Annotated in this window: 43 protein-coding genes and 1 riboswitch (2 of these 44 cut by a window edge); of the genes, 41 read left to right on the forward strand and 2 right to left on the reverse strand. The window is 42.7% G+C overall.

The genetic code is table 11. From position 1 onward, the window contains the following. From V9W66_RS10915 to V9W66_RS11015, 21 genes are all read left to right on the forward strand, one after another. Nucleotides 1–120 carry the 3' end of a metal ABC transporter substrate-binding protein gene (locus tag V9W66_RS10915; RefSeq protein WP_144092935.1) on the forward strand. 867 nt of this gene lie to the left of the window's left edge, so only the last 120 of its 987 coding nucleotides appear in the window; its start codon lies beyond the left edge, outside the window; it ends in the stop codon at nt 118–120. A gap of 14 nt (nt 121–134) precedes the next feature. After that, a complete protein-coding gene (locus V9W66_RS10920) occupies nt 135–1,712 on the forward strand; it encodes a permease (protein WP_144100574.1) in 1,578 nt (525 codons plus the stop codon). Then, nucleotides 1,709–2,653 carry a TIGR03943 family putative permease subunit gene (locus V9W66_RS10925; protein ID WP_186289987.1) on the forward strand — a complete coding sequence of 315 codons (945 nt, stop codon included), beginning with the start codon at nt 1,709–1,711 and terminating at the stop codon, nt 2,651–2,653. The genes V9W66_RS10920 and V9W66_RS10925 overlap by 4 nt, the downstream gene beginning before the upstream one ends. A gap of 135 nt (nt 2,654–2,788) precedes the next feature. Further along, complete coding sequence (gene tnpA / locus V9W66_RS10930; RefSeq protein WP_161206384.1) at nt 2,789–3,211, forward strand: IS200/IS605 family transposase; 423 nt, start codon at nt 2,789–2,791, stop codon at nt 3,209–3,211. After that, nucleotides 3,211–4,308, forward strand: coding sequence for an IS200/IS605 family element RNA-guided endonuclease TnpB (gene tnpB / locus V9W66_RS10935; protein WP_439362777.1), 1,098 nt, complete (start codon nt 3,211–3,213; stop codon nt 4,306–4,308). Before tnpA ends, tnpB begins: the two co-directional genes overlap by 1 nt. 326 nt (nt 4,309–4,634) lie before the next feature. After that, nucleotides 4,635–4,913 carry a helix-turn-helix domain-containing protein gene (locus V9W66_RS10940; protein ID WP_144093986.1) on the forward strand — a complete coding sequence of 93 codons (279 nt, stop codon included), beginning with the start codon at nt 4,635–4,637 and terminating at the stop codon, nt 4,911–4,913. Then, entirely contained in the window at nt 4,900–6,021 is a 1,122-nt protein-coding gene (locus tag V9W66_RS10945) for a type II toxin-antitoxin system HipA family toxin (protein ID WP_144093985.1), read from the forward strand. The genes V9W66_RS10940 and V9W66_RS10945 overlap by 14 nt, the downstream gene beginning before the upstream one ends. A gap of 219 nt (nt 6,022–6,240) precedes the next feature. Further along, a complete protein-coding gene (locus tag V9W66_RS10950; protein ID WP_144093984.1) occupies nt 6,241–6,702 on the forward strand; it encodes an Hsp20/alpha crystallin family protein in 462 nt (153 codons plus the stop codon). A gap of 133 nt (nt 6,703–6,835) precedes the next feature. Then, a complete protein-coding gene (locus V9W66_RS10955) occupies nt 6,836–7,291 on the forward strand; it encodes an Hsp20/alpha crystallin family protein (protein ID WP_144093983.1) in 456 nt (151 codons plus the stop codon). 231 nt (nt 7,292–7,522) lie between these two features. Next, a complete protein-coding gene (locus V9W66_RS10960; protein ID WP_144093982.1) occupies nt 7,523–9,121 on the forward strand; it encodes a response regulator transcription factor in 1,599 nt (532 codons plus the stop codon). A gap of 16 nt (nt 9,122–9,137) precedes the next feature. Then, nucleotides 9,138–10,139, forward strand: coding sequence for a sensor histidine kinase (locus V9W66_RS10965; RefSeq protein ID WP_243121688.1), 1,002 nt, complete (start codon nt 9,138–9,140; stop codon nt 10,137–10,139). After that, nucleotides 10,136–11,569 carry a hypothetical protein gene (locus tag V9W66_RS10970; RefSeq protein WP_144093981.1) on the forward strand — a complete coding sequence of 478 codons (1,434 nt, stop codon included), beginning with the start codon at nt 10,136–10,138 and terminating at the stop codon, nt 11,567–11,569. The genes V9W66_RS10965 and V9W66_RS10970 overlap by 4 nt, the downstream gene beginning before the upstream one ends. Nucleotides 11,570–11,811: 242 nt before the next feature. Beyond that, nucleotides 11,812–12,252, forward strand: coding sequence for an RpiB/LacA/LacB family sugar-phosphate isomerase (locus tag V9W66_RS10975; protein WP_144093980.1), 441 nt, complete (start codon nt 11,812–11,814; stop codon nt 12,250–12,252). A 24-nt stretch (nt 12,253–12,276) separates the two neighbouring features. Continuing rightward, nucleotides 12,277–13,770 (forward strand): sugar ABC transporter ATP-binding protein, encoded by a 1,494-nt coding sequence (locus V9W66_RS10980; RefSeq protein ID WP_144093979.1) that lies wholly within the window; start codon nt 12,277–12,279, stop codon nt 13,768–13,770. Nucleotides 13,771–13,785: 15 nt separating this feature from the next. Further along, nucleotides 13,786–14,766, forward strand: a complete 981-nt coding sequence (locus tag V9W66_RS10985; RefSeq protein ID WP_243121687.1) for an ABC transporter permease — start codon at nt 13,786–13,788, stop codon at nt 14,764–14,766. A gap of 86 nt (nt 14,767–14,852) precedes the next feature. Next, the gene (locus V9W66_RS10990) at nt 14,853–15,830 is read left to right on the forward strand and encodes a substrate-binding domain-containing protein (RefSeq protein WP_186290052.1); all 978 of its coding nucleotides are present in this window, start codon (nt 14,853–14,855) and stop codon (nt 15,828–15,830) included. A 70-nt stretch (nt 15,831–15,900) separates the two neighbouring features. Further along, complete coding sequence (locus V9W66_RS10995; RefSeq protein WP_144093978.1) at nt 15,901–16,668, forward strand: GolD/DthD family dehydrogenase; 768 nt, start codon at nt 15,901–15,903, stop codon at nt 16,666–16,668. Between the two features lie 19 nt (nt 16,669–16,687). Further along, nucleotides 16,688–17,683, forward strand: coding sequence for a dihydroxyacetone kinase subunit DhaK (locus tag V9W66_RS11000; protein ID WP_144093977.1), 996 nt, complete (start codon nt 16,688–16,690; stop codon nt 17,681–17,683). 22 nt (nt 17,684–17,705) lie between these two features. Then, nucleotides 17,706–18,347, forward strand: coding sequence for a dihydroxyacetone kinase subunit DhaL (dhaL, locus tag V9W66_RS11005; RefSeq protein WP_144093976.1), 642 nt, complete (start codon nt 17,706–17,708; stop codon nt 18,345–18,347). A gap of 1,070 nt (nt 18,348–19,417) precedes the next feature. Then, nucleotides 19,418–20,380: a nucleoside hydrolase gene (locus V9W66_RS11010; RefSeq protein ID WP_144093975.1), complete on the forward strand. Its 963-nt coding sequence runs from the start codon at nt 19,418–19,420 to the stop codon at nt 20,378–20,380. Between the two features lie 70 nt (nt 20,381–20,450). Beyond that, nucleotides 20,451–21,407, forward strand: coding sequence for a 3'-5' exonuclease (locus V9W66_RS11015; RefSeq protein ID WP_144093974.1), 957 nt, complete (start codon nt 20,451–20,453; stop codon nt 21,405–21,407). On the opposite strand, the gene V9W66_RS11020 is transcribed toward V9W66_RS11015, so the two are convergent. Beyond that, nucleotides 21,384–22,673 carry a D-alanyl-D-alanine carboxypeptidase family protein gene (locus tag V9W66_RS11020; RefSeq protein WP_144093973.1) on the reverse strand — a complete coding sequence of 430 codons (1,290 nt, stop codon included), beginning with the start codon at nt 22,671–22,673 and terminating at the stop codon, nt 21,384–21,386. The genes V9W66_RS11015 and V9W66_RS11020 overlap by 24 nt on opposite strands. Nucleotides 22,674–23,008: 335 nt before the next feature. Between V9W66_RS11020 and V9W66_RS11025 the strand changes: the two genes are divergently transcribed. From V9W66_RS11025 to V9W66_RS11085, 13 genes are all read left to right on the forward strand, one after another. Continuing rightward, complete coding sequence (locus tag V9W66_RS11025) at nt 23,009–24,442, forward strand: four-carbon acid sugar kinase family protein (RefSeq protein WP_144093972.1); 1,434 nt, start codon at nt 23,009–23,011, stop codon at nt 24,440–24,442. A gap of 15 nt (nt 24,443–24,457) precedes the next feature. After that, a complete protein-coding gene (locus V9W66_RS11030; RefSeq protein WP_144093971.1) occupies nt 24,458–25,132 on the forward strand; it encodes an aspartate/glutamate racemase family protein in 675 nt (224 codons plus the stop codon). Between the two features lies 1 nt (nt 25,133). Beyond that, the gene (locus V9W66_RS11035) at nt 25,134–25,838 is read left to right on the forward strand and encodes a FadR/GntR family transcriptional regulator (RefSeq protein WP_144093970.1); all 705 of its coding nucleotides are present in this window, start codon (nt 25,134–25,136) and stop codon (nt 25,836–25,838) included. Then, the gene (locus V9W66_RS11040) at nt 25,835–26,656 is read left to right on the forward strand and encodes a 3-keto-5-aminohexanoate cleavage protein (protein WP_144093969.1); all 822 of its coding nucleotides are present in this window, start codon (nt 25,835–25,837) and stop codon (nt 26,654–26,656) included. The genes V9W66_RS11035 and V9W66_RS11040 overlap by 4 nt, the downstream gene beginning before the upstream one ends. A 3-nt stretch (nt 26,657–26,659) precedes the next feature. Further along, complete coding sequence (locus tag V9W66_RS11045; protein ID WP_144093968.1) at nt 26,660–28,390, forward strand: sensor histidine kinase; 1,731 nt, start codon at nt 26,660–26,662, stop codon at nt 28,388–28,390. 8 nt (nt 28,391–28,398) lie between these two features. Beyond that, nucleotides 28,399–29,469 (forward strand): response regulator transcription factor, encoded by a 1,071-nt coding sequence (locus tag V9W66_RS11050; RefSeq protein WP_144093967.1) that lies wholly within the window; start codon nt 28,399–28,401, stop codon nt 29,467–29,469. 165 nt (nt 29,470–29,634) lie between these two features. Continuing rightward, nucleotides 29,635–30,942 (forward strand): ABC transporter substrate-binding protein, encoded by a 1,308-nt coding sequence (locus V9W66_RS11055; RefSeq protein WP_144093966.1) that lies wholly within the window; start codon nt 29,635–29,637, stop codon nt 30,940–30,942. 98 nt (nt 30,943–31,040) lie between these two features. Next, complete coding sequence (locus tag V9W66_RS11060) at nt 31,041–31,922, forward strand: carbohydrate ABC transporter permease (protein WP_144093965.1); 882 nt, start codon at nt 31,041–31,043, stop codon at nt 31,920–31,922. Nucleotides 31,923–31,925: 3 nt separating this feature from the next. After that, the gene (locus V9W66_RS11065; RefSeq protein ID WP_144093964.1) at nt 31,926–32,765 is read left to right on the forward strand and encodes a carbohydrate ABC transporter permease; all 840 of its coding nucleotides are present in this window, start codon (nt 31,926–31,928) and stop codon (nt 32,763–32,765) included. Between the two features lie 16 nt (nt 32,766–32,781). Beyond that, a complete protein-coding gene (locus V9W66_RS11070; protein WP_144093963.1) occupies nt 32,782–34,737 on the forward strand; it encodes a glycoside hydrolase family 127 protein in 1,956 nt (651 codons plus the stop codon). Nucleotides 34,738–35,283: 546 nt separating this feature from the next. Next, the gene (gene ileS, locus V9W66_RS11075; RefSeq protein WP_144093988.1) at nt 35,284–38,448 is read left to right on the forward strand and encodes an isoleucine--tRNA ligase; all 3,165 of its coding nucleotides are present in this window, start codon (nt 35,284–35,286) and stop codon (nt 38,446–38,448) included. Continuing rightward, complete coding sequence (locus tag V9W66_RS11080; protein ID WP_144093962.1) at nt 38,448–40,910, forward strand: glycogen/starch/alpha-glucan phosphorylase; 2,463 nt, start codon at nt 38,448–38,450, stop codon at nt 40,908–40,910. The genes ileS and V9W66_RS11080 overlap by 1 nt, the downstream gene beginning before the upstream one ends. A gap of 321 nt (nt 40,911–41,231) precedes the next feature. Continuing rightward, complete coding sequence (locus V9W66_RS11085) at nt 41,232–43,964, forward strand: DUF4430 domain-containing protein (RefSeq protein WP_144093961.1); 2,733 nt, start codon at nt 41,232–41,234, stop codon at nt 43,962–43,964. Between the two features lie 71 nt (nt 43,965–44,035). Here the strand turns inward: V9W66_RS11085 and V9W66_RS11090 are convergent, their stop codons facing one another. Then, nucleotides 44,036–44,863: a leucine-rich repeat domain-containing protein gene (locus V9W66_RS11090; RefSeq protein WP_118062212.1), complete on the reverse strand. Its 828-nt coding sequence runs from the start codon at nt 44,861–44,863 to the stop codon at nt 44,036–44,038. A gap of 89 nt (nt 44,864–44,952) precedes the next feature. Continuing rightward, nucleotides 44,953–45,144: riboswitch (cobalamin riboswitch) on the reverse strand. Nucleotides 45,145–45,466: 322 nt separating this feature from the next. On the opposite strand from V9W66_RS11090, the gene V9W66_RS11095 reads away from it, so the two are divergent. The 7 genes from V9W66_RS11095 to V9W66_RS11125 form a co-directional block, all read left to right on the forward strand. Continuing rightward, a complete protein-coding gene (locus V9W66_RS11095) occupies nt 45,467–46,891 on the forward strand; it encodes a DUF4430 domain-containing protein (protein ID WP_243121685.1) in 1,425 nt (474 codons plus the stop codon). A gap of 20 nt (nt 46,892–46,911) precedes the next feature. Further along, complete coding sequence (locus V9W66_RS11100; protein WP_144100345.1) at nt 46,912–50,493, forward strand: prenyltransferase/squalene oxidase repeat-containing protein; 3,582 nt, start codon at nt 46,912–46,914, stop codon at nt 50,491–50,493. A 2-nt stretch (nt 50,494–50,495) separates the two neighbouring features. Continuing rightward, complete coding sequence (locus tag V9W66_RS11105; protein ID WP_144100347.1) at nt 50,496–51,389, forward strand: energy-coupling factor transporter transmembrane component T; 894 nt, start codon at nt 50,496–50,498, stop codon at nt 51,387–51,389. After that, nucleotides 51,362–53,071 carry an ABC transporter ATP-binding protein gene (locus V9W66_RS11110; protein ID WP_144094408.1) on the forward strand — a complete coding sequence of 570 codons (1,710 nt, stop codon included), beginning with the start codon at nt 51,362–51,364 and terminating at the stop codon, nt 53,069–53,071. Before V9W66_RS11105 ends, V9W66_RS11110 begins: the two co-directional genes overlap by 28 nt. Further along, on the forward strand, nt 53,053–53,787 hold the full coding sequence (locus V9W66_RS11115) for an ECF transporter S component (protein WP_021976379.1): 735 nt from the start codon (nt 53,053–53,055) through the stop codon (nt 53,785–53,787). The genes V9W66_RS11110 and V9W66_RS11115 overlap by 19 nt, the downstream gene beginning before the upstream one ends. Continuing rightward, nucleotides 53,777–54,649, forward strand: coding sequence for an energy-coupling factor transporter transmembrane component T (locus tag V9W66_RS11120; RefSeq protein ID WP_144094406.1), 873 nt, complete (start codon nt 53,777–53,779; stop codon nt 54,647–54,649). The genes V9W66_RS11115 and V9W66_RS11120 overlap by 11 nt, the downstream gene beginning before the upstream one ends. 104 nt (nt 54,650–54,753) lie before the next feature. After that, nucleotides 54,754–57,671: the 5' portion of an Ig-like domain-containing protein gene (locus V9W66_RS11125; RefSeq protein ID WP_186290079.1), read on the forward strand. 1,552 nt of this gene lie beyond the right edge of the window; the window shows 2,918 of its 4,470 coding nt (coding positions 1–2,918); the start codon lies at nt 54,754–54,756; its stop codon lies beyond the right edge, outside the window.

Here is a 57,671-nt window from a genome sequence, read left to right on the forward strand (position 1 = left end):
AAAACAGCTGTTCTGAATCCGCTGGAAGGTCTGACAGATGATGAGATCAGCGCCGGTGAGGATTACTTTTCCGTGATGGAAAGCAATCTGAAAACAATTGAAGATGCATTAAATGAATAAGCAGGGGAATTTGTATGATGAGTGCTTCCGTTTATATTCTTACCGGTTTTCTGGACAGTGGTAAAACTACACTGCTGTCCAGGATCATCCGTAAACGTCGGAACAGAAAAATTCTTGTTATCCAGTTTGAAGAGGGGGAAGAAGAACTGGAAATTTCCCCATCTGAATATGAGAAATACAGACATCTGATATATTCCAAAAAAGAGATGGATACAGATTTTGATACGGTCTCAGATGAAATTGCAGAGGAAATTGAGCTTGGAAATTACGATGAAATCTGGATAGAATGGAATGGCATGGAACCTTTTTCCAGTCTGGAAAAAATTTTCCTGCAGCGTCAGCTGTCATTGTTTTTACATATAGAAAAGGTTATTTATCTTGCAGATGTTCCTCTGGCAGAGCAGATGCTTGGACAGACAGGAGAGGGACCGGTTTCACAGGCTGCCTCCAGTGACGTGGCTTTTTTGAGACATGCAAAGGATCCGGTTCTGCGGAAAAAATTTACAGAAGAATTGAAAACCTTTGCTCCTTCTCTGGAAATCTATAATTATACGGGCCATGTGATCGCTCATGAATTACAAAAGAAAAAAGGCAATCCGGTTGTTGAATGGATCGGATGGGCTGCCTGGGCCGGAATATTGATCGCGCTTGTCCCTTTATTCAGCAGACATGGGATCCCTCTTATGAAAGCAGTTACTATATTTATGGGAGTGTTTTTACAGGCAGTTCCATTCCTGATCCTGGGAGTCCTTCTTTCTTCGGCGATTCAGACATATGTATCGGAAAAATGTATCGCAAAAATTTTTCCAAAGAAAACAATTCCGTCTATGATCATCGGGATTATTGCCGGCTTCTTTCTTCCGGTATGTGACTGTGCCTCGATTCCGGTGTTTAAAAGTCTGATCAGAAAGGGAATTCCGTTACCTGCGGCGGTCTGTTTTATGACGGCATCGCCTGTGATCAATCCGGTAGTGATCCTGTCTACTTATCATGCATACAATGGAAATATCAGGGCGGTTTTGTACAGATGTGGGACAGGCATTCTGTGCTCGTTTCTTATAGGTCTTACATTTCTTATCAGAAGTCCTGAAGATTTTCTTCGAAATGATGCAGATATGGGGAATTTTTGCACCTGTGGATGTTATGTTTCAGGAACCGATTCGGATACTTTTATGGGGAAATTTAATCAGTTCTGTATTCATGCCCGTATGGAATTCTATACCGTTTCCAGATATCTTCTGGCAGGAATTGGGACTTCTGTTTTGTTTCAGATGTTAAATCTGAACAGGATCGGAACATTGGGAAATCAGTGGATTTCTGCGTCAGTATTTTTTATGATGCTTCTGGCATTTCTTCTTTCATTGTGTTCTTCATCGGATGCAGTGGTGGCAAGGAGTTTATCCGGAACTTCAAATTTTATTCCGACTCTTGGATTTCTTGTATATGGCCCGATGATGGATATTAAAAATGTGATCATGCTGCACAGCTATTTTAAAAAGAAGTTTATTCTCCGTCTGGTGATTACTGTTACTGTAATATGCTATGGAGTGGTAGTAGTACTTGGTGTGCTGACCGGAGGAATCGGAATATGAAACACTATTTTAACAAAGAAGCATTTATTGAAGGTATGAGCTGTGTATTGTTTGCTGCTGCAATTTTATATCTGATCTTTACAGAGAAATATCTTCTGTTTGTAAGGCCTGGAATGAAGATATATTTATATTTCGCAGCCGCTGTAATGTTTGTATGGGCAATTTCTTGTTTCAGGCGGATTTCAACACCTCAGTATAAACTGCGCCTGAACCGTTTTCTGGTAATCGTTGTTCCGGTGATCGCCATGTTTCTGCCATATACTGCTATTAAGGCATCAGAAACCTCGATCACCGGTCAGATGCAGACGGGCCAGTCAGATACTTCAGGAAGTATTTCGCAGAATAATACAGATTCATCACAAAATGCATCAAAGGATAAATCAAACAATCAGAATACATCAGAGAATACACCAGATACTTCTTCTCGGAATGTAACAGATAACAGCAATAACAGTAACCAGCAAACGATAGCTTCTGATGCTCAGAATAGTAATCAGCAGAACAACGATCAGCAGAACAGCCAGGGACAGTCATATGGTTCGCAGGGACAGCAGATCAGGATTCCGTCCGGTCTTGATAAGGAAAATAAAACAATTACTATTCCAGATGATGAATTTTATGCATGGATCGTTCAACTGAATTATTATCATGATGAATATGAAGGCTATACTGTTCATATCCACGGTACAGTTTACAGGGAAACTTCCATGAAAGAAAACGAGTTTGCAGTCACAAGATTACTGATGAGCTGCTGTGTGGCAGACCTGGTAAACTGCGGACCATTATGTTTTTATGACAATGCTTCGGAACTGACGCAGGATGCCTGGGTAAATGTGACTGGCACCTATCATTATGACAAGCTGAAAGGAATGGAGCTTACCATTACTGGTATAGAGGATGCGGAACCGGCTGAGGAAGAGTATATTTATCCTGTCTTTTAAAGATTATCCAATGCGTCGTAAACCCTCTTGCTTCAGCTATGGGGATATAAGACGCATCCATCGAATTTATGCAAGTAATTGAAGATGGACAAAATAGTAATTGTATTAACTAATGAACCATAGTATAATATAAATATGAACACAACATATAAGTCAAACAACAATGTCGTCTATTCCTGTAAATACCATGTAGTATGGTGTCCAAAGTATAGACGAAAAGTATTAATTAATGGTGTGGACGTCCGGCTGAAGGAGCTGCTCACAGAGTATGCTGCAAATCTTTCTGTAGACATTCTGGAAATGGAGATCATGCCAGACCATGTTCATATGCTTTTGGAAGTAGATCCTCAGTTTGGCATCCACAAAGCTGTAAAGTCATTTAAAGGCTATACGTCCAGAATTTTAAGACAGGAATTTCCCTATCTTAAAACGAAAATGCCGACTCTCTGGACAAACAGCTATTTTGTATCGACGGTGGGCGGTGCTCCGCTGGAAGCAGTAAAACAGTATATTGAAAACCAGAAAACATCTCAGAGACAAAAGGATAAGATGGGATAATGCAAAAAGGAATTAAATTCAGGATCTACCCGAACAGAGAACAGAAAAACTTCATCCATCAGACCCTGGGATGCTGCCGGTTCATCTACAACCGGGGACTTGCCATGCGTAAGGAAGGCTATGAAAATGGGGAAAAGATCGGCTATTCCCAGACTTCCGCCATGCTGACTGAACTGAAAAAGCAAGAGGAGTTTGCCTTTCTGAAAGCAGCAGATTCCATTGCATTACAGCAGTCTCTGCGGGATCTCGACCGGGGATTTGTGAATTTCTTTCAGAAACGGGCTTCCTATCCAACCTTCAAAAGTAAACATAACCGGTTCCAGTCATACAGAACGGTAAATCAAAAAGATAATATCCGTATTGTGGGAAGATATATCAAACTTCCGAAACTTGGATCTGTTAAAATACGGCAGTCGATGGAAGTGGAAAAGATTAATCACGTGATCATTGAGCACACACCGGCTGGAAAATATTTTGCGGTTTTAAATGTTGATTTTGAACCGGAACCACGCTCAAATGCTGGCGGAACGATAGGGATTGATGTCGGAATCAAAGCGTTCTACTCCGACAGTAATGGAAATACGGTATCAAATCCCAGATATCTGGAACGCTCAATGCGAAAACTCATAAGAGAACAGCGCAGGCTTTCCCGAAAACAAAAAGATTCCCATAACCGCGAGAAGCAGCGGATCAGGGTGGCAGGAGTGTATGAGAAAGTAACCAATCAGCGGAATGATTTCCTGCAGAAACAGTCAACGATGCTGGTGCGTGAAAACCAAACCATCTGTATTGAAGATCTGAATGTTAAGGGGATGATCCGGAATCATAAACTGTCAAAATCGATAGCGAGTGTTTCCTGGGCAAAATTTTTTGAAATGCTGGAATATAAAGCTGGCTGGTATGGAAATGAAATTCACAGAGTACCAACGATGTATCCGAGCAGTCAGACCTGCAGCTGTTGTGGCTACAGAAATCCACGGATAAAAAATCTGGGCATTCGTATCTGGGAGTGTCCCAAATGCCATGCGGTTCATGAACGGGATACGAATGCAAGTATCAATATTCTGAAAAAAGGACTGCAGATGCAGTCTGCATAAAGATAAAAACTGTACCGTAGGGCATACGGGAACAGTATAAATATAGCTTGTGGACACTGTGTAAGACATTGCAGTACCGTAAGGTGTTTGCCAATGCAGTAGTGGGAGAAGCAAGAATCCCCCTGCTTTAGCTGTGGGGAGTGTCAAGTCAGATATTTTGATAAATATGTGCTGAAAGTATTGCAGAAAGGCGCGAGTTACAGAAATGTGGCTTGTGCTTTTTTATGGTAAATGATAAAATAAAAATAGATAAAATATTATCTAAAAAGCATATGATTCTATGATTTTGGATAATATATTAGTAACAATATAAGGGTGGGAGATATATGGAACAGCTTGTATGGGAGACAGCAGAGGAACTGGATCAGAAACTTGCACAGAGAGTACGGAATATCAGAAAACGTCGTTCTGTTTCACAGGAGAAACTGGCAGTTATGAGTGGAGTAAGCTATGGATCGATCAAAAGATTTGAAAGTTCCGGACAGATTTCGCTGATATCACTTACAAAGATCGCTATGGCACTGGACATAGCAGATGAACTCAGAAATCTTTTTACACAGGTACCTTATAAAGATATTCAGGAGGTCATAAATGAGACAAGATAATACATTACAGGTATACTATGACGAAAAGTTTGTAGGAACACTGGCAATGACAGCTGATCATAAGGCTGCATTTCAATATGGCGAAGAATGGCTGGAAAATGGGTTTTCGATCAGCCCATTTTCACTTCCCTTAAAGAATCAGGTATTTGTTCCGACTAAGGATTACTTTGGCGGACTTTTTGGGGTGTTCGCAGATAGTCTTCCGGATAACTGGGGAAGGTTATTACTAGATCGATTGCTTCGGGCGCATAAGCAGAATCCGGATGAACTGACAGTTCTGGATCGATTGGCGATAGTTGGAAAGTCAGGAATGGGGGCACTGACATATTATCCGGAGAAAAGTTTTCCAGAACAGCATAATCATGTAAATTTGGATGAACTGGCAGAAGAATGTGAGAAGATATTAAATACAGAGTACTCAGATAAACTGGATGATCTGTATCATCTTGGAGGTACCAGTGGTGGTGCCAGACCCAAAATTATGACAACAATTGATCAGGAAGACTGGATCATAAAATTTCCCGCTCATGTAGATGGAAAAGATGCAGGGAAGATGGAATACGATTATTCCAGCTGTGCAAGAAAATGTGGCATTACGATGAGTGAAACCAGATTATTTCCATCTGATAAGTGCAAGGGTTACTTTGGAATCAGGCGCTTTGACAGAGGGGCTAATGGGAGAAGAGTTCATATGCTGACTGCCGCGGCACTTCTGGAGCTGGATTTTGAGCAGCCGAGTCTGGATTATCACAGCCTGATGAAACTTACAAAGATTCTGACCAGAGATAATGGTGAAGATGTGGAAAACATGTTTCGACGAATGTGTTTTAATGTGGCTGCACATAACCGGGACGATCATTCAAAAAATTTCACATATCTATATGATGAATCAAATGACCAGTGGCGTCTGAGCCCGGCGTATGATCTTACTTACAGTAATACCTATTACGGAGAACATACAACAACTGTTGATGGAAATGGGCGAAATCCAGGAAGAAAGGAACTTCTGGAAGTAGGAGTTACAGCAGGTATGAAGAAGGGGAAGTGCGAAGAAATCATAGATACAATTTATGAATGTGTTGGACAGATATTGGGAGAGTATTTATAAGTGTAGCCAGAGAACGGGAAAATGTGAAGAAATTGTGAAATTAGCACTCACCTCTTGACAGTGCTAACAATAGGTGCTATAGTACAACTAGAACAAAGGAAGAGGGATAAGAGATAAGAAGATTGAAAGAAAATCTCTTGGATGTCATTCATACCAACCGGGTTCAGAACTTAAAACTTATTTCAAGATAGAGCATAAAAGAAAAGGGAGAGATGACTTATGTTAATGCCTAGTATTTTTGGAGAAAACTTATTTGATGATTTCTTTACACCGTTCTATTACGATGATAAAGACGAGAAGAAAGCAGAGAAGAAGCTGTATGGACACAGAGCACAGAATCTTCTGAAGACTGATATTAAAGAAACCAAAGAAGGTTATGAGCTTGTGATTGATGTACCTGGATTTAAGAAAGACGAAGTAAAGGTAGCACTGAAAGATGGTTATCTGACAGTCAGCGCAGCCAAAGGCCTCGATGAAGAAGAGGATAACAAGAAGACAGGACGCTACATCAGACGTGAACGTTACGCAGGAGCCTGCGAGAGAAGCTTTTATGTAGGTGAAGATGTTACACAGGAAGACATCAAGGGTGAGTACAAACACGGTATTCTGAAACTGTTTGTTCCAAAAAAAGAAGCAAAACCAGTTTCAAATGATCCTAAATATATCACTATTGAAGGATAATGATAACATCTGATCGATAAAAAGTTCGTGGTACTGCCCGAAAATTTCGGGTAATATCCTTTAAATAGATTTGCAAGTAACAGTCGAAAGACTTAAATATAGATTTGTTTGTCATGAAAAGGAGAGATGACTTATGTTGATGCCTAGTATTTTTGGAGAAAACTTATTTGATGATGACTGGATGGATTTCCCGTTTAAGAATGAGTTCTGGGGCAAGAAGAATCCGCTTTATGGTAAACATGCGCAGAACATGATGAAAACGGATATCCGTGAAACAGACGGCAGCTATGAATTGGATGTAGATCTTCCAGGATTCAAGAAAGATGAGATCAAGGTTCAGCTGAAAGATGGTTATCTGACACTGTCAGCAGCCAAAGGTCTTGATAAAGATGAGCAGGATAAGAAGGGTAACTACATCAGACGTGAACGTTATGCCGGTACTTTAAGCAGAAGCTTCTATGTCGGTGATGCAGTCGGTGAAGAAGATATCCATGCAAAATATGAAGATGGTATTCTGAAACTTTCTCTTCCGAAGAAAGCGCCGAAAGCCGTTGAAGAAAAAGATGGCTACATCGCAATCGAAGGTTAACTTTCATTGCTTTTTCTCCCCTAAATATAGCCGGGATCCGAAAGGATTCCGGTTTTTTGTTTTGGTTTAAAATAAAACTTATCTATGCAGAAAATAAAATTTCAGCAGGAATTTTCTACGGATTTTGCTTGAACAAGAGGAATATTCTGATAAAATAGTATATAGTTGTTTGGTGACTGCAAAAACAGATGTAGTACTTGGACAACCCATAATCTGAAAAGGAGCGAAATCATGGAAGAAAAGAAAAGAAGCGTTCTGATTGTGGATGATGAATTCAGGATTGGTATGCTGATTAAGAAATTGATTCACTGGTCAGAACTGAATATGGAATGCATGGCAGTTCTTGATGATGGTGAAAAAGCAGTTCAGATGGTTCATGAGAAAAATCCTGATATAGTGATTACCGATATTCGTATGCCCAGAGTCAGTGGCCTGGATTTGATTCGGATAATATCTGAAGAAAATAAAATGAATACACATTTTATAGTGATCAGTGGGTATAAAGAGTTTGAATATGCACATCAGGCACTTGCTTATGGTGTGGAAAATTATATTCTGAAACCCGTAAATGAAGAAGAATTAAATGATTCTCTCAAAAAGATTGCACAGAAGATAAATGCACAGAATGATTTTGAACTGAAGAAAAAAGAATTCCAGGAAACGATAGTCAAAAGTAATAAAATTATCCGTCAGAATTTCCTGAAAAATATAATAGACCAAAAAGAAAACAGTGCAATGCAGAGTACATCTGTTAAGATGATAGGAAAAATTTACAGAGGTATTGATATCAAATTGGATCATGTGGATATTACAGGAATTGATATGCGTCAGGATTCAAGAACAGCAGATCATATTATTACGCTGGTAGACAGTGTTATGAAAAATAATGTACAGGAATTTCTAATTTGCGAGAAAGAATATATGCATATATACTGCCTGTTTAATTATGATGCTGAACAGAGCAAAAAAATTAAAGAGCTGATCAATCGTATCCTCATTACCGTGAAGGACTATCTTATGGGATTTGATCAGTATGAAGTTACTATAGGCATAGGATCAGAACAGGAATCTTTCGACAAAATACGTTTTTCAATCCTTGAAGCGTATAGAGCTGTTTGTAACAGGATGCACTGTGGCGTAGGACGCCTGATATATTTGGAAGAAATTCCTTCAGATACAGATTTGGGAATTTGGAAACGATTTGAAGATAAAAAAGAATATCTATACAGCAGTATTGGCGATTATTCGGGACAGAACCTCAAGAAACAAATTTTGGAAATTTATGGAAATGCTTTGCAGAAAAATGTTGATACAACAGAATATTATGGAATTGCAGAAAAACTGGTTGACTTGTTTTTTTCTTATCTGAATCAGGAAGAGCAGACAGAGGGAAAAAATATGCTTTTGTGTAAATGTCAGAACTGTTATAAGTTTAATCAACTTATAGAAATACTTTCGGATACTATGAAGGATTATCTGGATGTATTACAGGAAAGTGAAAAAAATAAATCCCTTAAACCGATCCGTCAGGCAAAAGAATATGTGGAAAAACATTTTCGGGATAAGATACTTCTTGAAGATATTGCTGCTATAGTGGACTTAAATCCCGTTTATTTTAGCACACTTTTTAAGAAAGAAACAAATATGAATTTCAGTACATATCTAATTAATGTGCGTATGGAACAGGCAAAGAAACTGCTTGTTTCCAGCAATGATACAATTGCTGCCATAGGAGATGCTGTGGGATATGGAGATCAGAAATATTTCAGTCAGCTGTTTAAAAAGGTAGTTGGAGTCAAACCGGCAATCTACCGTCGTCTTCACTCATGATCAGGGGGATGCGGGGATGAAAAAGATAAAAATTATGGAATCAGTGTTAATGCTTGTGACTGTGGTGGTATTAGTATGGCTTATCCTGGAAGAAAAAAATGCGGTGGCATTTTTTTCCGCAACAATACTGATTTCTTTTCAGATTATTAATTTTATATGTTTACAAAAATGGATTTACAAATCTGTACAGACTACAGAAGAAAAACTGGAACAGATAGACAGGGGCAATAAGACACTGGCAGAATTTGAAGTTGAAATTGCGAATACTCCATTTCTTATGGATATAATTCCCCTTATAAAGCATTATCTTTCTTTAAAAATCAACAGAAATAACGCCGAGATTTTTACCAAGCAGACAGAACTGACTGCATTGCAGAGTCAGATTAATCCACACTTCCTTTATAATACTTTGGACACGATCAGAGGACAGGCTATGTGTGATGATAATATTGAAGTGGCCAAAATGATTGAGACACTGGCTTCCTTTTTCAGATACAGCATAAGCAGAAAAGGAAATCTGGTAACACTCAGAGATGAATTGAACAATATTAATAATTATATGAGAATTCAGCAATATCGCTTTAATCACAGATTTTCTATGGAAATTGTGATTGATGATGAAAATACAGCTGCATATGACTATTATGTTCCGAGACTGATTTTACAGCCAATTGTAGAAAATGCGATTATTCATGGACTGGAAGAAAAAATAGAGGGAGCGCAAGTTCTTATAGAAGTAGATATTGCGGAAGACATGATAATTACAGTTTCCGATAATGGAAGGGGAATGTCTTTGAAAGAACTTGATGAGTTGAACGGAAGAATACATTCTGAAATAACAGGCCTGGTAGAAGAAGATAAAAGTCACGGAACAGGAATTGCGCTTCCAAACATTAATAAACGTATACAGCTTCTTTTTGGAGAAAGATATGGATTAAACGTATACAGTTCAGAAGGGTGTGGAACGGATGTAGAATTAATATTACCTACAAATCATCACGCGGAGGAACGAGTGTGAAGAAAATTGTATTGAGAATGAGTGACCTTATTCTGCATAATGAAGATTATGGAAAACTGTCATATGCTTCTTTTTATACAATAGAAGGAGAAGTTACAGCTTTTCTGGGACTTAATTATTCAGGAAAAGAACTGCTTGTTCAGATTCTGACAGGTCACATAGATATGAACTGGAGCGAAAGCAGGGTTTATGTGGATGGGTGCAGAATACGGAAGTTTGTTGATCTGCAGCCACTTATATATTATCTTAATACTAACTGCGAAGGTATCGAAAACTGGAGTGTGGCCGAATATATTTCTCTAAAAGATGTAAGCTGGTTTCTGTCCAGAAAAGTCAGAGAAAACCTGATAAAACAGGCTGAACAGAGGATAGAAAAGATAAATGTGCAATTAAATGTAAAAAAGAAATTAAGAGATCTGACACCTTTAGAGCGAAGAATAGTAGAAGTTATTCGTGCAGAAAAAGAAAATGCACGCATTCTGATTATTGAAGATGAATGTGAAGGTATGGATATAGAGAGTATTCAGAAATACTCAGATTTTCTGAAAACAGTAATTCGGGGAAAAATGTCTGTAATACTTTTATGTCATTCTACAAGAGCAGCAGAAATTCTTTCGGACGAATATGTGATTTTTCGGCGTGGTCGTATAGTAAAGCGCTGGAAGAAGAATTCTCCATATAATACAGGTAAAATTAGTGATTATTTGTTAGGTGGAACCATGAGGCAGAAAAAAAACTCGCTGGATAGTTATGCTCGCAAGATAACTCCTTTAAAAAAGATTGTTTATGAAGTAAATTATGTATTCCTGAAAGACAGAAAAGAGAACTTCTGCTTTCACAAGGGCGAAATTACTACATTTGTAATTACAGAGCATAGAATGAGACAGAGACTTTTTCAGATTCTCAGTGGCAGGATAAGCCTGGATGGTGTTGAGTATACTGTCCAGAATAAAAAAATGTATTCCCCTTCGATACTAAAATTTTTTGAATATAAAATTGTATCAGTAATGAGACTTGGAAATGATAATGAGATTTTTGAAAAAATGTCAGTAGGAGATAATCTTATGCTCCCTTCTCTGAAAAAAATTCCATTGCTGAATTATATGATATCAGGGCATAAGATAAAAGAAATTCTCAGTAATGAGCTTGAAATTGAGACTGTTTCCTCAGGTCAGATAACAGGCTGTCTTGGCAAGAATGATCATATCAGTGTTGCAATGGACAGATGGTATATTTTTAATCCAGATGTAATTATTCTGTATGAACCATTTACTAGCTGTGATGCATATGGCGTTTCGGTTATTTTATCGTATGTAAAAAAAATGGCGGATAAAGGTACTTCAATTATAATTGTTAAATCAAATTCTGAGTATATGGAAGAATGTTCGGACAGGATTATTGATCTGGATGAAATATATAAAGAACAGTAAGCAGGTTTTATAGACGACGCAGACTATACTTTTATAGTCTGCGTTTTTTGTGCTTTGAACAGGTAAATTTGTGCTTTTATACTATAAACAATCTGAAAATATATTGAAAGATGTGTAATATATATAGAAAAATACAAAAATAATATGAAATCTTAATATATTCTACCAATTCTAAAGTTATTCGGATTGGAAATAATATGCATTTATTATATACTCTCTTTAAAGAAAAGGAGGGAACGCAAATGAAGATTGCGATTGGATGTGACCCAAATGCACAGAGTGCAAAAGAAGAATTGATAGAGTTTATAAAATCAAAAAATTATGGGTCTGTTACTGATTTTGGAAGTGAAGATACGATTTATGCACATGTGGCTACCAAGCTTGCGGAAGCAGTAGCTGAAGGAAGCTATGACCGTGGGATTCTGATCTGTGGAACCGGAATTGGTGTCTGTCTGGCAGCAAGTAAGGTAAAGGGTGCATATCCAGCTCTCCTGACAGATATTTATTCTGCAAAGAGAGCACGTCTCAGTAATAATGCAAATATTGCATGTTTCGGTGCATTTACTATTGGAAATAAACTTAGAGAAGAACTGCTAGACGCCTTTCTTACAAACGAATTTGTGCCAGGCTGCTCTTCCCAGCCTAAAGTTGATGCGTTCGTAGAATATGACATGAACAGATAAATTCAAAAGAGAGGTGGCAAAACAATGAGTCTGATTGAATTGAAGGATATTCACAAAAGTTTTTATGGAGTTGAAGTCCTCCATGGTGTAAATTTTGTTTTGCAATCTGGGTCTGTACATGCACTGATGGGTGAAAATGGTGCAGGTAAATCGACTTTAATGAAAGTCATAGCAGGTGTGCATACAGCGGATTCAGGAAAAGTCTTTCTTGATAATAAGGAGGTCGAAATTTCATCTCCAGCTAAGGCACGCGAACTGGGAATTGCAATGATTCATCAGGAATTATCATCAGAGCTTGAGATGTCTGTGGCTGAAAATATTTATCTTGGAAGAGAACCAGGACGTTTTGGCATGGTAGATTATCGTCAGTTGTATCATCAGACAGATGAACTTCTGAAAAACCTTGGTATTCATTTAAATCCACGGACAAAAATGAAACGGTTAAGAGTGGCAGATCAGCAGATGGTTGAAATAGCCAAAGCAATCTCACAGAACGCCCGGGTAGTAATCATGGATGAGCCAACTTCTTCGATTACAGATAAAGAAGTTGATAATCTGTTTAATATGATCAGAAATCTGAAGTCTGCAGGAGTTGGAATTATTTATATATCTCATAAAATGGATGAAATATTTCAGATATGTGATGAAATGACAATTCTTCGTGATGGTACTTACATAGATACTTTTAAAGCTTTGGAAGTAAATGAAGACATACTGATTCGAAGTATGGTTGGACGTGAACTGGGAACACAGTTTCCGAAAAAAGAAGTTCCAATAGGAGAAACTCTCCTGGAAGTACAGCATCTTACTCGTGCAGGAGAGTATGAGGATATCAGCTTTAAACTTCATAAAGGAGAAATTTTGAGTTTTACAGGTTTAGTCGGTGCAGGACGAACAGAACTTATGCATTCGATTTTTGGGCTTACCAAACCAGATTCAGGAAAATTAATTTTAAACGGAGAAGAAGTGGAATTTAAGACTCCCCGTGATGCAATCCAGCATGGAATCGCTTACGTTACGGAAGACCGTAAAGGTGAAGGACTTGTTCTTCCTATGAGCGTTGAAAAAAATATTACAATTGCTTCACTGCAGTCTTTTGTAAAAAGTGGTTTCCTTCAGAAAAAGAAAGAAGCGGATGTTGTTACACAGGAAGTAGCTTCACTTGGTATTAAGGTTGCCAGAACATCAATGTCAGTAAAAGCACTTTCAGGAGGCAATCAGCAGAAAGTTGTTCTTGCGAAATGGATGATCGCTGGTCCGAATGTATTAATCTTTGACGAACCTACCAGAGGAATTGATGTAGGTGCCAAAGCAGAAATATATAAGATTATGTGTGATTATGTAAGTAAAGGAAATGCCATTCTTATGGTTTCTTCTGAAATGCCTGAGGCTATGGGAATGTCCGACAGGATGATTATTCTGAGCAATCACAGATGCAGCGGTGAATTAAACCGAAATGAATTTAACCAGGAAGCTATTGCACAAATGCAGTTTAAGTTTATGCAAGGTAAACAATAGTAGGGAGTGAAAACCATGAGTGGAGAAATGGCAAAAAATAAAGCTTATTCAAATAATGAAAAATTATCCAAAAAACAATTTGTTTCAACCTATGGTTCATTGATCGGATTAATTCTTCTGATCATTATCATCACAGTATTGAGACCACGTTTCATTAGTCCGGCCAATCTGCGAAATGTCTTTCGTAATGCATCTATTAATGGTCTGCTTGCTATTGGAATGACTTTTGTAGTATTAACCGGAGGAATTGATCTTTCTGTTGGTGCGATCATGGGATGTGCAGGTATGTATTCTGCATATTTTGCACAGTCTGTCAAAGGATATCCAGCGATCGTGGCAATTCTAATCGGCCTGCTGGTAGGACTGGTATTTGGTGTTTTTAATGGATTTTGTATTGCATATCTGAAGGTTCCGGCGTTTGTCGGTACGCTTGGTGCATTGAGCATTGCCGACAGCCTTAAGTTTCTTCTGACAGATGCTAAACCGATTCCAAATCTTTCGGATTCTTTTAAAACAATAGGTGGTGGCAGCTTTGGATTTATTCCGATTCCATGTGTGATCATGGCGGTTGTACTGATTATCTGCTTCACACTTTTGTATAAGACGAGATACGGACGTTATATTTATGCTGTTGGTGGTAACCGAAATGCAGCTCATGTATCTGGTATCAATACGAAGAGAATCATCTGTTCTGTTTATATCCTGACAGGTGTACTTTCCGCACTCGCAGGTGTTATTATGACAGCCAGAGTTACTTCTGGTGTTACTTCTACAGGAGATGGATATGAAACAGATGCTATCGCAGCAGTTGTTATTGGTGGAACCAGTCTTGCCGGAGGAAAAGGAAGACTTTGGGGTACCATCGTAGGTATTTTGATCATGCAGTTCCTTTCTACAGGACTTGATATGCTTGGTGTCAATGCATATTATCAGATGCTTGTCAAAGGATTTGTTGTTATTGGTGCGGTAATGCTGGATGGATTAAGTTCAGACTGATAAAGATTAAGAAAAGAAAAATAATAAACTTCCGGACGATAAGAGGAAATTAATAAAAATAAATTTATACAAGGGAGGAATGAAAAATGACAAGAAAGACAATGAAAAAAATGATGGCAACAACATTAATAATGGTTATGATCGGCAGCACGGCTCTGGGAAGCACAGCTGTTTTTGCAGCAGATGGTGCTAGCGAAAAAGTGGAAGGTGCGGAAGGCCTGAATATTGGTGCTACTTATTATACTCTTCAGACAGAGTTCTGTATGCGTATGGATAATGCTGCACAGAAATGGGCAGAGGAGAATGGAGTAAAATATAAATCATATGATGGAAACAATGATGCGGCAACACAGCTGTCACAGGTAGAAACAATGATTGCAGATGGAGTAGATGCAATTATCTTGAATCCACAGGATGCAGATGCATGTTCTGCATGTGTTGATGCAGCAGATGAGGCTGGAATTCCAATCATAGGTGTAAATACAATGGTAAATAATGATAAACTTACAGCTTATGTGGGTTCTCAGGATGTAAGTGCCGGCGAAGATATCATGAAATATATGATCGATTATATGAAAAAAGATGCTTTTAATATTGTAGTTATTGAAGGACCGATGGGACAATCCGCACAGTTACAGAGAATGGAAGGTATTGAAAATGTACTGAAAGATTATCCGGATATTCAGATCCTTGCCCAAAATACAGCTAACTGGTCCCGTTCTGAAGCTATGACACTTATGGAAACATGGATCACAACATATGGTGATGATATTGATGCGGTTGTATCTGAAAATGATGAAATGGCACTTGGCGCAAGAGAGGCTATCGAAGCACAGAGTATGGACATTCCTTGCATTGGTATTGATGGTATCACAGATGCAGTTGTAGCAGTAGAAAGCGGAAAGATGATTGCCAGCGATTTCCAGAATGCAGAAGGTCAGATTACAGGTGCTCTTGAAACGGCTGTCAAATGTGTAAATAATGAAGACTATGAAAAGGAACTGTGGATTCCATTTGAGATGATCACACCGGATAATTACAAAGATTATCAGAGTAAATATTGATGTGAAATAAAAAGATATTGATGCACTTATGGTTATATGGTTACATGATGAGCAAAAGGAGGAATAGAATATGTTACCTTATGATGGAGTAGATTTGGATTATTCTTTACAGGGAAAGACAGCGATTATTACAGGTGGAGCTGCCGGAATCGGACACGCAACGGCAGAATTCTTCCATAAAAAAGGAGTAAATGTTGTTCTTGCAGATCTGAATCCAAAGCTGGATGAAGTTGCAAAAGAAATTGGAGAAAATACGATTGGAGTAGTTGGAAATGTCTGTGATGTAGATTATCCGACAAAAGTTATTTCCGAAGCAGTAGCTGCTTTTGACAAAGTAGATATCCTTGTAAATTGTGCTGGTATTGTGGCTCTTGATAATGCAGAGACCATCAGTGCTGATGCATGGAACCGCACAATCAATATCAATCTTTCTGCATGTTTCTTTATGGCTCAGGCGGTAGGAAAATATATGATTGATAATCATGTAAATGGAAGTATTGTTAATATGGCTTCTCAGGCAGGTGTCATTGCGTTGGATAAGCATGTGGCATATTGCGCAGCCAAAGGTGGCATTATTGCCATGACAAAAGTAATGGCAAAAGAATGGGGAACATATGGAATTCGTGTAAACGCCGTAGCTCCTACAGTTGTTCTTACAGCATTGGGACATAAGGCATGGGATGGTCCGGTAGGTGATGCATTTAAGAAAACAATTCCTGCTGAGAGATTTGCTGAACCTGAAGAAATCGCTTCTGTTATCGCATTCCTTTGCAGTAAAGGCGCGGGAATGATCACTGGTCACAATCTTCTTGTAGATGGGGGATTTACAATTCAGTAAATGATTTTGGGAGGAAATTATGCAGAGAATATTAAATAACCCGGATAATATTGTAGATGAGATGCTTCAGGGTTTCCTGAAAGCACATTCAGATCTTGTTGAGGGTGGGGAAAATCCTCGTGTAGTAAAAGTAAAAAATATACCGGAAGGTAAAGTAGGCGTAATTACCGGTGGCGGTTCAGGTCATAAACCAGCTTTCATTGGCTATGTAGGAAAAAATCTCTGCGATGCAGCAGCAGTAGGAGAAATCTGTTCTTCCCCTACAGCCGTAGCATTTCTGGATGCGGCGAAAGAAGCAGATCAGGGAAAAGGCGTTGCCTGCCTTTATGGAAATTATTCTGGAGACAACATGAATGTAAAAATGGCTGTGAAGATGGCAAAAAAAGTAGGAATTACTGTTAAAACAGTAGTTGCCAATGATGATGTTGCATCTGCACCAAAAGATCAGAGAGAAAAAAGAAGAGGTGTGGCCGGAGAGGTTCTCATGTGGAAAGTCGGCGGTGCCAAGGCAGCACAGGGCGGAGATCTTGATGAGGTAATTGCAGCAGCACAGAAAGCTATTGACCATACACGTTCTGTAGGTATTGGACTTACACCTTGTACTCTTCCTGCTGTAGGACATCCAAATTTTGAAATCAAAGATGGAACTATGGAAGTAGGAATCGGACATCATGGAGAGCCGGGAATTGAAGTAGTTCCTATTGAAACAGCGGATAAGATGGCAAAACGTATGACGGATATTGTACTTCCGGATTATCCTTTTGAAGCCGGAGATGAAGTTGTTGTTCTGGTATCAGGACTTGGAGCTACTCCAGTGATGGAATTGTACGTATTATATAATGAAATTGACAAGATTTTAAAAGAAAAAGGCATCATAACATACAGAGCATATGTAGGTAATTATTTCACGTCTCTTGAAATGAGTGGGGCAACACTTACTATTATGAAATTGGACGATGAGTTAAAAGAACTTATAGATATGCCTGCATATAGTATGGGATTAAAACAGGAATAGGTAGCAGATGAGGTGAAACAATATGAGTACATTTAAAAATACTGATGGAAAATCTGTATTATTAAAAATGGTAAAAGGAATTCAGGATAATAAGGCTTATCTGGGAGTGGTTGATGGCCTTATAGGAGATGGCGATCATGGAATGAACATGAACAAAGGTTTTACTGTTTTTGAAACACGTTTTGCAGATAAAGAAATTGGCTTTACAGAAGGTCTCGATGAACTTGGAATGATTCTTCTGAATGAAATTGGTGGTTCCATGGGTCCTATTTATGGAACAATTCTGATGGATATGGCAGAAGCAGGTGAAGATCTGGAGGATGTCGGACTAGAAGATTTTGCAAAAATGCTTGAAGCGGGACTTGAAGGACTTTGTGGAATCGTGGATGCCAGAGTAGGGGACAAAACTCTGGTTGACACACTTTCTCCGTCAGTAGATGCTTTAAAAGATGGAATCAATTCCGGAATATCTTTTAAAGATGCACTAGAAAATATGAAAGCAGCGGCTGATAAAGGACGCGATTCTACAAAAGATATGGTTGCCAAGTTTGGGCGTTCCAGTCGTCTGGGAGAACGTTCTCGCGGAGTGCTAGATGCAGGTGCCACATCATGCTGTATTATTTTAAATTCTATGGCAGATGGCATCATTGAACTGCTTTCATAGGATGTATGTTGTATAGATATAAAATATTTGGGGCTGTCACACCGGTTGTGAACTGCTCCCCGTCAAGTAGACAATTGAAAAAATATAAATTTTTCCTGCCAGCAGAAATTTATCTGCCTGGCAGTTTTTATGCAGCTTGCAAGTAAATTTCGTGCTTTTCCATCCACATGTCTGAGGCACATCCTTTTTTTGTCTGTATAATTTCCTGAAATGTCAATGACAACTCTGGAAAACCAGCAAATACATAGAATAAATCCAGTATAATAATGATAACACCACTTTACAACTTTATAAATGATAGACTTGTTGATGGATCAGCTGTTTTAAGGCCTTTGTCATGGCATTTGATTTTATATGTGTTTCGATATTTTTCACGAAAGTGGCAAAAAATATCTGGCTGCGAATGCCCTGACTTAATTCAAAACGAAACTCCTGTACGCTTTTTGTACGGTACTCAGAAAAATGTTCGTTCTGATAGGGCAGAATCTTCATGGCACAGTAACTGATGTTAATCAGATTGACAATCAAATTTTGTGCCAAATTTAGATACCATCGTATCATCCACACACAGAAACACAGGCTGCGTCTGCAATGAATCCGTTATCAACTTCAAAGCAATCCTGACAGTAGTATTCATAAATCTGGAATAATCAACCTTTACATAGGAACATGCATAATGAAATATATTCGGTGATTTCTCCGTTATTCCGGATAAAAAATGCTGATACAGAAACCGGATGGAATGTGCGGATTCTAAGGTCAGTATGGATAATATCAGCAGAAATAAGGTATCTGCTGTCGGAACAGAAAAAGTTTCAAAATAAATCAAAAAATATTGATGAAGTCTACCAATCAGTGTCTTTTCGTTTCAGCCTGAAGTACAGAGGTGAATTCTGATTACTGTTTACTGGTAATATTCCGCGAAGCGTGTTGCTGAGAACGGAGTGAACAGTAACGAATTCTGATTAACTTTACACTACATCCTCACTCTGTTATACTTGGAACAGGTAAACAGCGGAAATTCGGCAATACTATAAAATTGGGGAAAGAGTTTTTACAGAGGTGAATATATGGGAGATAAGATCCAGGTTATCATGGACTGTGATCCCGGAATCGATGACGGGATTGCACTGGCATATGCGGCAGCACATCAGGACGAACTGGAGCTGCTTGCAGTGACGACATCTGCAGGAAGTACCAGGATAGAAAGAGTGACCAAAAATGCACTGGAGCTGGTGGATTTTTACGGACTGAAGGTTCCGGTGGCAGGAGGCCAGGACCGTCCTCTTGTGAAAGCGGCAATTTATGCGGAAGAATTCCACGGAGAGACAGGGCTTGGCCATTGCGTACTGCCGGAAGCAAAATCAGAGGCTGCTTCTGATAATGCAGTGCTTTTTATACGTGACATTCTGAATGCCATTCCGGAGGGCGAGCAGGTAGTAATGATCGAAACTGCACCAATGACTAATCTTGCACTTCTGTTGAAGGTTTTTCCTGAAATAAAGAATAAGATCAGAAAAATTGTTTTTACAGGCGGCGCAGCAAAAGGCGGAAACATCACACCGGCAGCGGAATTCAACATCTATGCAGATCCGGAGGCTGCAAAGATCGTATTCGATTCCGGAATCCCACTGATCATGTGTGGACTGGATGCTACCCTGAAATGTAATCTCACCAGAAACCAGATCATGAAGCTGTGCCAGTCCGGTGATCCGGCAGCCAGAGCCTGTGGAGATATGGCTGGCTACGTACTTGAAAATTTTTCCAAATATCGCTGCGTGGCAAGTATCCATGCTGCTGTACCGTTTATGTATCTCATCCATCCGGAGTTCTTTAAAACAGAAAAAGTATTCCTGGATGTGGATTGCTCAGACGGTGCCGGACGGGGTGCCATATTATGCGATTTCCGCTGGTGGCTACACGAAGAAGACGAAATGAAAGATATGATTCTGACAGATGCAGATACAGAAAGTTTCCAGCAGGAGCTGTTTGAAGCGATTTATTCTGTGTCCGAATGTAAAAATATGAAATAGCCGGATACCGATCCGGAAACAGCTGCATTTATGAAGCAGCTGAGCAGTCAGATAAGAGGACAGAAAACCCATGAACTATATTGTATTTGACCTGGAATGGAACCAGAATCCGGATGGAAGAAGACATCCGGACAGTCGGCTCCCGTTTGAGATCATAGAGATCGGGGCAGTAAAATTAAATGAAAAAAGAGAGATCGTTGATACCTTTCAGTGCCTGATCAAGCCCAAAGTGTACCACTGGATCCACGACAGTATCCACGAAGTGATCCACGTGGATTATCATGAACTGGAAAAAGGCATCCCTTTTCCAAGGGCAATCCGCAGATTTCTGGAATGGTGCGGGGAGGAGTATCGCTTTTTTACCTGGGGAGACCAGGATGTGATGGAACTTCAGCGCAATATGAAATACTATAATCTTCTGAAGCTGATGCCAGGGCCGGTGCATTACTACGATGTGCAGAAACTTTTCAGCATAAAATTCGAGGATGGAATATCCAGGCGTTCCCTGGAATATGCTACAGACTACCTGCAGCTTCCCAAAAACCGGGATTTTCACCGGGCACTGGCAGACGCCAGCTATACTGCCAGGATACTCATGGAGATCGATGAAGCCTGCATGATCCGCCATCCGTCCCTGGATGTATATCAGAATCCAAAATCCAGAGACAGCGAGATCTATATTTCCTATACAGACCATGACAAGTTTGTGTCCAGGGAATTTGTATCAAAGGAGCGTCTGATGAAGGACCGTACTATGGTAAGTACCATGTGTCCCATCTGCAGATGCCCTGCCAAGAGGAAGATCCGCTGGTTCAGTACCAACAATTCCAAGGTATATTACAGCCTTGCCCTTTGCCATGAGCATGGACCTGTTGCCGGAAAGATCCGGATCCGAAAAACCGACGGGGGAAAATATTTCGGGGTGAAGACCCTGAGAGCAGAAGATACAGAAGCGGCGGAGGAGATCCGTGAAAAGCACGAATCTCTCCGCCGCAGGAAAATGTTACGAAGTCAGGAGAAGATCTGATACGATATTTCGTTCGTATTGCATTCCCCATCCGACCATTTGTTTCTTATAATAATATTTGCTTTTCAGACGCAGTGGGCCGACAGCATTCTGAAGAACGGCCTGGCGTTTGTTAAGCTGTGATTTTTTGATACCTTTTGGAAGAGTCACATAAACCTTTGTCTGATAATAAAACGGATAGGTGTTTCCGTTATTCTTAAGGATATATTTGTTACAGGGGAGTACCTTAAACGGGACTGGATCCATGGACACCTTCATATCCACCTTTTCAAAATTTTCAAAACCATAATTAAAAAGAGAAGCGGTATCGCTGTAAGCATTTGCCGCGGAAGTAGAATTCAGGATCACGGCTACCAGCGTCATGTTTCCTCGTTTGCAGTAGGTGACAAGTGTGTTGCCGGATGCATCCGTGTAGCCTGTTTTTCCGCCACGGACGCCTTCATAATAATATTCGCCGTTTTTCATCATCTTGTGATGATTGAGCAGCTGGCGGGCTTCCGCAAATTTATTGGTAGGCGGGATCTCGTAATAACGTTTGGTGCAGTATCGCCGGAAAAGAGGATTCAGCCAGGCGGATTTGGCGATCTTTGCCATGTCGGAGGCTGTGGTGTAATGATTTTCATCCGGAAGACCGTTGGGATTGTTAAAGTGTGTGTTCTTGCAGCCAAAAAGCTTGGCGCGCCAGTTCATGAGTTCTGCGAATTTCTTTACAGAGCCGGAAACCTGTTCTGCTACTGCTACAGACATCTCGTTTGCAGACTGGAGCATAACAGCCATCAGTGCCTGGTCTCTGGTAAATACTTCACCGGGAGCAGCATAAATGCTGGAATCACCTGCAGTTACACTGGTGGAAGCTTTTTCAGATACGGTAATGTTTGTCTTAGCATTCAGATTTTCACAGGCAAGCAGTGTAGTCAGGATCTTCGTGATACTGGCAGGGTAGAGCTGTGTGTCCGCATTTTTGGAATAAAGAACGGCTTCTGTATTTACGTCCATAAGGACTGCAGCCTGTGCTTCGATGCCGGGACCTTTGGGCCACCCGTCAATGGAATCGGTGTCGGCAGCCTGTGAATAATAGCTGGAGTGAGCAGGCGTGACTGCTGCGGCCTGACTATCAGGAACCGGTGTGGCAGTGACGATAGGATCACCATATTCATCGTATCCATAGGCAGCCGCCGCACAGGGAGCTGTGCCTGTGAGCAGGATCCCTATGCCGAGAATGCCTGCAAAGATCCGGCGCAAGGATCGTTTTTTCATATTTTTCATAACAAGATACCTTTCAGTGATAAATCCGGGCGAGAAGGTTATTATTCATTTGAGGATCAGTAACCGAAAAAATCTTGCCCGTTTTGTGATGAGGTGTAGTATTTCATTAATTATAGCATTGTATTAATGAAACGCTGTATTTTTGCCCTCAAGATTCTGTAGTAGTATACCACTTTCCTCCCGGAAAAACCACTTGCAGTCTGTGAAAATTCCATTAAGACTTTTTTTGGATTATGTCAAAATATTATTGATTCACCTTGCATTTCAAACGTAGGATGTTTATACTATGGATTTAGACAGAGTAAATTTTTTTAAAAGCAAAGGTAGGATGTTTAATGAACGAGAAGACAATCAGTGCTGAGATCCTGAATAAATATCCCATTCCGGACGTGGCGGAAGTGGACAGGCTTCTGACTGAGGAGGCAGAAAAATCCGGCTTAAAGATCATAGTTCTTGACGATGACCCCACAGGCGTGCAGACAGTACACGATGTGTCCGTTTATACGGACTGGAGTGTAGAGAGCATGAGAGAAGGCTTTGCAGAGAAAAACAAGCTTTTCTTTGTGCTGACCAATTCCCGTGGTTTCACAGAAGAAGAAACCATAAAGGCTCACCGTGAGATCGTAAACAATGTTCAGATCGCAGCAGACGAGGCCGGCATGGAATACTGTATCATCAATCGAAGTGATTCTACTTTGAGAGGACATTTTCCGCTGGAAACCAAAATTGTAAAAGAAGAGATGGAAAAGAGAAATCCATGGAAAGTGGATGGCGAGATCCTTTGTCCTTACTTTAAAGAAGGCGGAAGATTTACATTAAACAATGTCCATTATGTAAAATATGGTGATGAGCTTGTTCCAGCAGGTCAGACCGAGTTTGCAAAAGATGAGACTTTTGGTTATACATCCAGTAATTTGTGCGAATATGTAGAGGAGAAGACAAAAGGTGAGTTCAAGGTAGAAGACTGCGTTACAATTTCCCTGGAGCTTCTTCGCAGCATGGATTATGCTGAGATCCGGAAAAAACTTATGTCAGTGAAAAATTACGGAAAGATCATAGTAAATGCTATTGACAATATTGATGTGAAGATTTTCTGTACAGCGCTTTACCGTGCCATTGCACAGGGAAAGCATTATACTTTCCGTACAGCAGCAGCCCTGGTAAAAGCATTCGGCAATATTTCCGACAAGGCTTATCTTGCCAGGGAAGAGATGGTAAACAAAGAGACAGCGGCAGGCGGTATTATCGTGGTAGGAAGCCACACAGCCAAGACAACTGCACAGTTAAATGAGCTGAAAAATATTTCCGATATTACATTTATCGAGTTAAATTCCGACCTGGTCCTTGAAGAAGGAAAACTGGAGGAGGAGACAAAACGCGTCCTTGCCATGATCCAGAATCTGATCCGCAAGGGAACCACAGTGTGTGTTTCCACAAAACGTGCGCTTTTAAAAGTAGAAAACGATACACCGGAGGAAGCACTGAAGCGTTCTGTAAAGATCAGCGATGCCCTTCAGAAATGTGTGGGAGAGCTTGAGGTGACACCTGCCTTTGTAGTTGCAAAAGGCGGCATCACATCCAGTGATGTAGGCGTAAAAGCCCTGAGAGTAAAACATGCAAAAATCCTGGGACAGATAAGACCTGGAATCCCTGTATGGCAGACAGGCAGCGAAAGCAAATTCCCTGGGATCCCATATGTGATCTTCCCGGGAAATGTGGGCGAGATCGTAACCTTACGTGAAGCAGTAGAAATTCTAATGAACAAATAAAGGAGATCAGAAGAAATGAAAGTAGGATTAATTTATACTAGCACAACACCGGAGCTTATCGAACTTGTAGAAAAAGAAGTAAAAGGACAGCTTGGAGAAGATGTAGAGTTATACAGCCTTGAGGATCCTTCTATCCTGGCAGAAACAAGAGATGCAGGATATGTTACACCGAAGGCAGCAGCCAGACTGATCGGAATGTACATGAAGGCAGTAGGCAAGGACTGCGAGGCAATGTTAAACCTGTGCTCATCTGTAGGTGAAGTTGCAGATGCAGCTCAGGATGCGGCAAAATATATCGGTGTGCCGATCGTCCGTGTAGATGAGGAGATGTGCCGTGAAGCGGTACGTCAGGGAAAGAAGATCGGTGTAGTGGCAACTCTGGCAACAACACTGGAGCCAACCAAAAACACGATTCTCCGTATGAGCCGTGAGTGCGGAAAGCATGTAGAGCTGGTTGACTGCCTGGTAGATGGAGCATTTGGCCTGAATCAGGATGAGTTCTGCGCAAGAATGGCAGAAAGTATTGAGAAGATGGCAGATGATGTGGACGTAGTACTTTTTGCACAGGGAAGCATGGCATACTGCGAGGAATATATTGCTGAGAAATTCGGCAAAGTTGTTCTTTCAAGCCCGAGATTCGGAGCTGCCGAGTTAAAGAAAGCATTGGTGAAGAAGGGAACAGTAAAATAAAATGAGTGAAACTGGGAAGAAAAAATCAGTAGTTGACAGAGTTGTGGATGGAATCGTATCCGGGATCATTTCAGGGGAATTCCAGCCCGGCTCAAAACTTCCCACAGAAGTAGAATTATGCAGACAATATGAGGCTGGAAGAAATTCTGTGAGAGAAGCCATCAAGAAGCTGGAGGCAAATGGTGTTGTCTATATTAAACGTGCAGACGGTACATTTGTCAGCGAAACTTATAATCAGAAACTGCTTGACCCCATGCTTTATCAGGTCATCCTGAAGAAAAACAGTTGGAAGGACTTTGTACAGCTTCGTGCTGTTATTGAGATCGGAACCTTAAATGTGATCCTTGAGAATGATCCGGATGAAGAGAAAATAAGAAATCTCTATGAGATTCAGGAAAAGATGGAAGCTGCACTGAATGAAAAGGAACCGGATCCAAATCGGATCATGGAGACAGATACGGAATTTCATGCAGGAATTGCGGCGCTTTCAGACAACCCTCAAATCGTGACCATTACAGAATATATAACAAGACTGACAGTTCCTTCTCGCCTGGAGGCCATCTGCAAGGTCATAAAAAAAGGCGAGGTTTCCCACTTTGCAGAGCTTCACAGGGAGATTCTGGAAGTAATCTCAAAAAGGGAAAAGGACAAGATTGTTCAGACTGTAACTGATCATTATGTATATTGGAATGGAGAAAAATTATGAAAAAAATAATGCTTTCTGTAGCACCGGTAAGTGCATCAGATACAGATATCAATCCGAGAAAAATCGCAGATGATGTTATTGAATGTTGGAAACTGGGAGCATCCATGGTTCATCTCCACGTAAGAGACGTCCATGGAAAACTCACTCCGGATATGACACTTATGGATGAAACAATCAGATATATCCGCGAAGCCTGTGACATTGTAGTTGAGATTTCCACAGGCGGTGTTTCCGACCTTACCATCAAAGAGAGAGTTCAGCCCTGTTACGCGCCGTACACAGAGGCAGTCAGCTTAAATGTAGGTTCTGTAAACCTTGGAAAGGCCGTTTATCAGAATCCCATTGATGATGTGGAATACTGTGTTGGCGAGCTGATCCGTGAAGATAAAAGACCGGAGATCGAGGTATTTGAACTTGGAATGATCAACACAGTCCATGAGCTGGATGAGAAATTCCACTTTGTAGACCCAATCCTTTTTGCCCTGGTATTCGGCCATGGCGGAGAGATGCCTGCAACAGAAAATGCACTGCGTCACATGAAAGAATATCTCTATGAGACATTCCCGGATGAGGGCAAAGTATTATGGGGATACACAGAGGCCAACCGTAAAGATCTTAAGATGGTAGGCAAAGCCCTAGATATGGGAGCTGTATCATTAAGACTTGGTTTTGAGGATTCCAACTATCTGGAAAACGGCGTGCAGTGTACAACCAATGCAGAGCTTATCAAAGCTGCCGCGGAACTCCTCCGTGAAAAAGATATGGAACCGATGACATCTGATGAAGTAAGACAGATGTTAAAGATAAAGGCATTATAAAATATGGCTGACAAGATGAAAACAAACAGACGTACTATTCAGCAGCAGATACAGGTGGCGATCATAGCCATCTCCATTCTGTCCATGCTGATCCTGGGTGTCAGTATTTTTGCGCTGACCACAAATAACATAGTGGAAAATTATCAGCAGGATTTTTATTACAGTCTACAGACTTCAGATAATATTGTGGAGCTTCAGCTTGACGGTATTATAGAGGGAATGAGAAATCTTCTTCTGAAAGACTCCTACATGAATGCTCTTTCTGAGGCAGGGGAAGAACCGGGTTCCTATTTTTCTTCAAAAGAAACAAGAATCCTGGAAAAAAGTGTAAATGAATTGACCTTACAGCAGGCATCTGTTCAGGAAGTATTATCAGTCAGCCTTAATGGAAAACTTTATATTCATTCAAAAAAGTCCGACCTGTCACAGTACACTCCGTTCTATAAGGGCGGAGAGATACTGAAACAGGTCTGGATAAAAGAAGCCCGGGATGCAGATGGAAAAGAGATCATCCTGGGCAGTAATGCGCTTACGGGAAAAAATGATACACTGTCTATAGTGAAGTATCTGCGCGGTTCCCAGGAGGGTAGCGGAGTAGGCTATCTGATCGTAAATGTATCAAAAAATATTTTCAAAATGGCATTTGAGAACAGAGGAAATTATAAGACCAACTGCTTTATGGTTATCAACGAAAACATGGATGATCCCCTTATTTATTTCCAGGGAGACGACAGCTATAAAGAAGAAATCTACAAAGCGTATGTCTCGGATCCTTCAGTGACATCCCAGACACCATATATTTTCAGTGCCAGGGAAAGTTTTGTAAATGGCTGGACTCTGGTAAGCGGTATTAAGGCAAGCGAATTAAATGCACAGAAGGTCAATGTGGGTATCCTGATCGCGGTGATGATCCTGCTTCTGTTTGGCATTGGTATGTTTGTGGCACATATGATCGCCATGAAGATCTATATGCCTCTGAAAAAACTGGAGCGCACCATGCAGAGTGTGGAAGAGGGAACACGTAATATCACGGAAGAATTTGATGACAGTGAGATCGGCCTTCTGGGACAGAAATTTAAAGAAATGGTCAACAATAATCTGGTATTAAGGGAACGTCTGCTTTATGCCAAGATCAGGCAGAGAGAGCAGGAACTGCATCTTCTCCAAGAGCAGATCAACCCGCATTTTCTTTATAATGCCCTGGATGCCCTTTACTGTATGGCCATTGTCCATGAGGAGGATGAGATCGCCACAATGGTGGCTGCTCTTTCTGACAATTTCAAGCTGAGCCTGAACAAGGGAAGTAATCTGATCATGGTAAAGGATGAGATCCAGCATATCCGCTCATACATTACCATTCAAAATATGCGCTACAAAGACAGATTCCATCTGAAGATCCAGATGGATGAAGACCTTATGGAAAAGAAGATACTGAAACTTCTTCTCACACCTTTTGTGGAAAATGCGGTATATCACGGACTGGAAACCAAAATGGGTGACGGAAATATCTGGATCACAGGTCAGGTAAATGAAAACAGGATTATCTTTACCATTATTGATGATGGCGTGGGGATTGATGATATGTCCAAGTTGGATAAAGGTTATGGAATCAATAATGTAAGAGAAAGAATCGAACTGTATTACGGTGAAAATTCAGAAGTAACGATCACAAGTGAGCCTGGACAGGGGACCCGGGTAAAGATCATTCTGGCAGAAAATGAAATGAGGATATAAGTGAAACTATGAAAAAACTGGTAGTGATCGATGATGAATATCTGACCATTGAGGGAATCCGTGTAATGCTGAAAAGGATCGGCGTGGATTATGAGATGGCAGGCTTTGCTTCAGATGGTCAGATGGCACTGGAGCTGATTGAAAATGTACATCCGGATGTTGTTTTCATAGATATTCGTATGCCCGGGCTTTCCGGCCTCGAGGTCATCGAACATTTCTACAAAAAATATCCGGATATGATATTTGTGCTGGTAAGTGCGTACAAAGAATTTGAGTATGCCCGTAGGGGAATGGAGCTGGGAGTCCACAGTTATATAGACAAGCCGGTAACTATGGACAAACTGAAGGCTACACTGGAAAAGATAGATGAAGAATTTGAAAAACGGCCCAGCAAAACAGATGTGGAGAATGAAAAACTGATCCGGGATCTGAGACTTTCCCTCAATGCTGTTGTGGAGATGATCAATGACAGCAATACGGAAAACTGGGAAGGGGAAACACGGAGGATCCAGCAGCTTCTGAAAAAAGCGAAATATGGTCTGCCGGAGTATAAAGAAGAGAGTTATAAGCTTATCACGGCTGCTTCTGCAGCTTTTTATGAGAAGTGGAAGCAGTATGAACATGATTTTAACTTCCCTCTTTTTAACAATATTGAAGAGATGAAGACAAAGGAAGAGGTAGATGAATATGTCTATCTCATCCTGCAGCGTATTTTTGAAAAGATTTCCGTGAGAAAGATCGGAAGTTCCCACAGGGTTATCACACAGATACTGGACTATATTAATCAAAATTATAGTCAGGATTTCGGCCTGAATGAGATGGCAGAGATGGTACACATGAACCATGCTTACCTGAGTATTCTTTTTAAGGATGAGGTGGGAATCAGTTTTGTGAGATATCTGACCCAAATCCGTATGGCCCATGCAAAGGAACTTCTTCTGAAGGGTGCCAAGGTACAGGAAGTGAGTGAGGTGGTAGGCTACAATAATTACCGGTACTTCTGCAATATCTTTAAAAAAGAAGAGGGTGTTACTCCTATGCAGTTTAAAAGTGGTGTCCGTAAATCAAAAGAAAACTGACAGATCTGATCCAAAGAAATGTGACAAATATAAAAACCGGATTCTATAAAATTTGGACATTTTCAAAAAAATGACGGACTATCAATCTAAAACGTAGGATGTTAGAATAAAGCCAGCTTAAAGATAACGATATCACAAAAGAACTGTATTAGGAGGTTTTGAGAAATGAAGAAGAAAGCAATGGCATTAGTCATGGCTGCAGCAACAGCAATCTCATTAATGGCAGGATCCTTAAGCGTAAGCGCAGCAACAGATCCTGACACATCAGCAGAGAAAAAGATTAAGGTTCTTTCAATCTGGGCAGAGGACAGCGCAGATGGAAAAATCCTTACAGGAATGCTTGATAACTACATCAAAGATGTAAATCCGAATTTCAGCTATGAATATGAGTATGTATCAGCTTCAGACCTGAGCACAAAGATTTCCACACTGGTAGCATCCAACGATCTTCCTGATCTGTTTGCTTACTCAGCAGGTGTTCCGTTAAGAGAGCTGATCCAGGCAGGAAAAGTTGTAAATGTTTCCGAAGAGCTTAAAGCAATGGGCGATGAGGACAAAGTCATGGACAGCGCAAAGAGTATCATGACTTCTCTTTCTGACACAGACGAGCTGTATGATCTTCCATTCGGAATGAATATCGAGGGATTCTGGTACAACAAATCTGTATTCGAGGATGCAGGCGTAGAAGTACCGACAACATGGGATGAGTTCCTTCAGGTATGTGACACATTAAAAGAAAAAGGAATTCAGCCGATCGCAACAGGCGGATCTGACAAATGGCCTACAACACGTATCGTAAATGCTTACGCATATCGTACAATGGGCGCAGATGCAGTTAAGAAAGCATGCGAGGGTGAGACAAAATTCACAGATGACGGATTTGTAGCAGCAGCTCAGATGGTAGCAGATATGGCAGAGAAAGGATACTTTGGCGAAGGTGCTACAACAGTTGATAACACAACTGCTGAAGGAATGTTATTAAATGGTCAGTGTGCAATGCTCTATGACGGAAGCTGGTTCACATCTTCCATCACAGATGAGGAGTCAAACCCGTCCGGAGAGGACAACATCGGATTCATGGGAGTTCCTGTAGTTGATGAGTCTGTAAGCGAAGCTTCCGAGCTTCCTGCAAACTGTGGTAACATCCTCTGCCTGTCTCAGGACAAATATGACGGGGCAATGGCAGGATTCTTACAGTACTTCGTTGAGAACATTGGTAACTACGCGATGGGCGAGTATCAGTCAGTACGTGGTTATACATATGATGTAGATACAAAAGATATCAGCTCTGTTACTCAGACAGTAATTGATGCTATCGCTGATGCAAAGACTTCTACCGCATGGTGGGAAGCATACATGAATGACGAGACAAAAGCAACTGCACAGGATAATATTCAGTCTGTATTAAATGGAGATATGGATGGAGCCGCTTATATGGATTCCATTGAGGAAGCATATACAATCAGCAACTAAGCTGTAAGATCAACGGACTAATTAAGAGTATTGGGAGTGGCAGAATATCAGTTATGTCATTTTCAATACTCTTTTTATGAGAAAGGCAAGGAAACAGGATGAAACATGTATTAGGAAATAAAAAGGCAATTGCGCTGTTTGTTGTTCCGGGACTGATTCTTTATGTGGGACTGGTATTCGTACCTGTAATCTGGTCCTTTGTATATTCCTTATATTCAGGAACACCGGGACTTAGCTGGAGCTTCAGCGGCCTTAAGAATTACTCAAAACTTCTGATCGACTCAAAATTCCACGAATCACTTATGGTAACGATCCGGTATATCCTTACCACTATGCTTGGTATGGTAGTGCTGGGACTGGCACTTGCCATGATGTATCGTTTCTGGCTTGTTAAATTCAAGAACCTGATCCGTACTATCACATTTTTCCCGGTAATCCTCCCGACAGTAGCTGTTGGACAGTTGTTCCGTAAGATTTATGAGATCCAGCCAAACTATGGTCTGTTAAACAGTATTCTGGATGCAATCGGTCTTCATGATTTGGTACAGCCGTGGATCGGACAGGCAAGCACAGCATTAGGGTGCTTAAGTGTCATGGATATCTGGGTGTCTGTAGGTTTCTATGCGGTAATTTTCTACGGTGGTCTTATTGATATTCCGGATGATATTATTGAGGCGGCAAAGGTTGACGGATGTAATTCCTGGCAGATGTTCAAGAACATTATCTTCCCGCTGCTCCGCCCGATCACTATTACATGTCTTGTATTTGCATTTGCAGGTACTGTTAAAGTATTCGAGTCCGCAATCGCCCTTACAAACGGCGGTCCGGGAAGTGCAACAACAACATTATCCATGTACATGTACAATGTGGCATTTGAGTACAGAAACTACGGATATGGAAGTGCGATTGCCATCGTTATTTTCCTGATCTGTATTATCGGAACAAGAATCATCCGTTTCTTTGATGTAAAGGAGGCATAAAAAATGGAAAAAAAGACAATCACTCCGGTGGACGTTATTAAAAAGATCATTATTGCACTGGTTGTAATTGTTGATGCATATCCAATATTCTGGTTGTTCACATGTGCATTTAAAAAATCATCTGAGTTTGTAACAAAGCCGTCCTTTGCGCTGCCGGAGGGACTTTACCTTAAGAACTTTTCAGAAGCATGGACCAGAGGAAACATGGGTCTGTACTTCAAAAACAGTTTGATCTATACAGCACTGGCACTTGTTTTTATTGTAATCTTAAGTATGACCATCGGATTTGCAGTAACACAGATGGAATGGAAAATGAAAAACTTCTTTGCAGACTTTTTTCTTCTGGGACTTATGGTTCCGGTTGCAACTGCACTGCTTCCACTGTTTCAGATCTACAATAATACAGGACTTACAAATACAAGACTTTGCCTGGTACTGACTTATATCGCATTTGGCCTTTCTCTTTCTATCTTCCTTGTAACAGGATATATGAGATCTCTTCCAAAGGAAATTCTTGAGGCAAGTGTTATTGACGGATGCGGAATTTATTCCATGATGTGGCATATTGTTTTCCCGCTGATGAAAAATGCTGCAGTCACTGTTCTGGTTCTGCAGTTTTTCTATAAATGGAATGACCTGCTGTTTTCCATGACATTTATCAGTGACAGCAAACTGAAAACAATACAGACCGGACTTCTCTATTTTGAGAATGAGTTCGGAACAAAAGACTGGGGTGCGATCTTTGCGTCTATTGCGATCAGCGTATTCCCGATGCTTATCATCTATATGATTCTTAACAAGACAGTAATCGAAGGTATGACAAGTGGAGCTGTAAAAGGCTGATTTTAGGAGGAAAAACATGCTTGCGGATACAAGAAAATCGAAATATGCAAAAGTAAGCGGAGCAGAATATGACCAGATCAAATGGACCGGCGGTTTCTGGAAAAATGTTGTGGAGAGCTGTGCAGAGAGTACAGTTCCCCACCTCCAGAAAATGTTCGAGGCACTGGATGCGGGACATGTAGTTGAGAATTTCCGTATCTGTGCAGGAGAAAAAAGTGGCGAGTTTGGCGGCAGTGATTTTGGTGACGGAGATTTTTACAAATGGATGGAGTCCCAGCTTTATTCTGCAGAGCAGCTTCAGGACCAGAGCCGTCTGGACAAACTGGACGAGTATATCGATCTGATCGGACGCGCCCAGGAAGAGGACGGATATATTTCCACAAAACAGATCATCGGTATGCGTAACGGTACCCGTGAGGGAAGACTGGGCGATATCAATGAATTCGAGGTCTATAATATGGGTCATCTGTTTACTTCTGCCTGCCTGTACAAGAGGATCACAGGAAAAGAAAACTTCCTGGATATCGCAAGAAAAGCAGCAGATTTTCTGGAAAATATGTATGCGGAAGCAGAGAAAAAAGGCGAGGTACAGACAGCAGTATGCCCGTCCCATTACATGGGCCTTATTGAAATGTACCGTACCACCGGTGAGAAAAAATACATGGATCTTGCACACAAGGCAATCCTGTTACGTGATTCTGTAAAAGAAGGCATGGATGACAACCAGGACAGACTGCCTCTGAAAGAACACGAAAAGATCATTGGCCATGCAGTACGTGCCACATACCTTTACGCAGGAGTTGCAGACCTCTATGCAGAAGAAGGAGACAAAGATTATCTGGATGTCCTTCACAAGGTATGGAAAAATATGGTCAACACAAAGATCTACCTGACAGGCGGTGTGGGAGCTTTATATAACGGTGCTTCTCCTTACGGAGATTTCTGGAACCATCAGCTTATCCATCAGGCTTTCGGATATGAGTACCAGCTTCCCAATGTAACGGCCTACAATGAAACCTGTGCGTCCATCGGTCTTGTAATGTGGGCATACAGAATGTTTCTGATTGAGCCGAAGGCGGAGTATTTTGATGTGATCGAGCGTGCTCTTCTGAACGTAAACCTTGCAGCCGTAAGTCTGGATGGAAAGAAATTCTTCTATGAAAATATGCTGCGCAGGGCAAAGAAGCTTGAATATAAACTGATCTGGCCTCTTACAAGAACAGAGTATCTCATCAGTTACTGTTGCCCTCCAAACCTTGCACGTATGGTGACACAGTCCGGAGAGTATGCATATACAGTTTCCACAGACAGTGTTTACACCGGTATTTACGGAGAGTGTGATGCAGCCCTTACCCTTGAAAACGGTGCATCTTTCACTCTGAAACAGAAGACAGAATATCCGTATAACGGAAAGATCATCTTTGAATTTGAGAATGTTATCTGTGATAAACCGGTAACACTGAATTTAAGAATTCCCAAATGGGCAGAAAGCGGAAGCATCAGAGCTGGCGGCGAAGAGCGTAAACTTGATAAGAGTACAAGAGAGACTTATCAGGCAGTTCATATTGAGACACTTGCAGGTGCAAAAGTTGAGCTTGAACTTGACATGCCGGTACGCTTTACCATGGCACATCCGATGGTAGAGGAGGACAGTCAGCTTATTGCAGTGGAAAAAGGACCACTGGTATACTGCATGGAAAGCCCGGATGCAGAAACAGATACACTGGATGATATCTGCATCAATATCCACAGCACATTTAAAGATGGCAAAATGGAGATTCAGGGCAGGGAGATCGGTGTTCTGGAGACAGAAGCCTACCAGATCGTCCATGAGGAGTATGATCCGGATGAACTGTATCAGTCCTTTACCGGAGAAAAGAAAAAGAGTATTCCGGTCCGCCTGATCCCGTATTTTGCATGGGATAACCGTGAATACGGAGAAATGCGTATATGGATGCCATGGAGGGAATAAAAAATCCCTGAAAACACTTGACATATGGATTTTCCCCAACCTATAATAGACAGCGTATATAGAAAAAGCTGTGATGGAGACAGTAGGCCATATGGAAAGCTTGCAGCGAACCGGGGATGGTGGGAGCCCGGGGCGAGTAAATATGACGGAACATCACTCCTGAGCTTCAGTTCTGAAGTTGTCCGGCGTAGCCGGGAAGAGTATCTGAGATACAGATAATGATCAAGTAAGAACTGACGGATTTCCTCCGTTACAGGGAACATATATCGGCAGATACAAAGAATTGTCCGCCATGAACAGACATGGAACAACAGCCCGCGCCATAACACAGAGCATAAGAACACAGCAGAAGACGCAGGGATCCGGACACAGGCCCGTATAATGTAACAGGTGGTACAGCGAATCAGACTTCGTCCTTTTACAGGATGGGGTCTTTTTTTATAAGTGCCCGAGGCATTGGCACGAACAGGTATCTGTGAAGAAGTAATCCGCTGTGGCCTCATAGATGAGGCAGCAGCCAGTAATCAGACACAGGAGGTAAATATTGTGTATCGTAAAGTTGACACGAATCTGAATTTTGTTGACCGTGAAAAAGAAGTTGAGAAATTCTGGAAAGACAACAAGATTTTCGAAAAGAGTATGGACAGCCGTAAAGAGGGCGAGACATACACATTCTATGACGGACCGCCTACCGCAAATGGTAAGCCACATATTGGACACGTTCTGACACGAGTTATCAAGGATATGATCCCGAGATACCGTACAATGAAGGGGTACATGGTTCCGAGAAAAGCAGGATGGGATACTCACGGACTTCCGGTTGAGCTTGAGGTTGAGAAGAAGCTTGGCCTTGACGGCAAGGAGCAGATCGAGGAGTACGGAATGGAGCCGTTCATTCAGCAGTGTAAGGAGAGCGTATGGAAATACAAGGGAATGTGGGAGGATTTCTCATCTACCGTTGGTTTCTGGGCTGACATGGAGCATCCGTATGTAACATACGACAACAATTTCATCGAGTCCGAGTGGTGGGCGCTGAAAGAGATCTGGGAAAAAGGTCTCCTTTATAAAGGCTTTAAGATCGTTCCTTATTGCCCACGCTGCGGAACTCCGCTTTCCGCACAGGAGGTTTCTCAGGGCTACAAGACTGTTAAAGAGCGCTCTGCGATCGTGCGTTTCAAGGTTGTTGGTGAGGACGCATACTTCCTGGCATGGACAACAACACCGTGGACACTTCCGTCCAACGTTGCACTTTGTGTAAACCCGGATGAGATCTACTGCAAGGTAAAAGCAGCGGACGGCTACACCTACTACATGGCAGAAGCACTTCTGGATAAGGTTCTCGGCAAGCTTGCAAAGGATGATGAGCCTGCATATGAGATCCTTGAGAAATATAAAGGAACAGATCTTGAGCGTAAGGAATATGAGCCGCTTTTTGCATGTACGGGAGAGGCTGCAGCAAAACAGCACAAAAAAGCTCATTTTGTAACCTGTGACAACTACGTTACCATGAGTGATGGTACCGGTATCGTTCATATCGCACCTGCATTTGGTGAGGATGACAGCCGTGTCGGACGTGAGTATGACCTTCCGTTCGTACAGTTCGTAGACGGACAGGGTAACATGACCAAAGAGACACCATACGCAGGTGTATTCGTAAAGAAAGCGGACCCGATGGTCCTCACAGACCTTGACAAAGAGGGCAAGCTTTTTGACGCACCGAAATTCGAGCATGATTATCCGCACTGCTGGAGATGTGACACACCGCTTATCTACTATGCACGTGAGTCCTGGTTCATCAAGATGACTGCAGTAAAGGATGATCTGATCCGTAACAACAATACTATCAACTGGATTCCGGAGAGCATCGGTAAGGGACGTTTCGGTGACTGGCTTGAGAACGTTCAGGACTGGGGTATTTCCAGAAACCGTTACTGGGGAACACCACTGAATATCTGGCAGTGTGAGTGCGGACATATGGAATCCGTAGGAAGCCGCCAGGATCTCTATGAGAAGAGTGGTGACGAGCGTGCGAAGACCATCGAGCTTCACCGTCCATACATTGATGATATCACCATGAAGTGTCCGGATTGCGGCAAGACCATGCACCGTGTACCGGAGGTAATCGACTGCTGGTTCGATTCCGGAGCAATGCCTTTTGCACAGCATCATTATCCGTTTGAGAACAAAGACCTGTTTGAGCAGCAGTTCCCGGCAGACTTCATCTCCGAGGCTGTTGATCAGACAAGAGGATGGTTCTACTCCCTTCTTGCTGAGTCCACACTGCTTTTCAATAAGGCTCCGTATAAGAATGTAATCGTTCTGGGACATGTACAGGATGAGAACGGACAGAAGATGAGTAAGTCCAAGGGAAATGCAGTAGATCCGTTTGATGCACTGAATAAATACGGCGCAGATGCGATCCGCTGGTATTTCTACATTAACAGTGCTCCGTGGCTCCCGAACCGTTTCCATGGCAAGGCAGTTGTAGAGGGACAGAGAAAGTTCATGAGCACTCTGTGGAACACCTACGCATTCTTCGTACTGTATGCGAACATTGACAATTTTGATGCAACTAAATATACTTTAAATTACGATAAGCTTCCGGTTATGGATAAATGGCTGCTCAGCAAGCTGAATACCATGGTGAAGACTGTCGATGAGGATCTTGGTTCCTACAAGATTCCGGAGGCTGCAAGAGCACTCCAGGAATTTGTTGACGATATGAGTAACTGGTATGTAAGAAGAAGCCGTGAGCGTTTCTGGGCAAAGGGCATGGAGCAGGATAAGATCAATGCCTACATGACACTTTACACAGCACTGGTAACAGTTGCCAAGGCTGCAGCTCCGATGATCCCGTTCATGACTGAGGATATCTACCAGAACCTTGTAAGAAGCATTGATGCAGACGCTCCGGAGAGTATCCATCTCTGCGATTACCCGGAGGTAAACGAAGCATGGATCGACAAGGATCTTGAGGCAAATATGGAAGAGCTTCTTGAGATCGTTGTTCTCGGACGTGCATGCAGAAATACCGCAAACATCAAGAACCGTCAGCCGATCGGAACCATGTATGTAAAAGCTGAGAAAGCTATGGATAAATTCTACACAGATATCATCGCAGATGAGCTTAACGTAAAAGAAGTGAAATTCGCAGATGATGTAGAGTCCTTCATTTCCTACAGCTTCAAGCCGCAGCTTCGTACAGTAGGACCGAAATACGGCAAGCTTCTGAACGGCATCCGTACCGCACTCTCCGAGATCGACGGAACCGCAGCAATGAAAGAGCTGAGAGATAATGGTGTTCTCGTTCTTGACATTGCCGGAAACAGAGTCGAGCTTGCAGAGGAAGACTTATTGATCGAAACAGCCCAGAGCGAGGGCTATGTGACAGAGACAGACGGTGAGACATCCGTTGTCCTTGATACAAACCTTACACCTGAACTGATCCAGGAGGGCTTTGTCCGCGAGATCATCAGCAAGGTTCAGACCATGCGTAAAGAGGCTGGTTTCGAAGTCATGGACAAGATCATTGTCTATGCAAAAGATAACGATAAGATCATGGATATCATGAGAGCAAACCAGGATGAGATCAAACGTGAAGTACTGGCAGAAAACATTATTCTGGGAGAAGCAGAGGGTTACACCAAGGAGTGGAACATCAACAAAGAGGCTGTAACACTGGGAGTATCCAAAGTACAGGAGGAAAACTAATGATTGACAAGCAGTTTGAGAAAGAGGAATTCAAAAAAAGTGTAAAAGAAAACGTAAAATTCCTTTATCGAAAAACACTGGAAGAGGCTACACAGGAGCAGATCTTTCAGGCTGTAAGCTACACTGTGAAGGACGTGATCATTGACAACTGGCTCAAGAGCCAGAAGGCGTATGAAAAACAGGACCCGAAGATCGTATATTATATGTCCATGGAGTTCCTTATGGGCCGTGCCCTTGGAAACAACCTGATCAACCTTGGTGCATACGGCGAGGTTAAGGAGGCTCTTGAGGAACTTGGACTTGACATTAACTGCATCGAAGACCAGGAGCCGGATCCGGCTCTTGGAAACGGTGGACTCGGAAGACTGGCAGCATGCTTCCTGGATTCCCTTGCAACTCTGAACTACTGTGCATACGGATGCGGAATCCGTTACCGTTATGGTATGTTCAAGCAGGAGATCCGTGACGGTTATCAGGTAGAGGCACCAGATAACTGGCTGAAGAACGGCTATCCTTTCGAGCTCCGTCGTCCGGAGTATGCAAAAGAGGTTCATTTCGGCGGATATGTACGCGTTGAGTGGGATCCGGTGAACAACCAGAACAAATTTATCCACGAGGGATATCAGGCAGTTAAGGCTGTTCCTTATGATATGCCGATCACAGGTTATAATAATGATGTTGTAAACACACTTCGTATCTGGGATGCAGAGCCGATCGTAGACTTCAACCTTGACTCTTTCGACAAGGGTGATTATCACAACGCAGTAGAGCAGGAGAATCTTGCACGTACTATTGTTGAGGTACTTTATCCGAATGATAACCATATGGCCGGTAAAGAGCTTCGTCTGAAACAGCAGTACTTCTTCGTATCTGCCAGCCTTCAGGCAGCGATTGCCAAATATAAGAAAACACACGATGACATCACAAAGCTTCATGAGAAGGTTGTATTCCAGATGAACGATACTCATCCGACTGTAGCAGTTGCAGAGCTGATGCGTCTTCTTATGGATCAGGAAGGTCTTGGCTGGGATCAGGCATGGGATATCACAACAAAATGCTGTGCTTACACCAACCACACCATCATGTCCGAGGCACTTGAGAAATGGCCGATCGAGCTGTTCTCCAGACTGCTTCCGCGTGTATATCAGATCATCGAGGAGATCAACCGTCGTTTCATTCTTGAGATCCAGCAGAAATATCCTGGAAACTTCGAGAAGATCAAGAAGATGGCGATCATCTATGACGGACAGGTTAAGATGGCTCACCTTGCGATCGTTGCAGGCTACTCTGTAAACGGTGTTGCACGCCTTCATACCGAGATCCTCAAGAATCAGGAGCTGAAGGATTTCTATGAGATGATGCCTGAGAAGTTCAACAACAAAACAAACGGTATCACACAGAGACGTTTCCTTGCTCATGGAAACCCGCTTCTGGCTGACTGGGTAACAGACAAGATCGGACCGGACTGGATCACAGATCTTTCCCAGCTTTCCAAGCTTAAGGTTTACGCAGACGATGAGAAGGCTCTTCAGGAGTTCATGACCATCAAGTTCAAGAACAAAGAGCGTCTTGCAAAATATATCCTGGAGCACAATGGTGTTGAGGTTGACCCGCACTCTATCTTCGATATCCAGGTTAAGAGACTTCATGAGTACAAACGTCAGCTTCTTAACATCCTGCATGTGATCTATCTGTACAACCAGATCAAGGCACATCCGGAGATGGATTTCTATCCGAGAACATTTATCTTTGGTGCAAAAGCTTCCGCAGCTTACGCACGTGCAAAGAAGATCATCAAGCTGATCAACTGCGTGGCAGATGTTGTAAACAATGATGCTTCCATCAACGGTAAGCTGAAGGTTGTATTTATCGAGAACTACCGTGTATCCAACGCTGAGATCATTTTTGCGGCAGCAGATGTTTCCGAGCAGATCTCCACAGCAAGTAAAGAGGCTTCCGGTACAGGTAACATGAAATTCATGCTGAACGGTGCTCCGACACTTGGAACCATGGATGGTGCTAACGTTGAGATCGTACAGGAGGTTGGCGAGGAGAATGCATTTATCTTCGGTATGAGCTCCGACCAGATCATCAACTATGAGAACAACGGCGGTTACGATCCGGACTTCATCTACAACACAGATCCGGAGATCCGTCAGGTACTGATGCAACTGATCAACGGAACCTTCTCCAGCGATACAGAGATGTTCCGTGACATCTACAATTCACTTCTCGACAAACGCAACATGCCGAGACCTGACCAGTACTTCATCCTTGGCGACTTCCGTTCCTATGCAGAGGCACAGAAGCGTGTTGAGGAAGCATATAAGGATGAGAAACGCTGGGCTAAGATGGCACTTCTCAATACAGCATGCAGCGGTAAGTTCACATCCGACAGAACTATCCAGGAGTATGTAGATGATATCTGGCATCTGGATAAGGTTGTTGTGAAAGAGAACTAAAAAACATTTGATTTGACAACACCTGACTTCATTTGTATAATGAAGTCAGGTGGATAATTGAATGAAAGGAAGCTTTCAGGCGAACAGGTGAGATTCCTGTACAGGAAAATGCGTTGTCGTACAGTCGGCGGGCCGGAGCTTTTTTTAAAAAGATAGTGACTACAGAAGTCAGTTTGCGCATAAAGAACGTCTATCAGGTAACAGAAATCCCGTAAGGGACTTTTTCTGTTACCTTTTTTGTTGCCCTCGTGGCATCATGATCTTTCAATTAAAACAGCAAAAAAGAAAGCTGTCACCGAAAAATCAAAAGGAGGAAAGGTTATGAAACGCAAAAAAATTCTCAGTATTCTTCTTGCAAGTGCTATGATCGGCACTGCTCCGGCATCTGCCTGGGCCGCTGATTTCACAGACACAAATGTGGTTGACGCAGAAGAAGTAACAGAGGAAGCTACAGAGGAGGACGTTCCGGAACAGCAGGAGGATGACGCAGAAAGCATTGATCTGGAAGCAGATGACGCAGAAGATCTTTCACAGGATGAAGACGCAGCAGCTGTTTCCACACAGGAGAGCGAAGATCCGTTTTCCGCAGGAGAGGCTGTAGCAGCATTTGCAGATGGTGAGGAAAGCGGAGATCTGACACTGGCAGGAACCGGTACAGAGGCAGATCCGTACATGGTTACATCCACAGCTGATATTCAGGCAGTTGCAGATTATGTAAACAACGGAAAAGGTACTTTTGCAAACCAGTATCTGAAATTTACAGAGGATATCACACTTCCGGAAGGATGGACTCCGATCGGAATAAAAACATCCAAATTCCAGGGAAATCTGGACGGAGACAACCATCTGCTGACAGTACCGAAAGGGGAGAAATGTCTTCTTGGTTATGTAGCAGATTCTACTCTGAAAAATCTGAATATCTATGGAGAGCAGATCGCGTCTGACGGTGTTGTCTGTAATTATGAGGTTGATTACAGTTCCAGAAACCCGATCAAGATCGACAATGTAACTTTAAAAGCAGGAACACAGACTTTGAAATCCGGATTTATCGGAGGATATGCATCCGGACAGAACCAGATCACCATCACCAACAGTACTGTAGAAAAAGGTGTTGTGATCGGATATGACAAAGCACAGTCCAATATCGGTTCCTTTGGTGGTGACTTCAACGGAACTATCGAGAACTGCGTAAGTTACGCAGATGTCTACGGAACAAAATACGTAGGCGGTATCAGCGGAAACAAAGGTCAGTCTATGGGAACCTATGCACTGAAAAACTGTAAGTTCTACGGAATCGTAACTGCAAGCGGAAATTACGCAGGTGGTATTTCCGGCGGCGGATACGGCGGAACACGGTGGGGTGAATCTTCTGCGCCGAACACACCAGGTGTAACGATTCAGGACTGCTATTCCAACGGAACGATCACAGGAAATGACTATGTAGGTGGTATCCTTGGTTCTGAGACCGGTATGGTACAGTGCTGGGACAACGGTATCCAGTATATTCAGAACAACTCCTTTGAGGGAACGGTAAGCGCAACAAACGGAACACGTGTCGGCGGTGTGATCGGTTACATCAAAGGTATTGATAAATACAACATCATCGAGAACAATGAGTATACCTGTAAAGATGTAAAAGGAATCGGAGCGATCGATTTCGTTGATACAAATTATGCAAATCCCACACCTGTGGAAGGCGTAACTTATTACAATTCAGAAAACGGAAGACCAAGTATTTCCGGTGCAACGAAAGCACAGCATAACCGTACCGATGATCCTCTCGGTGCAGATGCAGATAAGCTTACCAAACTGGTAGTGCCGAAGATCAAAGTTTCCCTTACGATCTTAGGTGACCAGGTTCACGACAGTGATAAAGATCATCAGTATCATACCTACTATGCAGGAAATCTGGAGACCTGGCTGGAGCAGAGTGAGTATACCGTTGTAGAAGGCTCTACGGCAAAAGATGTCATTGACGCAGCATTACTTGCCAACAACATGACATGCGAGAATCCATCCGGAAACTACATTGCGTCCATCACAAAAGGTGATGTTACACTTGGCGAGTTTACAAACGGAAAATACAGCGGATGGATGTATACATTAAACGGCTCTTATCCGGATCTTGGAGTTTCCGAGCAGGAAGTAAAGAACAATGACCAGATCGTTCTTCATTACACAGACTACTATCCGGAAGAAGAGAATCATGTCTGGGAGACAGCATGGACATTTGACAAAAACGCCCACTGGCATGAATGTGCAAATTCCAAAAACGAAAATTCCTGGTGCAACATCTCCAGCAATGAGAGAAAGAACGGATATGCAGCACATACCTATGACAAAGGTAAAGTAACAAAAGCAGCTACCTGTACAACAGCAGGTGTGAAAACATATACCTGTACAGTCTGCGGCGCAACAAAGACAGTAAGTATCCCGAAGACAAGACATACTTACACCTGGAAAACAACAAAAGCAACCGTATTCAAACCGGCAGTACAGACAAAAGTCTGCTCCAAATGCGGTTATAAAACAAAGACAACCAGACCTTACGGCAAAAAACTGACTCCAACCCTGAAACTGAACGCAACAAAGATCACTCTGAAAGTAAATCAGTCCACATCCAGAGTGAAAGTAACAGGACTTGCCAACGGTGATGCTGTAAAGGCATGGGGAACTACCAACAAAAAGATCGTAACTGTAAGCAGCAAAGGTGTGATTAAAGCCGGAAAAACAGCTGGTACAGCAAAAGTTTCCGTAACCTTAAAGAGCGGAAAGCAAGCTTATATCACAGTAACTGTTCAGAAATCTACAGTAAAAACAACAAAGATCACAGGTGTAAAATCTGCCCTTACTCTGAAAAAAGGAGCAAAGACAACCCTGAAACCGGTACGTACACCGTTCACATCCGGTGAGAAGATTACTTACACTTCTTCCAATAAGAACGTGGCAACCGTAAGCAGCACAGGTGTGATCACAGCAAAAAAAGCAGGAACAGCAGTGATCACCGTAAAGAGCGGAAGCAAAAAAGTAACATGCAAGGTAACAGTTAAATAAAGCTGTTATCCCCTGAAAAATAAAAGCGGCATTTTTTCACAGAATGAAATGTGAAAAAATGCCGCTTTTGATCATAAATATTCAACTTTAAAATCAAATTCCTTACAATATTCATCTACTTTGGAACCTTTATAACACCGGATGGTACAGGCACGGTTGATGATCCATGGCCCGATAAAATCGGGATCGTGTCGGATCTCCAGATATTTCATACGGTTACATCCGTGGAATACCCATTTGCCGATATAATGGATATTTGTGGGAAGACAGACATAAGTAAGATTCATACACTTAAAAAATGCGCTTTCGTCCAAAAATTCCAGGGACTGGGGAAGATGAAGTTCTTCTATGGCACAAAAATAAAAAGCCTCTTTTCCGATACGTTTCAGACCTTCCGGGAAATCCACGGAACGGAGATTTTTACAGCGGTAAAAAGCACGGTCCTCGATGAGGGTAAGTGCGGAAGACAGCTGAAGGGATTCCAGGGAGGTACACTGTGAAAAAGCTTCGGAGCGGATCCGGGAAATCTGTGAATCATGGGGAAAGATCACACATCCAAGCTTTCGGTTCTCCTGAAAGGCGGCTCTCGGGATAGAAGAAAGTGCCTGAGGAAGAATGACTTTTTTCAGGGAATTACATTGAGAAAATACGTTGGATCCCATATTTTCCACCTGGGTGGGAAGCAATACTTCTTTCAGAAGAGTGCAGCCCTGAAAGGTTCTGGCGCCGATATTTTTAAGCGTGTCCGGAAAACAGACAGAGGAGATCTTGGTCTTTTTCTGAAAAGCTTCCGACGCGATATATTCAATTGGCGCAGGGATCTTTACATTTGAGGAAAGATAGTTTCTTGCATTGTTTTTGGAAATGACACGACTGGATCTGTAATAAGTACCTGACATAAAAAAGTTTCCTTTAACATAAAAAAAGACACCGCATCACAGGCAGATACGATGTCAAAAAAGAATTCTCCATTTATCATACGTGTAATAGCCGGTAGTATTTCCAAGCAGATCTCCTGACTTATGCAGTCACGTTTATCCCCTTCTCATACGATAAAGTACAATGGTTCACGGATAAACTAAGCAAATACAGTAGCACGTCTGTTGAGGATTCTCACCTTATTCCCTTTTAATCCGGTTTTCTGCAGGAAAAAACTGGAACTTGAAAACGTCTATATTTAATATTTTTGGGTGTCTGATTATTATATCACAGAAAAAGGACAGATACAATTGTTTTCCGGGTTTTCGTTTGACAGACAAGAGGAAATAAACTATAATTTCAGTATAAAATTTCATAGAAAAGAAAGACGTGCAAACAGGTGTGATTCCTGTACATGTAAGTGCGATGCCGTACAGTCGGCGGGCGGTTTTTCTTTCATGTAAGGTAGAAGCATTGGTTTGCGCATAGGAACATCTATCAGGTAACGGAATCCCCTTGGAAAAGAGGGATTATTTTCCGTTACCTTTTTTGTTGCTTTTTTTGTGCAGAGAAAAGGAGGAAGAATGGAAAGTAAGAGGAAAAAGACGCTGTTTAATGTGATCATGGTAGTACTGATCCTGGTCATTGCCGGATGCGGAGTGATGGCAGTGGGAAATCTGAAAGGATGGTTTGATAAAGGATCGGACAGCGTTCTTATGACAAAGAACGTAAAAGGTGTGGCCAATATTCAGAGAAACGGTGTGGGCTACGGCCTGGAAAAAAATGTGGCATTGAGAGCCGGAGATATTCTTGAGACGAAGAACGGAACCACAGCGGAGCTTTCAGCCGGAGAAAACAATACACTTTCACTTAACGCAAATACGAAACTTACTGCGGAATCCGTAGAAAAAAACAATTTGAAACTTACTGCGGATCAGGGAGAGGTTTTTGCGGATCTTACGGATTCTGTGGGAAAAGCAGAGATCGCTCTTGATGAAAATACGCTTACCTTTGAGACAGGAGTCTTTTCCGTAAGCGCACAGTCCGGAAGTGGCGCTGTGTATGTATTTAAGGATGAAGTGGAACTGGCCGGAGCGGACGGAAAAACCACAACCGTAACAGCCGGCGAAAGTGCTCAGATGACAAAAAGTGAGGACGGAAGCTGGAAAGTAGAAACAAGTAAGATCTCAGCAGGAGCATTAAATGAATATATGATCCAGCAGCTGCTGGGATGCGCAGATAAAGACAGTTTATGTTTTACACCGGAGGAACTTCAGAAAGTTCTGGATGACAGAGCCGCAGAGAAGAAAGCAGCTCTTGAGAAGAGTTTAAATTCTACAAACAAGATTCCGAAGACTTCAGAAAAATCGGATGATAAAAAGTCTGCAGATGGATCTGCGAAACAGAATTCCGATACAACAGACGGAAATACCGTAGACACTGCAGGCAGCGGAGAGAACACAACACAGGAATATACACCGGATGCTTCTCAGGATGAGACGGATTCTTCCGGAGAAGACACCGCAGGCAGTGATGGAGATGTATCCGATGACGGCAGTTCTGATGATGGTTCCGGTGACGGGGATTCTCAGGATACCAAGCAGTGTACCATCACGATCCTCTGCGATACCATCCTTAATAATATGGACAATCTGACAGCCGGAAAAGAAGCTTATGTGCCGGCAAACGGAGTGATCCTGGATACCAGTACCGTAGAGTTTACAGAGGGAGAAACCGTTTTTGAAGTACTTCAGAGAGTTTGTGAGTACGCCGGAATCCAGCTGGAATATTCCTGGACGCCTATGTATGACAGTTACTATATTCAGGGAATCAACAACCTGTATGAATTTGACTGTGGAGCACAGTCCGGATGGATGTATAAAGTAAACGGATGGTTCCCGAATTACGGATGTTCCAAGTACACACTGGAGGACGGAGACGACATTGTGTGGTGCTTTACCTGCAATGGTCTTGGCGCGGATGTCGGTGCGGAATATAACGGTGAGTGACAGCAAAGGGAGTAAAAGATATGCAGAGAAAAAAATTTCTGGCACTGATGCTGACGGCTGCTCTTGTGGGGCAGCCGGGAGCTCCTGTTTCAATTATGGCGGCAGAAACAGACGAAAGTTCCGATTTCGGATCGTTTGGATCAGAAGCTTCTGACACAGCAGAAAAAAAATTGCCGGTGATCACGGAGGACCTGTCGGAGGAGACCATTACATATGATCTCAATGAAAAGGCAGAGCCTTTAAAGGTTCAGACGGAAGAATCCGGCAAGCTGAAATATCTGTGGCTGAAAAGTGATGACAACGAGAATTTTTACAAAATAGAAAAGTCCGACAGCCAGGAAAAGACAAAAGAAGAACAGACCGGGGAACAGCAGGGGGAAAACAGCCAGCCGGAGTATGAAGATACACAGGAGTATACACCGGCTACAGATACAGCCGGAACCTTCTACTACAAAGTCCGGATCTGGAATTCAGAAGAAACAGACGAAAACGCTTACGTAGAAAGTAAGACTGTCTGTCTTCAGGTGTTGGATCCGTCCGCTGAAGACCATAGTGGATTGGATGCTACAGATGGGAAAAAGGACGGAGAGCAGAAGGATCCGGCAGCATTGGATAAAGAAGATCCGGCTGCAGATCATACATCAGGTGATACCGCAGAAAATTCGGGGAACGAAAAAGATGCGGATCCGGACGGCGAAAATTCCGGAAGTGAAGACAGTGGAAATGCGGCTGATGACGGGAAAGATTCCGGCAATGAAGCTGGTGAGAACACCGGTAACGAAGAGGACAATACCGGAGAATCTGGTGGTGAGAACATCGGAGATGAAGATCCTGCCGCTGAAGATACCGATAAAAAAGACACGGATATCGCCGAAAACGATTCCGAGAATCATCTTCCCAAACGTCAGGAAGACATCCCGGAAAGTGAAACTTACGAAACCGAAGGTTACTGGAACGTATCTCTCAGTGAGATCTTTCAGGATCCGGACGGAGATGATCTGACCTATTACGAAAAAGGAGAAAGAGATGAGGACTGGACTCCTGTAGACGGAGATTCTTACCTTTGTCACCTGGAAGAAAATCAGGAGACCTATCTTTTTACCGCAAAGGATCAGGAAGGTTACGGAGATGTTTATGCCGTAACTCTGAAAAAGAAAGACGCGGCGGAACTGGAAGTATCAGAAGCACAGAAGGCTCAGGAGAAATCCGCGGCAAAGGATACGGAAGAGGAACTTTTCTCATCCGGAGACGCAGAGGCAGCTTCTGCTTCCAATACGGCAAGTTTTAATACCATTTATAAAGAAACCGGAGAACATCTGGCATCCATGGCAGAAAAAAGCGCACCTGTAAACGGAACGCTGTGCGGCGAATGGATGGTGATCGGCCTTATGCGAAGCGGCCAGCCTGTGGACGCATCGGTTTACAGCCGTTATAAATCCAATCTTGTGGATGTGGTGAAACAGAAAAAAGGTGTACTCCATGATAAAAAATATACGGAATATTCCAGGGCAGTTCTGGCGCTTACAGCCATTGGAGAAGATGTTACCGATGTAGGAGGATACAATCTTCTGCAGCCGTTGTCCGATTTCGACCAGACAGTATGGCAGGGAGTTAACGGAACGATATGGGCTCTGATCGCCTTTGACAGCCATGATTATGAGATCCCGAAAGCAGCGGTCGGAAAAACGCAGACAACCAGGGAAAAACTGATCAACAACATTCTGTCGCAGGAAGTATCCGGCGGCGGATGGAGCATCATGGGCGGAGCAGACAGTGACGTGACAGGAATGGCACTGCAGGCTCTGGCACCATATTATAAGAGTAATTCTTCCGTAAAAGCGGCAGTAGACAGAGCGCTGAAAAAACTCTCCTCCATGCAGCTTTCGGACGGAACTTTCGGAACTATGGGACACAGCACCTCCGAGAGCTGTTCCCAGGTAGTGACCGGACTTTCGGCACTTGGTATCGACTGTGATAAGGATTCCCGCTTTATCAAAAACGGAAAGTCCCTTCTTCAGGGATTATTAAGTTACTACGACGGAAAAGAGGGATTTCTCCATGTTGCCGGAAATGGCTATGACCAGATGGCAACGGAACAGGCATACTACGCAATGACTGCATACAGCCGAATGAAAAACGGGAAAAATTCCCTTTATGATATGACCGATGTGGCGATCAAATCAGACAAGGAAAAAGCGGCAGAAGTGACGAAACTGATCGAGGCACTTCCGTCAAAGATCACCATGAGTAATTTCCAGAAAGTGATCACTGCATATGCCGCATACAATGGACTGAATTCCACACAGAAAGCGGTTATCTCCAAGACAAATAAGGATAAGCTTCTCAAAGCCTATGCGGAGGCTCAGGATGTGGAAGTGAAGTATGTGGAAGGTCTGATCTCAAAGATCGGAAAAGTAACATTGTCCAGTGAAGAAAAGATTACAGATGCAAAAACAGCCTATAATTCCCTTTCTTCCGCTCAGAAAAAGAAGGTTACAAACTATTCTGTTCTGACAGCAGCGGAGAAGGCACTGCAGCAGTTAAAAAAAGCAGCAGAACCCACACCTACCACAAAACCATCCGGCCCGTCAGGAAAACCGGGTTCCAAGGTAAACCTGGTAACACCGAAACCAACGGCAACTCCCGGGGCAGCGAATCCGTCCAAAACAAAATCTGCCGGAGGTTCCACCAAATCAGCAACTGTAGGAAGCGGCAGCAAATCCTCTTCCAAAACAGGAAGCAGCAAATCTTCCGCCAAGAAGAGCACTGCAAGTACCAAAAAAGCAAATTCCAATAAAACAGATTCCAAGACGTCTGCAGCCGAAACAAAAGCAACTGAGACAACGGCATCCAAAAAAGTTGTCAGCGAAATGAAGACGTTTTTCGACAAAAAGAGAAAAGATCCGTATCCGTCAAAGATTGATGACTATTCTGAAAAGCAGATCAAAGAACTTGGAAAAACCTGGAAAAATTATGAGAAACTTTCCGAAGGGGAAAAGAAAGCAGTTCAGGAAGAGAAAACCTATCAATCCTTCCAAAAGCTTCTTACCGCTCTTGGTGAAAAATATCATTTTGACCAGGCTACCGGAACGAATCTGGATGACAACAAGGATGAGGCATTACCGTGGTATGTCCAAATGGTGGTAAATCCAAAGATCGCAGACGAAAGCGAAGTGGAGACCATCCAGAAAGTCCTGGGCAAAAAATCCGAGGTACTTTCCCTGAATGAAATTCATTTTGTAGATACCCTTACCGGGGATGACTGGAAGCCGAAGGACATTTTGAAGGTGCAGCTTCCAATGGCAGATCTGGGCGATTATAAGAGCTGCATGATCGTACATATCACAGATAAGGGAAAAGTGGAATTTCTGAAAGGAAAGATATCAGACAGCTATATTTCCTTTGACGCGGCAGAATTTTCTTCTTACGGAATCGTAGGATTTATGGGAGATTCCGACGAGATACTTTCCGGGCAGGAAAAGAAGAAACCGGTATGGCCGTGGATCGCAGCCGGCGGAGCAGCGCTGATCCTGGTAGTGATCCTGGGCGGTGTACAGATCGCGGACAGCCGCAGAAAAAAGAAGGATAAAGGTGAAAAATAAAAATGAATGAAAAAAAAGATACTTTTTCCACCTTTCATCCGGTAATCAATTTTACCTTTTATATTGGCGCGTTTTTGCTGGGGATGATGCTGATCCATCCGGTTTTTCTGGCAGTTTCGGCAATCACAGCAGCGGCTTTTTACATTACCGTAAAAGGAAGAAAGGCGAAGAGTTTTCTGTTTGGAATGATTCCGCTTTTTCTCATGCTGTCCTTTATCAATCCTTTGTTTAACACCTACGGAGACAGGGTTCTGTTTACCTGGTGGAACGACCGGCCCTACACGCTGGAGGCACTTGCGTACGGAACAAGCCTTGCTGCGATGGTAGTGACCATTCTTTTATGGTTTGCTTCCTACAGTTTTGTGATGACCAGCGATAAGTTCCTGTACCTGTTTGGAAAAGCAGCTCCATCGGTTTCGCTGGTGCTGACGATGATCCTGCGTCTTCTGCCTAACTACGAAAAAAAGATCGCGCAGATCGGCAATGCAAGAAAAAGCATCGGCATGTCCGCAGAGAATGGAACCACAAAAGAAAAAGCAGAGCATGGACTGACCATCGTATCCGCGATGACCTCCTGGGCTCTGGAAGGCGGCATCATCATGGCAGACAGTATGCGCAGCCGTGGGTTTGGTACCGGGAAAAGAACGACATTTTCCCTGTACCGTTTTGAAAAAAGAGATAAGATCCTGCTGGCGATCATGGCGGGTTTTCTTGCCATTGTGATCTTTTGCTGTATCATGGGCGGCAGCAGCGCGCAGTACACACCGGAATTTCTGGTGGCAATGAGCCCATATACCGTTGTAGGAGCAGTTGCCTACGGAGCGTTTCTGGCTCTTCCTACAGCAGTTAATATTACGGAGGAAATCATATGGTACATTTTGAGATCAAAGATCTGAGCTTCTATTATCCTACAGAAAAAAAGAAGCCGGCTCTTTCCCATATTAACTTAAAGATCGAGAGAGGCCAGTACGTCACAGTCTGCGGAAAAAGCGGCAGTGGCAAGACTACACTCTTAAGACATCTGAAAAGCGTACTTGCGCCTCACGGAAAAACAGAGGGCGAGATATTTTTTGAAGGAAAACCTCTGAAAGACGCGGATCTTCGGACCCAGTCGTCCAGAATTGGGTACGTTATGCAGAATCCGGATAACCAGATCGTCACAGATAAGGTGTGGCATGAGCTGGCATTTGGGCTGGAGAGTCTTGGCATGGATCAGAAGACCATCCGTCTCCGTGTAGCAGAGATGGCCAGTTATTTCGGCATCCAGGGCTGGTTCCATAAAAACGTGACAGAACTCTCCGGAGGGCAGAAACAGCTTCTGAACCTGGCTTCCATTATGGCCATGCAGCCAAGTATCCTGATCCTGGATGAGCCCACCAGTCAGCTGGATCCCATTGCGGCTACGGATTTTCTGAATACAGTGCGAAAGATCAACCGGGAGCTGCGGACAACGATCATCATTACAGAGCACAGACTGGAAGACATTTTTTATGCATCCGATAAAGTTGTGGTGGTGGAAGACGGAAAGATCATTGCAGACGATGAACAGAGAAAGATCGGTGATTTCCTGAAAAACGGAAACAACGACATGTTTGCGGCAATGCCCACACCGGTACAGATTTATTACGGAGTAAAAAAATTCCAGGAAGAAAAGAACCTGAAGCCGGAGAAAGAAACCATAAAATGTCCTCTTACAGTCAGAGAGGGCGGTGACTGGTTAAGCCACATGTTTGAAGAAAAAACGCCGGCTGTTACCAGAATCGAGGAAAAGATCACCACAGATCCGGACGAAGTAAAAGATCCGGCAGTTCTGGTAAAAGAAGTCTGGTTCCGTTACGAAAAAGACACGCCGGATGTATTGAAAGGAATCACGTTCCAGATACCGCAAAATTCTCTGTTTGCCATTGTTGGCGGAAACGGCGCAGGAAAATCCACGACCCTGAAAGCGATCAGCAACATCTGTAAGCCTTATCGCGGAAAAGTTTTGATCCAGGGAAAACCTGTGAAGAAATATAAGTCCGGAGAACTTTTTGACCATTTACTGGCAATGCTTCCTCAGGATCCACAGAGCCTTTTTGTGAAAAAAACAGTTCGGGAAGATCTGGAAGAAATGCTTCGCGGAAAGGATGAAGAGAAGAAGAGCAGGATTGAAAAAGTAGCGGAAACCTGTCATATTTCCCATCTTCTGGAACATCATCCTTATGATCTTTCCGGAGGAGAGCAGCAGAGAGCGGCGCTGGCAAAAGTGCTCCTCACAGATCCGAAGATCCTTCTGCTGGATGAGCCTACCAAAGGAATTGATAATTTCTTCAAGCTGGAATTTGCAGAGATCCTGAAGGATCTGAAGAAACAGGGAGTGACGATCATCATGGTTTCTCATGATGTGGAATTCTGTGCAAAATACGCAGATCTGGTAAGTATGTTTTTTGATGGCAGCATCATCACCACAAATACACCAAATCGTTTCTTTTCACAGAACAGTTTCTATACAACGGCAGCAAACAGGATGAGCCGCCATATCTTTGAAAACGCTATTACAAATGAGGATGTGATCGAATTATGCAGACAGAATCTGTAAAATACTGGACTTTAAAAAGGATCCTGGGCTATGTACTGATCCTGATCCTGATGCCGGTGACTCTGATGGTGTCCTGGCATTTCGGAGATCGAAAATATTATCTGTGCAGCCTGATCCTGATCGTTTATTCTATAATCCCGTTTTTGCTCAGTTACGAAAAAAGGAAACCCCAGGCAAGAGAGCTGGTAACGATCGCCGTGATGTGTGCCATTGCAGTGGCTTCCAGAGCTGCGTTTATCATGCTTCCGCATTTTAAGCCCATGTTGGGAATCATTATGATCACAGGAATGGCTTTTGGCGCAGAAGCGGGATTTCTGACAGGAGCTCTTGGAGCTTTTGTGAGCAATTTTATCTTCGGACAGGGACCCTGGACTCCGTGGCAGATGTTTGCCTACGGGATCGGAGGACTTCTGGCAGGGCTTCTTGCAAGAAAAGGGATCATGACAGAGAAAAAGAGGATCCGCACGGCAGTGATCGGTTTTCTGATCATTCTGTGTATTGTGGGACCGCTTCTTGACACCTGCTCTGTTTTTACTATGGTAACAAACTTTACCCGGGCTTCTGTAGGCGCGATCTATATGTCAGGCCTTCCGGTAAATATTGTACATGGAGTTGCAACAGCACTGACACTTTTGATCCTGTGTAAACCGATGATGGAGAAGCTTGAGAGAATCCGGATCAAATACGGAATGATGGGTGAGGAAGATGAGATTTGACAGTTACCATCCGGTGATAAACCTGATCTACTTTGCGGCAGCAATCGTATGTACCATATGGTTTCATCATCCGGTATTCCTTGGGATATCTTATGTCTGCGCATTTGTATATTCCGTAAAACTCGATGGGAAAAGAGCGGTGATCTTCAATCTGTGTCTGATTCCGCTGATCTTTCTGTATGCGGCCTGGTATTCCTATTACAATCATTTCGGAGTGACAAATCTCCGTCAGAATTTTATCGGAAACCAGATTACCCTGGAATCTGTGGTATATGGAATTGTCCGCGGAACCACCGTGGCAGCAGTGATCATGTTTTTTTCCTGTGTGTTCGCTGTGGTGTCATCGGATAAAGTAGTATATCTTTTCGGAAGGATATCGCCCAGATTATCCCTGTTTCTGTCCATACTTTTACGGTGTGTCCCGAGAGTGAAGGAACGTGCCAGGAAGATTGAGATATCCAGAGAGGGTATTGGGAAAGGGGTACGGCAGGGAAATATCCTGGAGAGATTTTTGCACGGATTAAGCCTGATCTCCATTGTGATCACCTGGACGCTGGAGGATTTTGTGGAAAGTACGGTTTCCATGAAGAGCAGGGGTTATTCGCTCCGGGGAAGAACGGCTTTTTCCATTTATCGTTTTGATAACAGAGACAGAAGTTTTGTTGTGATGATCTTTCTCTGTTTGACTTTTGTGGCATCGGCTATTCTTCTGGACCAGACAGAGATCTATTATAATCCGGAGATCATTATGAATCCGGTTACTCCCATGTCTTTTGTATTTTATGTGGCTTACGCAGTGCTGCTGCTTTTGCCCATGGGATTGCAGATCGCAGGGGAGATCCGTTACAAGAGGAAGAAATAAAAAGTGTGAACATTATTGTGAAGGCTGAATTCACCGGAGGTCTTCACAAGATGTAATAAATGGCACAGGAATCTGTACCGAGAAAAAGAAAGAGAGGTAAAAAGATGCTTAGAAAAGAACTGCAGAAAAAAATGCAGGCAGTTGCAATGGCAGCTGTTGTGACACTTACCACCGTAGGTGCACCGGCTACTACCTTTGCCGGAGAACTTCCCGGAGAATTAACTGCCGAAGCCTTCTCTGATAATGGGGAAGCAGTGACAGAAGAGGTCACAGAGGATGATTTTTCGGACGGAGAAACCGCTGCGGGACAAAGCAGCGCAGGAGAAAACGAAGTAGTTGATGTTCCGGCTGCACAGGCTGAGGAGAGCAGCGAAGGAAGCACAGAGGACGAGCAGGCAAAAGCCCAGGCTTATCTGAAAGAAAACTTTATTGACGGAAGCAATAAGATCATAACCAGTGGCGGTACAGGCGTTACAAAAAGTGAGGATGGTCTTACTTACAATGTTGCCCTTACGATCCCGACCAGCGGATATGCTATCAGAAGTATGAGATTAAAATATGTGAATACTGTTTATAAAACAGGATGGTACATTGATAAGGATAATCCGTATGTTGGCTATAAAGCTCCGGCGACAAACGGTAGCAGAAGTATCACAAGACCTACCGCAGAGCAGGGTCCATACACCTTCACAGCAACCCTGAAACTTTTCGCCCTTGATACAGACACAACAGCGATCAACGACGGAACTGCAACAGCGCTTGCAACACAGGACTTCACCATCGTTCTGGCTCCGGAAAAGAAGAACTATACCGTAAATATCAAACCGGTAAACGCAAAAACAGGGGAAGCCATTGAAGGCGCAACCGTAGATATTCAGAAAGACTGGAGTTCCCTTACTCCGGCAGACGATGGAAGCTATACACTGGTAGAAGGTTCCGAGTATACACTGACAGTAACCGCAGACGGATACGATAAATATACACAGACGATCCTTCCATCTGCAAGCGGAGATATAGAAGTAAAGCTTTCTCCGATCGTATACAGAAATACAACCTTCGCAGTGACAGGAAATGACGGAGCAACCATCACAGACGCGGATATCACAGTAAAAGAAGGCTGGTATACAACTCTCAGACCGCAGGAAGACGGAAGCTACAAGCTCCAGGCAGGCAAAGAGTACAAATATACCATCACAAAAGACGGATATAAAGAAGCATCCGGAAGCTTCACCGTACCGGATGAGGCAGGCGATTATACCTTCCCTGTCACCCTTCAGTCCAATATCGATCCTGCAGATCAGGCAGCGGTAGACGCAGTAAAGAAAGCCTTTGACGCAGAATTCGGAACCTTACGTCCTGTTTACGGAACCGATTCTAACATTGCGGACATGGTACTGGCAAAAGTCAAAAAGTACAATCTGGATGTAGATGTATCCAATGTAAAGGTTTCTCTTGCGACATCTGAGGATACGGATTATATCGGCACTGACGGAACCATTCATTATGTAAAGAGTGATCTGAACAGCATGGGTGTGTATTCCAAGAGCCTGGACTGCACCTTTAAGTTTACCTGCAACAACGCGTCTGCAGTATCTGAGAGCCGCAGAGTAACTGTCAGCTGGGATCAGGAATATTTCAGAGGCAAAATGCAGGCAGAGGCTGACCAGCTTACCTGGGACAGCATAAAAGGAAATAATGCGTCACAGGAGGAAGTAACTTCTGATCTGACACTTCCGGGCTGCATGGGTACCAGCATGCGTAATATATGGTCTATCGTAACATGGAAATCTTCTGATCCGGATGTGATCTCTATCCAGAATCCGTCCATCGATTCCCCGATCTATCCGAGAACCGGAAAGATCAACCCGAAAACAGAGGACACAGAGGTTACTCTGACAGCTACCTTTAAGGCAAACGATACACTCCTTAATGAGTATATTGAAAAAGCCGACAGCTTCGGAACCATTAAAAAAACCTTCAAAGTAACGGTAAAGGGAAGCGGAAGCCAGGCACCGACTGAGGAAGAATTAAAGGCGATTCTGGATAAATATTATACAGCAGATCAGCTGAAGGATTTTACAACGCAGACACAGCTTGATACAGCGAACTGTACCGGTGACATCCAGCTTCCTCGTTACACAAGGATCAAAGATGAAAACGGTGAGGATGTATTCAAGAATAAAGAGATCACAGTAACCTCCAGTGATGCGAACCTGATGAAGATCAACGGATACAGAGCAGCGGTGGATCTGTTTACATATGATAAAGATACGACAGCAAATCTTATCGTTACCTTCACAAGAGAAGGCGTAACTGCCACAAAAGAGATCCCGATCACAGTTTCCGTAAAAGATATCAACGAAAAGCTGGACACAGAAATTGCTATGATGGATTACGCAAAAGCCCATTATTTCGATGGTATCAAAGGTGACAATGCCGACGCGGACAGCATTACCACAAACCTTCACGCATTCCAGGAAATGTATCTGGACAACGAAGGAAAAGCTGTCTGGGTATACAATGCAGATGACAAAACAGGCGCAGGTATCATCACAGATGATTATTTTGATGACCCGTGGATCATGGAAGGACAGGGATACAATCACTTCAAATCTTCCAACAACGCAGTGATCCAGCATGAAAACCTTGTTGTAAACAGACCGGAGAGCAATACACAGATCACCATCAGTTCTCTTCTTTCCAGTGAGAAATATGGCCAGTTTGCAACAGATCATCCGGATAACGCAAAACTTCAGAAACTTTATAAACAGGAAGCATCTGTTACAGTAACCGTAAAGGGAACAAAAGCAGAAGGCGAAGCTCTGAAAGCTAAGATCCAGGAAGCAAATACACTTCTTGAGAGCATCACAGAGGGAACAGAAGCAGGACAGTATCCGGAAGGAACAAAAGATGCCCTTTCCGAAGCAATCAAAGCTGCACAGGCAGTTTCCGATAACGCCGAGGCAACAGAAGCACAGCAGACAGAAGCAATCACAGCCCTTGCCAAGGCTATGAAAGACTG

The sequence above is a fragment of the Blautia massiliensis (ex Durand et al. 2017) genome, assembly GCF_051861785.1.
Lineage (GTDB): Bacteria > Bacillota > Clostridia > Lachnospirales > Lachnospiraceae > Blautia_A > Blautia_A luti_A.

Coding starts and splice junctions, on each gene's coding strand:
- V9W66_RS10990 (WP_186290052.1), top strand. CDS start 14,853: ATGACAAGAAAGACAATGAAAAAAATGATGGCAACAACATTAATAATG.
- V9W66_RS11110 (WP_144094408.1), top strand. CDS start 51,362: ATGGTACATTTTGAGATCAAAGATCTGAGCTTCTATTATCCTACAGAA.
- V9W66_RS11030 (WP_144093971.1), top strand. CDS start 24,458: ATGAAAGTAGGATTAATTTATACTAGCACAACACCGGAGCTTATCGAA.
- V9W66_RS11045 (WP_144093968.1), top strand. CDS start 26,660: ATGGCTGACAAGATGAAAACAAACAGACGTACTATTCAGCAGCAGATA.
- V9W66_RS10955 (WP_144093983.1), top strand. CDS start 6,836: ATGTTGATGCCTAGTATTTTTGGAGAAAACTTATTTGATGATGACTGG.
- V9W66_RS11105 (WP_144100347.1), top strand. CDS start 50,496: ATGAATGAAAAAAAAGATACTTTTTCCACCTTTCATCCGGTAATCAAT.
- V9W66_RS11120 (WP_144094406.1), top strand. CDS start 53,777: ATGAGATTTGACAGTTACCATCCGGTGATAAACCTGATCTACTTTGCG.
- V9W66_RS11060 (WP_144093965.1), top strand. CDS start 31,041: ATGAAACATGTATTAGGAAATAAAAAGGCAATTGCGCTGTTTGTTGTT.
- V9W66_RS11040 (WP_144093969.1), top strand. CDS start 25,835: ATGAAAAAAATAATGCTTTCTGTAGCACCGGTAAGTGCATCAGATACA.
- V9W66_RS11015 (WP_144093974.1), top strand. CDS start 20,451: ATGAACTATATTGTATTTGACCTGGAATGGAACCAGAATCCGGATGGA.
- V9W66_RS11020 (WP_144093973.1), bottom strand. CDS start 22,673: ATGAAAAATATGAAAAAACGATCCTTGCGCCGGATCTTTGCAGGCATT.
- V9W66_RS11115 (WP_021976379.1), top strand. CDS start 53,053: ATGCAGACAGAATCTGTAAAATACTGGACTTTAAAAAGGATCCTGGGC.
- V9W66_RS10985 (WP_243121687.1), top strand. CDS start 13,786: ATGAGTGGAGAAATGGCAAAAAATAAAGCTTATTCAAATAATGAAAAA.
- V9W66_RS10995 (WP_144093978.1), top strand. CDS start 15,901: ATGTTACCTTATGATGGAGTAGATTTGGATTATTCTTTACAGGGAAAG.
- V9W66_RS11055 (WP_144093966.1), top strand. CDS start 29,635: ATGAAGAAGAAAGCAATGGCATTAGTCATGGCTGCAGCAACAGCAATC.
- V9W66_RS11100 (WP_144100345.1), top strand. CDS start 46,912: ATGCAGAGAAAAAAATTTCTGGCACTGATGCTGACGGCTGCTCTTGTG.
- V9W66_RS11000 (WP_144093977.1), top strand. CDS start 16,688: ATGCAGAGAATATTAAATAACCCGGATAATATTGTAGATGAGATGCTT.
- V9W66_RS10975 (WP_144093980.1), top strand. CDS start 11,812: ATGAAGATTGCGATTGGATGTGACCCAAATGCACAGAGTGCAAAAGAA.
- V9W66_RS10920 (WP_144100574.1), top strand. CDS start 135: ATGATGAGTGCTTCCGTTTATATTCTTACCGGTTTTCTGGACAGTGGT.
- V9W66_RS11085 (WP_144093961.1), top strand. CDS start 41,232: ATGAAACGCAAAAAAATTCTCAGTATTCTTCTTGCAAGTGCTATGATC.
- V9W66_RS11035 (WP_144093970.1), top strand. CDS start 25,134: ATGAGTGAAACTGGGAAGAAAAAATCAGTAGTTGACAGAGTTGTGGAT.
- tnpB (WP_439362777.1), top strand. CDS start 3,211: ATGCAAAAAGGAATTAAATTCAGGATCTACCCGAACAGAGAACAGAAA.
- V9W66_RS11095 (WP_243121685.1), top strand. CDS start 45,467: ATGGAAAGTAAGAGGAAAAAGACGCTGTTTAATGTGATCATGGTAGTA.
- V9W66_RS11070 (WP_144093963.1), top strand. CDS start 32,782: ATGCTTGCGGATACAAGAAAATCGAAATATGCAAAAGTAAGCGGAGCA.
- V9W66_RS11090 (WP_118062212.1), bottom strand. CDS start 44,863: ATGTCAGGTACTTATTACAGATCCAGTCGTGTCATTTCCAAAAACAAT.
- V9W66_RS10965 (WP_243121688.1), top strand. CDS start 9,138: ATGAAAAAGATAAAAATTATGGAATCAGTGTTAATGCTTGTGACTGTG.
- V9W66_RS10980 (WP_144093979.1), top strand. CDS start 12,277: ATGAGTCTGATTGAATTGAAGGATATTCACAAAAGTTTTTATGGAGTT.
- V9W66_RS10940 (WP_144093986.1), top strand. CDS start 4,635: ATGGAACAGCTTGTATGGGAGACAGCAGAGGAACTGGATCAGAAACTT.
- V9W66_RS10945 (WP_144093985.1), top strand. CDS start 4,900: ATGAGACAAGATAATACATTACAGGTATACTATGACGAAAAGTTTGTA.
- dhaL (WP_144093976.1), top strand. CDS start 17,706: ATGAGTACATTTAAAAATACTGATGGAAAATCTGTATTATTAAAAATG.
- V9W66_RS11065 (WP_144093964.1), top strand. CDS start 31,926: ATGGAAAAAAAGACAATCACTCCGGTGGACGTTATTAAAAAGATCATT.
- V9W66_RS10950 (WP_144093984.1), top strand. CDS start 6,241: ATGTTAATGCCTAGTATTTTTGGAGAAAACTTATTTGATGATTTCTTT.
- V9W66_RS10960 (WP_144093982.1), top strand. CDS start 7,523: ATGGAAGAAAAGAAAAGAAGCGTTCTGATTGTGGATGATGAATTCAGG.
- V9W66_RS11010 (WP_144093975.1), top strand. CDS start 19,418: ATGGGAGATAAGATCCAGGTTATCATGGACTGTGATCCCGGAATCGAT.
- V9W66_RS11080 (WP_144093962.1), top strand. CDS start 38,448: ATGATTGACAAGCAGTTTGAGAAAGAGGAATTCAAAAAAAGTGTAAAA.
- V9W66_RS11025 (WP_144093972.1), top strand. CDS start 23,009: ATGAACGAGAAGACAATCAGTGCTGAGATCCTGAATAAATATCCCATT.
- tnpA (WP_161206384.1), top strand. CDS start 2,789: ATGAACACAACATATAAGTCAAACAACAATGTCGTCTATTCCTGTAAA.
- V9W66_RS10925 (WP_186289987.1), top strand. CDS start 1,709: ATGAAACACTATTTTAACAAAGAAGCATTTATTGAAGGTATGAGCTGT.
- V9W66_RS11050 (WP_144093967.1), top strand. CDS start 28,399: ATGAAAAAACTGGTAGTGATCGATGATGAATATCTGACCATTGAGGGA.